The 40,521-nt window shown below is 60.0% G+C and carries 19 protein-coding genes; 15 read left to right on the top strand and 4 right to left on the bottom strand.

Translation table 11 applies throughout. The annotated features are described in order from the left end of the window. Window positions 1-278 precede the first annotated feature (278 nt). From WCS52_17470 to WCS52_17435, 8 genes are all read left to right on the top strand, one after another. Entirely contained in the window at window positions 279-3,725 is a 3,447-nt protein-coding gene (locus WCS52_17470) for a chitobiase/beta-hexosaminidase C-terminal domain-containing protein (protein ID MEI6168975.1), read from the top strand. 116 nt (window positions 3,726-3,841) lie between these two features. After that, window positions 3,842-7,333 (top strand): chitobiase/beta-hexosaminidase C-terminal domain-containing protein, encoded by a 3,492-nt coding sequence (locus tag WCS52_17465; protein MEI6168974.1) that lies wholly within the window; start codon window positions 3,842-3,844, stop codon window positions 7,331-7,333. Between the two features lie 27 nt (window positions 7,334-7,360). After that, window positions 7,361-8,542: an alpha-L-fucosidase gene (locus WCS52_17460; protein ID MEI6168973.1), complete on the top strand. Its 1,182-nt coding sequence runs from the start codon at window positions 7,361-7,363 to the stop codon at window positions 8,540-8,542. Then, window positions 8,539-10,365, top strand: coding sequence for a hypothetical protein (locus WCS52_17455; protein ID MEI6168972.1), 1,827 nt, complete (start codon window positions 8,539-8,541; stop codon window positions 10,363-10,365). The genes WCS52_17460 and WCS52_17455 overlap by 4 nt, the downstream gene beginning before the upstream one ends. Window positions 10,366-10,400: 35 nt before the next feature. Beyond that, a complete protein-coding gene (locus tag WCS52_17450) occupies window positions 10,401-13,592 on the top strand; it encodes an SUMF1/EgtB/PvdO family nonheme iron enzyme (GenBank protein MEI6168971.1) in 3,192 nt (1,063 codons plus the stop codon). A gap of 36 nt (window positions 13,593-13,628) precedes the next feature. Next, window positions 13,629-13,883 (top strand): alpha-L-fucosidase, encoded by a 255-nt coding sequence (locus WCS52_17445; protein MEI6168970.1) that lies wholly within the window; start codon window positions 13,629-13,631, stop codon window positions 13,881-13,883. Next, complete coding sequence (locus WCS52_17440) at window positions 13,880-15,574, top strand: hypothetical protein (GenBank protein ID MEI6168969.1); 1,695 nt, start codon at window positions 13,880-13,882, stop codon at window positions 15,572-15,574. Before WCS52_17445 ends, WCS52_17440 begins: the two co-directional genes overlap by 4 nt. A gap of 2 nt (window positions 15,575-15,576) precedes the next feature. Then, the gene (locus WCS52_17435) at window positions 15,577-18,198 is read left to right on the top strand and encodes a LamG-like jellyroll fold domain-containing protein (GenBank protein MEI6168968.1); all 2,622 of its coding nucleotides are present in this window, start codon (window positions 15,577-15,579) and stop codon (window positions 18,196-18,198) included. 247 nt (window positions 18,199-18,445) lie between these two features. Here the strand turns inward: WCS52_17435 and WCS52_17430 are convergent, their stop codons facing one another. The 4 genes from WCS52_17430 to WCS52_17415 all read right to left on the bottom strand — a co-directional run bounded on the left by WCS52_17430 (window position 18,446) and on the right by WCS52_17415 (window position 19,980). Next, the gene (locus WCS52_17430; protein MEI6168967.1) at window positions 18,446-18,625 is read right to left on the bottom strand and encodes a hypothetical protein; all 180 of its coding nucleotides are present in this window, start codon (window positions 18,623-18,625) and stop codon (window positions 18,446-18,448) included. After that, window positions 18,615-19,100, bottom strand: a complete 486-nt coding sequence (locus tag WCS52_17425) for a type II toxin-antitoxin system VapC family toxin (protein MEI6168966.1) — start codon at window positions 19,098-19,100, stop codon at window positions 18,615-18,617. The genes WCS52_17430 and WCS52_17425 overlap by 11 nt, the downstream gene beginning before the upstream one ends. A gap of 224 nt (window positions 19,101-19,324) precedes the next feature. Continuing rightward, on the bottom strand, window positions 19,325-19,720 hold the full coding sequence (locus tag WCS52_17420) for a type II toxin-antitoxin system VapC family toxin (protein ID MEI6168965.1): 396 nt from the start codon (window positions 19,718-19,720) through the stop codon (window positions 19,325-19,327). Next, window positions 19,717-19,980 (bottom strand): antitoxin, encoded by a 264-nt coding sequence (locus WCS52_17415; protein MEI6168964.1) that lies wholly within the window; start codon window positions 19,978-19,980, stop codon window positions 19,717-19,719. Before WCS52_17415 ends, WCS52_17420 begins: the two co-directional genes overlap by 4 nt. A 426-nt stretch (window positions 19,981-20,406) precedes the next feature. Here WCS52_17415 and WCS52_17410 point away from each other — a divergent pair, with 426 nt between their 5' ends. The 7 genes from WCS52_17410 to WCS52_17380 form a co-directional block, all read left to right on the top strand. Continuing rightward, the gene (locus WCS52_17410; protein MEI6168963.1) at window positions 20,407-23,640 is read left to right on the top strand and encodes a glycosyl hydrolase family 28-related protein; all 3,234 of its coding nucleotides are present in this window, start codon (window positions 20,407-20,409) and stop codon (window positions 23,638-23,640) included. A gap of 379 nt (window positions 23,641-24,019) precedes the next feature. After that, window positions 24,020-28,858: a GDSL-type esterase/lipase family protein gene (locus WCS52_17405; protein MEI6168962.1), complete on the top strand. Its 4,839-nt coding sequence runs from the start codon at window positions 24,020-24,022 to the stop codon at window positions 28,856-28,858. A gap of 1 nt (window position 28,859) precedes the next feature. Beyond that, complete coding sequence (locus tag WCS52_17400; protein ID MEI6168961.1) at window positions 28,860-30,995, top strand: beta-galactosidase; 2,136 nt, start codon at window positions 28,860-28,862, stop codon at window positions 30,993-30,995. 139 nt (window positions 30,996-31,134) lie between these two features. Further along, window positions 31,135-33,084 (top strand): GDSL-type esterase/lipase family protein, encoded by a 1,950-nt coding sequence (locus WCS52_17395; protein ID MEI6168960.1) that lies wholly within the window; start codon window positions 31,135-31,137, stop codon window positions 33,082-33,084. Between the two features lie 131 nt (window positions 33,085-33,215). Then, on the top strand, window positions 33,216-35,453 hold the full coding sequence (locus WCS52_17390) for a glycoside hydrolase family 95 protein (protein MEI6168959.1): 2,238 nt from the start codon (window positions 33,216-33,218) through the stop codon (window positions 35,451-35,453). A 67-nt stretch (window positions 35,454-35,520) separates the two neighbouring features. Continuing rightward, the gene (locus tag WCS52_17385; protein ID MEI6168958.1) at window positions 35,521-38,088 is read left to right on the top strand and encodes a glycoside hydrolase family 2 TIM barrel-domain containing protein; all 2,568 of its coding nucleotides are present in this window, start codon (window positions 35,521-35,523) and stop codon (window positions 38,086-38,088) included. Window positions 38,089-38,123: 35 nt separating this feature from the next. Continuing rightward, the coding region (locus WCS52_17380) for a hypothetical protein (GenBank protein ID MEI6168957.1) at window positions 38,124-40,521 on the top strand (2,398 nt) is incomplete at its 3' end.

Genomic DNA, 40,521 nt, shown 5'->3' with positions numbered 1-40,521 from the left:
CCTGGCCAGAGTCGCCGACAGTTGGAATTTCAAATGGAAAGAGTTCAATCCCATGACTGCCAGCGCATCACTGGCCCGTCTGGTAGGCGAGGCCATCGATAAGAAGAATAAAAGCAAAAACATTATCATCCCATAGAAATCCTAATCGTAATCTTAATCGTAATCGTAATCCACTGCCCCGGAAAGGATTACGATTAAGATTACGATTAGGATTAGGATTCAGACGGGAAATCACACTTAAGTAAGCGCTATTTAACTAAGATAAGGAAATATTGAAAATGAAAATGCGACTCATGTTTGTGTTGGCCGCCATGGCGGTGATCGCCGGTGGCAGCCTGTCAGCCCAAGCGGCGTCAGGAAGCACAGGCGTGGCAAAGAAGGAATACACGGCGGCGGATGAGGAGGCGGCGCGCGCCTTTCTGGACCTGCTTGTGACCGATGAAGCCGGACTGCGCGATACCAATTTGGGGCGGCGGAATAAGGACTACGTCGAAGTCGCCGCGCTGGCCCGCGCCGGCCGCTCGGCCGAGGCCATGGAACGTTTCGCGCTCTACTTCACCAGCAAGCTCCGCTATCCAATCCTCTTCGGCATCAGTCCTGAAGATCTGAGCCCTTATAGAGGATGGGGTTGGAATCGAACCCCGGCCACACCGGGAGAGATCGCCGCCGCGGACAAATTGCTTGCCGGCACGATGACCATAGGCGGCAAAGAGGTGGTTATTGGCCCGCCGGGGTCAGTCGATTGGGGTTATCCCTGGGGCGCGAGTAATCCAATGCCAGCCGACAAGGAGCCCGAAAGTATGCTATTTATGGCAAACGGTTTCGGCCCCTTGGTGCGGGCCTTTGTGGCGACGCATGACCAGCGGTATCTCGATCGCTGGGCCGCCTATATGGACGACTGGTCCACCCGCTGCACCTATTTCGATAAGATTCATCCCTGCCTGGTCTCCGATGCCGGCCATAATGGGGCTCTCCTCACCTTTCGCATGCTCGCCGCCATCGCGACGGCCCTACCCGAAAATCAGCCGGTGTTGCCGCCGACCGTGCTGGCGCATCTGCTCAAACGTGAGCTAAATCGGACCTTCCTTCCCATGGCCTATATTCGATCCAACACCCATAACTGGACCCCGACGACGGAGCTGTTGCTGCAGGCGATGATCTTTGATGAGTCGCGTCTGGCGCCACTGTGGCTACGCGAAGGCCGCCGCCGGAACCTCGAGGACGTTGCCGCCACACAGAACCTGCGCGACGGCACGGAAAACCAGCAGGACCCGTGGTATAGCGCCCAGATGTATACGGAGGCAGTCCCCAGCGCCCTGCGGTTGCTCGCGGCGCGGGAAAGCCTGCCGCTGTGGCAGGAGTATCCCGATCTCGCGGCCCTGCGCCAGGATGCACGCTGGAAGAATGAAATTCAGGAGCATCTTGAGGCACGCTGCAATTATCTGATGAACATCTGCACGCCCCAGGGGGAATTGCCGATTACCATCCGCGGCGGCGCTAAACGTAACTTCAAGTCGACGTCAAACTCCCTGCCGCCAGCGACCTGTAAAAACCCGGAGAACCAGGCCGTTCTAGCGGCGCTGGAAAATCCCTCCGCGGGCCTGCGCCCCCGGCACAACGCGGATTGGTTCCCTTACTCCGGCTTCAACATCGTCCGAGAGGGCTGGGAGAAAGACAGTGGTCATGGCGACTTGTTCTGCTCGCCGGTGCCCGGCGCCTACGGTGCCTTCCGCAGCCGCAGCAATAACAACAGCTTCGGCCTGGGCGCGTTCGGGCAGGACCTGCTCGTGACCGATTCCGGCGGTAACTACATGTATCCCTCCAGCCCCATCACCGTCGATGGCCGGCAGCAGTTTTTCCATGCGGGCCTCTACAAGGTTTCCGGCCTGTCAGCCCACAAGGTCTTCCAGGTCAGCGCCTGGACGGAGCCGTCGCCCTTTCGCTGGCATGCCTCCGAGCATCTGAACCTGATGGAAGGCGTCTATGCCGGACCGTGGGGGAATATCAACGATGCCAAGGCCGTCAAGCCCAACATCGGGACCGACGCCAGCATGCAGGGCACCATGCCTCTCGATCAGACCCTGCGCGGCATCACCCACCAGCGCCTGGCCATGTATGTCCGCGGGGCTAAGCTCTGGATTATCACCGACCGCATGCTGGGCATCGGCAGCCACAAGTATGTGCAGAACTGGTTGCTGCCACTGCAACTGCCGCCGAAGGTGCTCGCTCAAGACCTGATTCATATCGACGCTGCGGGGAAGCGTATCACGTCGCAAACCGACCAGATTCCGGGCTCCAATGGCAAAATGGCGAACATCTCGCTCTACCAGTTCACCGCGGCGTCTCTTGCCTACAACCTCGAGAATAAGCCTTCATGGCAGCGCATCGGAGTGAGCTGGCAGGGCGAAGGCCCGCAGCAGGTCGTCACCCTGATCGTGCCCCGCGCTCCCGGCCAGGCCGCACCGCAGGATCTCAAATCGATTGAACCGTTAACAAGCGGCAGCGCCGGACAGGGGTTTGCCGCCGTGACCTCGGACGGCCAGAACGTGCGCTATCTGGCCTCGACCAAGGCCGACGATGAGCTGACCATCGGCGCGGTCAAGATTCGCGGCGAAGCCTTGCTGCTTGCAGGCAATCGCGGCATGGCCCTGGGATGCACCTCCTTTTCGCTCGGAGGCAAGACCCTGAACCCGCCGGCGGCGGATTTTGAGTTTATATTTAACAGTCGAACATCGAACATTGAACATCCAACTTCCAACATCGAACCCAAATCCAAATCCGAAATTCCACTGAACACTGATAACCGGTCACTGCTCACTTCTTTTATCCCCATCTACCGCCCCATCGACCCGGTCACCATTGGTCCAGAACGCAATGTCTTTGCGGACTCCGTTGAGGTGACCCTGGCCAGCAAGACCCCGGGCGTGGAGATCCGCTACACCCTCGATGGCAGTGATCCCACACCGCTCTCGCCGCTGTATTCAGCCCCGGTGAAGCTGCTGCAGAGCACGGTGGTCAAGGCTCGTGCGTATCGCCCGGGAGTAAAGGAAAACCCGTTGGAGCTCAGCGGCACCCAGGCCACGGTTCCCAGCATGGCTGTGTTTGATAAGGCCAAGCTGGCGGCGCCTTCCAACATCGGCAAGGTGTCGCCGGGGCTGGCCTTCCGGTATTTCGAGGACGATTGGCGCACGCTCTGGAGCGGCGTCGACCGCCTGCAACCCAAGGCGACAGGGAACGTCGGGAACTTGTGGGATCTGAATCTCGTGCCGGCGGACAACCCGCCAGTTGCCGCCACTGCCGCCGCCCCGCGCGCCAGGTATTATGCCGTGGAATACAGCGGTTACCTCAATATCCCTGAAGACGGTGTGTATACCCTCCATGCGCCACGTGAGTTCGTCTATCCCGATGTGCAGTCCGGCTACGAGCTGAAGGTGGTCTTGGGCAATCGCATGGATTCCGGGCCATGGGCCTCCGGGCGCGTGGTGGGCACGCAGGAATGGTATCCTTCCACGCGGTTGCACGCCTTGGGCAACTGGAGCGTCGCGCTCAAGAAAGGCTTACAGCCGTTCAAGGTGGTCTGGTGCGATTTCCGAACGGATGCCGCCCAGCGGCTGAACCTGCCGGGCATCAAGGATTATGTCTGGACCGGGGTCACGCCGGACCTGCGCATCTCCGGCCCGGGCTTGGATCGGCAGCCGATTCCTGCGGGGTGGCTGAGGCATTGATAACCGCAGGTCAATCTCTGGAAATTAGTCTGTGAGGTAGAGGTTCAAACATGGATGTACAGGATAGACAGGATGGGGAACTTTGGTTCCGGATATTCCGGGTTGGGAGAATCAGTATGAAGATAGTCGGAAGAAGAATCTTTGGAGTGATGGGGCTGGTTTCGTTGTTTGCAACGGTCTCCTATGGGCAGAACGTGTTGTCCGCGACCACACCAGCTCCGGCTGCGGTGCCCGGAAGCGCGGGCGCACAAAAGAAGGAATACACGCCGGCGGATGAGGAGGCGGCTCGCGCCTGTCTGGACCTGCTTGTGACCGACGAAGCCGGACTGCGCGACACCAATTTGGGACGGCGGAGTAAGGACTACGTCGAAATCGCCGCGCTGGCCCGCGCCGGCCGCTCGGCCGAGGCCATGGAACGTTTCGCGCTCTACTTCACCAGCAAGCTCCGCTATCCATCCCGCTTCGGCATCAGTCCTGAAGATCTGAGCCCTTATAGAGGATGGGGTTTGGATCAAAACCCGGCCACACCGGGCGAGATCGCCGCCGCGGATAAATTGCTTGCCGGCACGATGACCATCGACGGCAAAGAGGTGGTTATTGGCCCGCCGGGGTCAGTTGATTGGGGTTATCCCTGGGGCGCGAGCAATCCCATGCCCGCCGGCAAGGAACCCGCCAGTGCGCTATTTCTGGCAAACGGTTTCAGCCCCTTGGTGCGGGCCTTTGTGGCGACGCATGACCAGCGGTATCTCGATCGCTGGGCCGCCTATATGGACGACTGGTCCACCCGCTGCACCTATTTCGATAAGATTCATCCCTGCCTGGTCTCCGATGCCGGCCATAATGGGGCTCTCCTCACCTTTCGCATGCTCGCCGCCATCGCGACGGCCCTACCCGAAAATCAGCCGGTGTTGCCGCCGACCGTGCTGGCGCATCTGCTCAAACGTGAGCTGAATCGGACCTTCCTTCCCATGGCCTATATTCGATCCAATACCCATAACTGGACCCCGACGACAGAGCTGTTGCTGCAGGCGATGATCTTTGATGAATCGCGTCTGGCTCCACTGTGGCTGCGCGAAAACCGCCGCCGGAACCTCGAAGACGTTGCCGCCACACAGAACCTGCGCGACGGGACGGAAAACCAGCAGGACCCGTGGTATAGCGCCGTGATGTATACGGAGGCAGTCTCCAGCGCCCTGCGGTTGCTCGTGGCGCGAGAAAGCCTGCCGATCTGGCAGGAGTATCCCGATCTCGCGGCCCTTCGCCAGGACGCACGATGGAAGAATGAAATTCAGGAGCATCTTGAGGAACGCGCCCATTATCTGATGAATATCCTCACTCCCCAGGGGGAAATGCCGATTCCCATCCGCGGCGGCTTTAAACAGGGCGTCAACCCGCCGTTAAACTCCTTGGCGCCCGCGACCTACAAAAACCTGGAGAACCAGGCCGTACAAGCCGCGCGGAAGGATCCCGCCGCGGGCCTGCGCCCCCGGCACAACGCGGATTGGTTCCCTTACTCCGGCTTCAACATCGTCCGCGAGGGCTGGGAGAAAAATAGCGGGCATGGCGACTTGTTCTGCTCGCCGGTGCCCGGTGCCTACGGTGCCTTCCGCAGCCGCAGCAATAACAACAACTTCGGTCTGGGCGCGTTCGGGCAGGACCTGCTCGTGGACGATGCCACCGGCCACTACATGTATCCCTCCAGCCCCATCACTGTCGATGGTCGGCAGCAGTTTTTTCATGCGGGCCTCTACAAGGTTTCCGGTCTCTCGGCCCACAAGGTCTTTCAGGTCAGCGCCTGGACGGAGCCGTCGCCCTTTCGCTGGCATGCCTCCGATCATTTCAATCTGATGGAAGGCGTGTACGCCGGACCGTGGGGGAATCTCAAGGATGCCAATGTCGTCAACTCCAAGTACGGGCCCGACGCCAGCGGGCAGGGTACTATCACGCTCAGTCAGACCCTGCGAGGCATTACTCACCAGCGTCAAGCCATGTATGTGCGCGGTGACAAGGTCTGGATTATCACCGACCGCATGCTGGGCAACGGCAGCCACACCTATGAGCAGAACTGGTTGCTGCCCCTGCGACCCACGCAGGAGATGCTCGACCAGAAGAAGATTCCCATCGGAGAGAACGCACTGATTGCGTTTGCCAAGGATCAGATTCGCATTGATGCCGCCGCCAAGCGCATCATCACGCAGGCCGATGTGGTGCCGGGCAAGCTTGAGAAAAAAGCCAATCTCTCGCTCTACCAGTTCACCACCGCGAACTTGGCCTACAACACCGAGAACACGCCGCCGGCGTTTGTTTATGGCCTCTACTATACATACGGCTGGCAGCGTATCGGCGTGAAATGGCAGGGCGAAGGCCCGCAGCAGGTCGTCACCCTGATCGTGCCCCGCGCTCCCGGCCAGGCCGCACCGCAGGATCTCAAATCGATTGAACCGTTAACAAGCGGCAGCGCCGGACAGGGGTTTGCCGCCGTGACCTCGGACGGCCAGAACGTGCGCTATCTGGCCTCGACCAAGGCCGACGATGAGCTGACCATCGGCGCGGTCAAGATTCGCGGCGAAGCCTTGCTGCTTGCAGGTGATCGCGGCATGGCCCTGGGATGCTCCTCCTTTTCGCTCGCGGGCAAGAAGCAGCCCCTGCCTGCGACGGATTTTGAATTTACACTGAACACTGATCACCGGTCACTGCTCACTTCTTTTATCCCCATCTACCGCCCCATCGACCCGGTCACCATTGGTCCAGAACGCAATGTCTTTGCGGACTCCGTTGAGGTGACCCTGGCCAGCAAGACCCCGGGCGTGGAGATCCGCTACACCCTCGATGGCAGTGATCCCACACCGCTCTCGCCGCTGTATTCAGCCCCGGTGAAGCTGCTGCAGAGCACGGTGGTCAAGGCTCGTGCGTATCGCCCGGGAGTAAAGGAAAACCCGTTGGAGCTCAGCGGCACCCAGGCCACGGTTCCCAGCATGGCTGTGTTTGATAAGGCCAAGCTGGCGGCGCCTTCCAACATCGGCAAGGTGTCGCCGGGGCTGGCCTTCCGGTATTTCGAGGACGATTGGCGCACGCTCTGGAGCGGCGTCGACCGCCTGCAACCCAAGGCGACAGGGAACGTCGGGAACTTGTGGGATCTGAATCTCGTGCCGGCGGACAACCCGCCAGTTGCCGCCACTGCCGCCGCCCCGCGCGCCAGGTATTATGCCGTGGAATACAGCGGTTACCTCAATATCCCTGAAGACGGTGTGTATACCCTCCATGCGCCACGTGAGTTCGTCTATCCCGATGTGCAGTCCGGCTACGAGCTGAAGGTGGTCTTGGGCAATCGCATGGATTCCGGGCCATGGGCCTCCGGGCGCGTGGTGGGCACGCAGGAATGGTATCCTTCCACGCGGTTGCACGCCTTGGGCAACTGGAGCGTCGCGCTCAAGAAAGGCCTCCAACCATTCAAGGTGATCTGGTGCGATTTCCGCACCGACGCCGCCCAGCGGCTGAACCTGCCGGGCCTCAAGGATTATGTCTGGACCGGGGTCACGCCGGACCTGCGCCTCTCAGGACCGGGCCTGGACCACCAGCCGATACCCGCGGCATGGATGTGCCATTGAATTTGATGATTCGGGAGAACATGAACGATGTCTGAAGTTGAAACTACCGCCGCAGCTGCCCAGCATGCGGTCTTGGGATTGGATAATTCCGCCAAGACGTCCCGGCATACCCAGCATCCCGAGGCCCAGTGGTTCCCCCGCGCCGGCCTGGGACTCTTTGTACACATGGGTATCGCCAGTGTGCATGGCAACCTGGATCTCTCCTGGGGCATGATCGCCAACACCCCCTGGGATGCGGCTGCCAAGGGAGCCAACAAGGTGACGCCCGAGGAATACTGGCGCCTGGCGGACCGGTATAACCCCACGGCCTACGACCCGGATAAGTGGCTCGCCGCAGCGGCCAAGGCCGGCTTCAAGTACGCGGTGCTCACGGCCATGCACCATGACGGCTATACCCTCTGGCCCAGCGGGCATGGCGATTTTGGCGTGCAGAGCCATCTGGCCGGCCGCGATCTGGTAGGGCCGTTTGTCGAAGCCTGCCGCCGTCATGGACTGAAGGTGGGCCTGTATCTTTCGCCGCCGGACTGGTATTTTGACCGCCAGGTGATGAGCTTCAACTACTACACGGCCTCCATGGATCCCGGTAAACCCCGGCCGAATGCCGCAGGGCATCCCTGGTTTGACCAGCGCCATCAACCCATCGCGCCCCCGTTGCGCACGCCGGCGCACGAGGCCCGGCTCCGGGCCATGTTCCATGGCCGCGTGGAAGAACTGCTCACCCGCTATGGCCGGATTGATTTGCTCTGGTTTGATGGCGGCACGCATGACAATACCATCCGCGACCGGGCCCGGGAGCTTCAACCCCACATTGTGATCAACAGCCGCAGTTGCGATGGGGATTATGATTGCACGGAGTGTGCGCTACCGACCCAGCGGTTCACCGGCTGGTTTGAAACCTGCCACTGCTGGCAGGCCTCGGGAATTCCGAACCAAGCGGGCACCGGCACCGTCGATGTGTGGGGTTATCTCAAGGCCGAGCAATACAAGTCCACCGCCTGGATGATTGACACGCTGGTGCGCCTGCGCCAGTGGGGTGGGAACCTTCTGATCAATGTCAGCCCGCGTCCCGATGGCGAACTGCCGGAGGTGGTCTACCAGCGCCTGGCAGAAACCGCCGAGTGGATGTGCCACAATCCGAAGGCGGTCATCGGCACGGAGGTGCTTTTGACGTCTGATTCAACCGAACCCGTAAAGGAATCCCCGCTATGATGCCCACTCTTGCTTCTCCCGAATCTCTGATCCGCGATCTCTCGGGATGGGACTACACGGTCATCGTCGCTTACCTGGTGTTCACCTTGTCCATCGGCGTGATCTGCCGGCGGCTGAACCGCAACGCCAGCGACTACTTCCGTGGCGGCGGCAATATGACCTGGTGGGTCGGCGGCTTGAGCGCCATGGGCGCGGGGATCAGCGTCTGGAGCTTCACCGGTGCCGCCGCCAAATGCTATAATGACGGCTTCGTCTACCCGCTGACGGGTCTGCTGGCCGCGGTGCCCAGCCTGATCGTCGGACTATGGATGGCCCCGCGTTTCCGCCGCATGCGGGTCATCACCGCCATGGAAGCGGTGTTTCGCCGTTTTGGCTTTGGCACCGAACAGTTCTACACCTGGTTCTCCCTGCCCATGGGGCTCTTCTGGGGCGGCATCGGCCTCAATACCGTGGGCGTCTTCATGGCCTCGGTGTTCCGCGTGGACCTGACGGCCACCATCCTGGCGGTCGGCTTCATTGTCACCTTTCTCTCGGCGCTGGGGGGGCAGTGGGCGGTGGCCATCGGGGGCGTAGTCCAGGCTGTGCTGCTGGTGCTGGTGGTGCTGGTGGTGGCGTTCTTCTCCGTGAACCTGCCGGAGATCGGCGGAATCACCCACCTGGCCGCAGCCCTGCCGGAGCGGCACTTCCGCTTTGACACGGATTGTTCGTTCGCCATCGTCTGGCTCTGGATCGGGTGGAATTTGGTGTCCACCACGATTGGCGGATTGGATATCCGCAACTGTAGCAGGTACGTGCGCGTCAAAAACGACCGCAGCGCCCGCCAGATGGTGCTCCTGTGTGCCGCTCCCACCTTCCTGCTGCTGGCGCCAATCCTGTACCAACTCCCCTCGCTCTGTGCCGCGACGGTCTTCCCGGACCTCCACGCGATCTTCCCCAATCTCAAGCAACCCGCGGAGGGGGCCTGGGTGGCCATGGCCTTCAAGGTCCTGCCGCAGGGCCTCCTGGGCCTGATGGTGTGCGCCATGTTCAGTGCCACCATCGACAGTGCCGACGCAGCCCTGAACTCCAACGCCGGCTTTTTTGTCCGCAATGTATATATCAGTTATATCCGCCCGGACGCTTCCGAGAAACGCCAGGTCATCGTCGGCAAGATCACCACGGTCTGTTTCGGTCTCCTGATCATCGGAGTGGGACTGGGCATCAATGCCCTGCGGACCCTGAACCTCTTTGATCTGTTCCAGGTGCTCAATGCCGTCCTGCTGCCGCCCATGATCGTGCCGATGGTGCTGGGGGTGATCATCCGCCGCACGCCGGCGTGGGCGGGCTGGAGTACCGTGATGGCCGGCCTTTTTATCGGGCTCCTGGCCAAGTGGGCGTATTCGCCGGAAGCGGTGCAGCACCTGGTGGGCCTTACGCGGGCACTGACCGTGCGGGAGATCAATGACTCGCAGTTCATCGTCGTGAGCGTCATCACGTGGGTTGGGTCCGCCCTCTGGTTCTGCGGAACCATCCCGCTCTGGCGGATGAGTTCGGAAGCCCATCACCAGCGCGTGAACGCCCTGTTTGACGACATGCAGCGTCCCGTTGACCATATGGCCGAAGGGGGTCAGGATCAGGACACCATGCAGCTGCGCGTGGTCGGAGCCCTGTTCCTGATCCTGGGCGCCTTCCTGCTGGCCTGCATGGCCATCCCTAACCCGCTGAGCGGACGGTTGGCGTTCTTGTTTGTCGGCGGGGTGCTCTTCGCACTGGGTCTGCTGCTCTGGACCCTCTACCAACGCAAGGCCGCACGCGCGGCGAAGACCCGGGTGGAGTCTCTGTGAGCCAAGAGGAATTTTAGACAGAATGAACGAAAATAATGAAAAATAAGGTAAAACTTAAGCTTTTCAAAATGGTGATAATCAGCATGCTCACCGCAAGCAGCGTGCTGATGGCTGAAGATGCCGGGAAAAGCATGTGTATTATTCCCGCCGGCGTACAGTCCCGCAGCGACGGGCAGAGTGCCAAGATTGCCAGATTCAGCCTTTCCTCATTGGAATTGACGCATGGTGAATGGTCGGCGGTCCGCGTCTGGGCACTGACGAAGGGATATGACTTCGGTCCGGGCGTGGGGGAGACCTCTCAACATCCGGTCTCCGCCATCACCTGGTACGACGCTGTCAAGTTCTGCAATGCCGCCAGCGAACGGGCCGGCCGCACGCCGGTCTATCGCGTCGGCAATGAAGTCTGCCGGACTGGCGTGAGCGACACGGTGATCGCGGACTGGGCGGCCAACGGCTACCGGCTGCCGACCGAAGCGGAATGGGAATACGCCTGTCGGGCCGGCACCACGACCAAGTACTACTGGGGCGATGAATCCGTGGCCAGCCCGGAGAATCCCTATGCCTGGCACACCCTCAACAATGCACATGGCGAAGAGGTCAGCCCGCACCCGCCAGGTCTGAAGAAGCCCAACTCCTTCGGGCTCTATGACATGAGCGGCAATGTGGCCGAATGGTGCTGGGACCGCTTCTGGGACAAGTCCAACTGGCGGGTGCAACGCGGAGGTTCAGTGGCGCTCGACAACGATGTCACCAGCGGCTTTCGCAGTCCGGTGCCGCCCAGCTACCGGATCTACGACGCCGGCCTGCGCCTGGCGAGTTCCGCGCCGGATTGCCCGTCGCTCCGTGATCATATCGCGGCCCAGGCTATGACGGTGTCCGGGGGCTCAGAGCGACTATCCCCGGCTTACGATGGCAGCGATCCTGCCGCTGTGGCGGCAAAGTTGGTCAGTTTGCTTGATCCTACCAACCCCGAAATCAAGCCGATGGTGGTCATGCAGCAGACGGGTAAGGCGCAAGAGGCGTTGGAGGCCTACCGCGACCTTTTGGTGGCGCGTCTGCGCCAAGCCCCGGGCATAAAATACCGCCCGCCCAAGGCTCCACAGGGGACTGAAGACCTCGCCAAATGGTTCAGCGAGACGGAACGCTTGGCCACTTCAGCTAAGACTGAGTTCGACAATCTGGACAATGCCGGACGTGCCAAGCCCAACAGTTATGGTGCGCCAAGAACCTGGGATTTCGGCATGGGCTTCGTCATTTACAGCGAGGGGTGGTTAGACGTGATACGCCAAATCGTCGTCAAACTGCCACTCGATGCGCCTGCCCACTCCATTCCCGCCCGGGCGGTGGCCAATATCGTGATCTTTGCCGTCACGGATGACCTGGCCAAACCGCTGAAAGACCCGCGCAATTGCGTCGGCAACCAGCAGATTCATGTGGCCAAATCCCTGGTTCTTCTGGCCCGATACCTGCCGGAGATGCGCGATGCGGAAGCCTGGGAAGCTCTTGGGATCGACCGGTTGAAGAACGGCGCCATTGCCCGTTTCATCCTCCCGGATGGCGGCGACTTGGAGCAATCGTTCAACTACAATGCCGGCCTCTTTGACGCCAGCACGAGCATCAGCGAACTCTTTGCGGGCCAACCCCTGCCGGAGTGGGTCACGCAGATCCATGGGGCCGCCATCAACCGCAAGCGCCTGTTCAACAGTTTGCGCCTGGCCTCCGGCACCATGCCCTCGGTGGGCAACAACAGCTACGGCCGGGACATGCAGGAAACCTGCGAGAACTCGGATCCGTTCTATGATCCGCTGGCCGGGCAGATCCTGGACTGCCTGCTTTACCGGGGCAAGAAAGGACGCCCGGCGCCCGCCTTCACGTCCATTGCTTTTCCGTATAGCGGCTACTACCTGATGCGCAACGGCTGGGAGGCGGAAAGCTCCTCGCTCTTTCTCAAGAGCAGTCGGCCCGGCGCCGGTCACAATCATGCCGACAACAACGGCATCGAGCTCTGTGCCTACGGTCGGCATCTGCTGGTCGATCGCGAATCACCGCCTTACGGGGTCGGTCATCTGCCCGAGAATCAGCGCAAGGATTTCCTATGGGTCTCGGAATACAAGGGTGAAGACGCGCCCTGGACCGCCAACAACCTGCTGATCGACGGCTGCGGGCAACTCGCCGGCTTTGCCAACACCGGCTACCGCCATACCATACCCGATCAACTGTGGCACACGTCGGCGAATTTCGACTTTGTTCAGGGGGTCTGGACGCGCACCTTCAAGAGCGCCCCACCGATGGTCGCCAAGGAGGTCCGCGAGCACGCCGTGAAATACGGCGCTACTGAGGCTGACATCGCCACCCAGCTTGCCGCTGTCGAAACGCACAACGCCCAGCCGCCCCAGACCTTTGACGCCACCCACACCCGTCAGGTCATCTACCTGCGTACGGCCAATGTCTGGATCGTGACGGACGTGGCCCGGCGTACTGCCGGCAAACCGGCGCAAACCCTCACACAGCTCTGGCACTTTCCGGCGCCCGGTCTGGGCACGAATCGCGAGTATGCCGACAAGGACGGCAAGCACAGCCCGCTTGCTCCGGGCTTCACCAGGGAGCAGGTACAGTGTGACGCGGCCGCACAACGCGTGCTGACTACCAACGCCGGCAACGTTAACCTGGCGATCCTGCACGCGGTTCCCGGCACGGTGGCCTACACGACGTGGTTCGGCGACAAGTATCCCTGGCGCGGCTGGGCGAACGCCGCTCCCAGCATGGTCAGCGGCTACATCCCGGCCGTCGATCTCCACGCTACCTTTTCCGCTGACGCGCCGATCGTCACACTGTTGGTGCCGATCCCGCAAGGGCAGACCTACGAGCGGCGCATCGCGGCGTTCACGAAAGAATTCAGCAACGGGCAGACGCGCATCACGCTCACGCTCGTTGGTGGCCCCGTTGTGCAGTATAGGGTCGCCCAATCGCCGACTGAGTTGAGTGCAGGCTTGATCAAAGCGACCGCCGAAGTACTACTGACCGTGACCGATGCCAAGGGCGGCGTGCGCGGTTTGACCATCGGCTGCCGCGAGATGGCCCTCGCAGGCACAACGCAAAAAGTCAGCGGCCCGGATTTCGAGTTCGCCGTGGAAGGCCAACGCCTGGTCGATGTCCAACCGATTCGGGTACCCGATGGCTTCGCCTGGAAGGAAACCCCGACGGGAATCATGCCAGTTTATCACTAATAAAAAAATAAAGAGACATCCTAGAGGATTGCAATCATGGGTAACAACCCCAACAATTCGGCCGCCAAAATCGTCGCGGGACAGCATGATATGATTCATGCAGCCAATGGGCTTTCGCAAGAGCGGGACTATTTCCCGACATCACGGTTCATCGGGCGCCTGGCCCAATGCCGCGCCTGGGGCGGTAATTATTTGCTTAACTTCGGCCCTGACCCGGATGGAGATTTGCCGCCGGAGGCTTACAACGCGATCAGAGCCATCGGTGCCGGATTTCAGAAAGGTAAATCATGAAAAGTGAAATGATCAAAACAGTCTCAATGCGGCTCGTGCCGATCTCCAGCGTTGTCGCGCTGGCCATTCTGCTGGCCGCCGCTCCCGCATCCGCAAGCTCAGAACCCGTTGTCCGCAATACGCGTTGTTCGGAGTTTCAGTTCATGGCCTCCGTGCCGTTTACAGATGCTAAGGGCAAGCCGCAGACCACTACCGCATACCTGTGGATTCCGGAGAAATGCCGGACCATCAGGGGCATAGTCCTCGCTCAGCAGAATGTGGCCGAACAAGGCTTTGCGGAAAATGCGGCCATCCGCCAGGCATGCCGCGACACGGACATGGCCATGGTCTGGTTCAATCCCTTCTTCGCGCCGACCTTCGAGCACCCTGACCAGGATGGGGCGGTCCTGCAGAAAGCGCTGGACGAACTGGCGACCGTGTCCGGCTACGCGGAGATCGCCAGCGCGCCGTGGCTACCCTTCGGGCACTCTACCATTGGGTTTTTCACACAGCGACTGGCAAACTGGAAACCGGAGCGTTGCCTCGCCCAGATCGTCTTCAAGTGCATGATGGACTTCACCCTTCCGAACAATCGGCAAGTCCCTCTGTTCGAGCTGGGTAGCAACTTCACGGAATGGGGCCAGCAGAAGAAAGATTGGACTAAAAACGCCCCGAACTTCTGGGAGCCGACCGCCATCGGAAAAGACCGGGCTACGACCCATCGGCCCATGAGTTTCTTGCTCGAAAACGGCAGCAGCCATTTCGTCATGACCGACGCCGAAGCGGACATGATCGCGATGTATGTCCGCAAAGTCGTTCCAGCCCGCCTGCCTGCCGCCGGCGGCGTCCTCAAACCGGTGGACATTGACAGCGGTTGGGTCGTTGACTTGGACATGAGCAACCCCAGGCGATCCCCGGCGCAACCTGCGAAATCCGCAACGGACAGCGCCAAAAACGGGGTCTGGTTCTTCGATAAGGAAATGGCCATGGCCGTCGAAACACTCATGAATGTCAACTGGACCCGCAAGACCCAGATTCCGGTAATCCTCCGTAACGACGGTGCAATCCCGGCCGTTCAAGACAGTGGCTTGTTTGAAGGGGTCGCCCCCGTTGTCGGAGAGGACGGTGTCACCTTCACTCTCAAGCCCGCATTCCTTGACAGGATTCCCACCAACTTCACCACGGGCGCGGGCCAGGCGCTCGGACATTCAGACAAGGGTAAAATCCAAATCGCCTGGCTCTCCGGGAATGCTATGGTGACCGGAACCGGCACCATCCGCCCGATCGTCGACCGACTCTGGGGTTCGATGATCTATGTCCGGCATCCGGGCGACGACGAATACCGCCCGTCAATCCAGCCCTTCAACTTGGGATTCCCGAGTAACAAAACAGGAAAGCCCCAGACCCTCACCTTCCCGGAAATCCCGGATCAAGCGGCCGGAACCACGCCGCTTGAATTGAAAGCCGTTACCGATGCCGGGTTGCCTGTGGAGTATTGCGTGATCGTGGGGCCGGCGCGGGTTTCCGGCAAGACGCTGACCTTTACCGACATCCCGCCGCGCAGCCGTTTCCCGATCAAGGTCACCATCCGCGCTATCCAGTTCGGCCGTTCCATTGAGCCCGCTGTGCAGTCCACCCGCATGGTCGAACGCAGTTTTATGATCACCCCGCGTGTCGCAACCGTGATTGCCGAAGCTCTTCCCAAGGAATGACCATGAAACCACTCCTCCTCCTTCTTGCCTCCGCCGTGCTGCTCAACGCCCAGGTCAAATCCCAGAACGAGCCCACGAACGGCGCCGCCGCCGCGGCCCAGAAAGCGGCGGCGGACAAGATCATTGATGAACGCTATCTGGCCGTGCTCGCCTTGAAGCCGGTTGGCTACTGGCCGGCGGACGAGGGGAGCGGCGAGACGCTGAACGACCGTTCCGGGAATAAAAACCATGGTCGTATCATCCACGTCCCATGGGACAAGGGCCTGCTTGACTTCACCGGCGCCTACCAATGGGCCGAGATCCCGGCGAGCACGAAGTATCAGAGCAAGTCGCTCACCATCGGGGGCTGGGTATTCATCCGCTCAAAGGTCGAAGGTTCAGACTCGACGGGCCGCATGGGGTTGCTGCTCATCGGCAACAAGGACGGGGTGAACGCTGTCGGTGTGCAGCTTTGCGTGCGTAGGCAGGAATTGATAGATGTGGTCAGCAAAGGTAAGCCGGATGTGTTTAGGACGTGGCTCTGGTCACCGGAGAAGCGCCTGGGTGAAGGCAAGCCGTCGCTCTCCCTGGGTGAGTGGCACCATCTTCTCTATACCTTCGAGGCGACTCGATGGAAAGATGCCGCAGACCTACACGGCAAAGGCTCGCTCTATCTCGACGGACACCTGCTTGCGACCAACGAGGACATCCCTTACAAGAGCGAGAACCGGAGTATCCAGATCGGCAACGATGCCTACTGGTGGCATCAGATGACTGGAAAATCCGGATCGCTGGACGGATCGGTGCGGGACATGGTCTGGTTCGACCGGGCCTTGTCTGCAGAAGAGGTCGCCCGGCTTCACGCGGTGACCCGGCCGTCGGCACAGCCGAAGTTTTATGGCGAGGACATGGTTGTGCTCAATGGCCGCGGCATGGCCGCAGGGGATTTGAAAGACCTCCCTGCGCCGCAGCGCCGCGCGGCGCTGCAGCTCTTCGGCAAGAAGGATGCCGCCACCCTGCAGCCCTTGTCCAAGTCCCTTCTGCCGGTGCTGATCGCCGCCCTCCAGGAGGCCGACTGCCGGTTGCTGGCGGCGCAACTGCTCGTCAAACTCAACAGTGATCCGGCCCGCGCCGCCCTGCGCGCCGCCCTGCCGCAAATGGTCGCGGTCGTTCAGGCCGCCGACAAGGCACCGGGCGAACGTGCCGAGGCGGCCCTGGCACTGGCCGCCATGAAACAGGATGCCGCCAGCGCCAGTGCGGCACTCGCCCGGACCCTGAACGAATTGCTGAAGCAAGAGGGCGAGCGCCTGCCGCGCGTCGAGGATCTGCTGCGCAATGCCCTGATCCGGGCGTTGCTGGACATCTCGCCCAGCGACCCGCAAGCGCGCGACATCCTGGGACTGGCCCTGGCCAAACCCGTGTTTGCACTCATGGATCTGACCGGGACGCGCTTCGACGCGGTGCGGCGCCTGGTGGGCGAGCATCGCACCATGGATGCTCTTGATGCGTTCACCAAGCTGCCGCCGGTGGAGAACGGCGAGCGCTTTTTCAGCTATCGGGAACCCGGCAAACGGGATTACACCTCGATTATCCGCGACAAGGGAGTCACTTACAAAGTAGGTAGCGGCATCGCATGGCAGGGTGGGGAGCAGGTTTCCAAGGACGACTATGAGAAGATCGTCGGCAAGCTGGCCGGGAAGTATCCCCAGGCGAAGGGCTGGCGCTCATCGGACTTCCCTCGCCTCTATCGTATCCCGATCACCAAAATCAACCCCGACGGCACCCAGCAGAAAGTGTATCTGGGAGGTGAAGATTTTGTCATCGACGGCTCCGACGCGAAAATGCTCGGGTGGTCCCTCTTCGTCGATGAGGCCGGCTATATCCATCTCATTGGGGGTCAGCACAACGTCCCGAACCCCGACAGCTACATCCCCGGCAGTTGGGAAGAGATGGGGGTTCCCCGGGATCGCAACCATGCGGACTTCCCGGCCCAGATGTATTGGGTCACGAAGGAGCCCGGAAACATTGAGACCTTCGAGTTCGTCGGCCGCAAGTCCGATCCCCGCGCCATCCCCGCCAGCTATTTGAATTACATGGTCTTCCTGCAGAGCCCCGCCAGCAAGACCTACCTCTACGGCCGGGCCAATGCCTGTGGCTGGCAGTGCTGGGGCATGTTCAGATACGATGCTAAGACCAAGCGCTGGGCGACAGTCGGGGGCGACCCGTTCGATCTGATCGAGTCGGCGCGGCACCATGACGCCAACTGGCTGAACTATCTGCACGATCCCGCCCGCGGCTCCGCCCCTAAAGCTCCCACCGCCGAGCGCCCGCTGGCCTGGGCCTGGCAGCCTAACTTCTACAATTACTGCCGGGATGACTGGGGTGCTAAATTCGATAAGACCGGTCGCCTGCACATAAAAATGAGGATCGAAGGACTCGACGGGGACGGGTATGTCCGGTTCTCCAGCGTTTACGCCTATTCCGACGACGACACCAAGACCTTCCACCGTGCCGACGGCTCTCCGGTTGCTTTGCCTCTGACCACCAATCCGGCGCCGGACCACAATGCCGACCTGCTGCAAAATAACACCGGCCAATGGTGGGACCTCTGGCTCTCGCTCATGAACCACGCCGGATTGAAGTGAAAATCAGCGAATGTCCACAATACGCGCTGCCCAGTTTGGCCGTTCCCTTGAGCCCGCAGTGCAGTCCGCCCGCATGGTCGAACGCAGTTTTATGATCACCCCGCGCGTCGCAACCAGTCCGTAATGAGAGAACAACCGACACCCCCTGGGAACGTCGCGGCAAGACAGAAGAAGGGTAAGGAATTCGGAATATGGCCCCGCCCATGACATTGGTGGTGACTGAAGTCCCTGGGGAATCTATATCAGTTCAACGACCGGCAGAGCCGAAAGAATGGTTCATGCGGGAGTCATGCAAATTGACAATAACAGCGGTGGATGATCGTTCCCTTTTTTGCAGATCCTTGGCCAAGGCGCGCACATCATATTTGTACTTTTTCGCTATGGCATCCTTTATGCGCCACACTTGCTCAATGATTTCATCTTTCATTTTCGGTATCCCCCATAAGTTCCATGGGTGTGCAAATTTCCGGGCATGGAAACCCTTTTGACGCACACACACTGCGTATTACAGGTTTCTTTTCGGCATTATCTATATGCCGACAGTTCCAGGTAAGCAGGTAATCCACTCCATGATAGGCTGCCACCGCCACATGCATAGCGTCATCTGCGGCAATCGACGGTAATGCTCCTTCATCCAGCAGGTTTGCCGCGAGGCTTGACACTTCATCCGTTATGGCGAGTTGTTGAATTCCGGCTAAAGCAGCAATTCTCCGTTGTGCTGCTTCCGTATTCCCTTGCTCAGCTTCCTTGACAACTAGTTCGGAAGTGAACAACTCAAATCGCGAACGTTGAAAAGTCCACCAGTCCTCAGTCGCTTGCTGCCAAGCCGCCGCCAGTATGCTTCTCGATGGCCTGGCCGTCAGGTAACTAACAATGGATGTTTCAATATAAACCGTTTTCATTATTTATACCGTACTACTTAAATAATCTAGCACTCGACGGATTATGGGTCAATTTTTGTCTCACTTTAATTCCTCCCGAGGGGCGCATCTGCAATTATGTTGCGCGCAACATAATTAGAGATACGCCCCTCGGTCGAGCGGGGGGGTGGGCGGATCGACTTCTTGAGTCCTGGCGACAAACAACCTGTCCCAGGCGGCCCGATGGTCTCGAAAGGACGGGGTGATCACGCCCAATTCACGACATTGAGGCCGGGGATTTTCTGATAGTGCTTCACGTTGTTGCTGACAACGGCATAGTTCAGCGTCAACGCCGTGCACCCGATCAAGAGGTCGAAATCATCAATCGTCGTCCCCGCCCTGGAGAGTGAGGCTTTTATCTCGCCAAAGCTGTCCATTACGGAGCGGGTTACATCAATAACCGGGTAGAGTTCGGCAAGGCGATGCACTTTGGCCAGATTCTCCACAACACGTTCCGATTTGCGGCAACCATGGACAAGTTCCCCATAGGTGATGACGGATAGCGCTTTGGGGCTGTTTGAGCAGGCCTTGAAGTTTCTGACAACCGGGGCGTTACCTTTGAGGAAGTAGATCAGGGTATCGGTATCAAGCAGATACATCAGAATTCTCCGTGAAAGCGCCTGGTTGTGCGCTCCTTGCGAATGGCGCCGGCGATCTCCTTCTCCGACCGGGAGTCCTCCCACGATCCGGCCAGGCCCAAAGCCTCCTCATCGGCGGCGCCCTTCCGGGTAACGGGAGTTGCCAGATATCTCTTAATAATCTCGATGACTTCCTGGCTGATGGAGCGGTTTTCGAGCGCCGCCCGTCTGCCAAGCGCCGTGTAAAGTTCCTTGTCCATGTTGCGGACCTGTAATATCGCCATCGCGTTTCTCCCGTTGAACTTCATGAAGATAGAATCATATATCATGCATCTTGGCAAGACTAAGTGTATAGGGCAGACGCATCTAAAACTTCAGCAAAACCCAGATTTTTGACAGAATTTACAGAATGTTCAAAATGGTGAGAGAAGAATCTGCATCTATCCCTAAACAATTTTGTTAATTTTGTTAATTCTGTCTAAAATTTCTCATATTGACGGAGCATTTAGATGCGTCTGCCCTGGGCTATGCCGGGTTAGGCTGATATCAGGAGGTCTGGATTCAATCTGCCTCTCATAATGCAAAGATGTGAATAGCAGTATTTGAGTATAGAAACATAACATATTTATGTGTAGTAAGTTGCAATGCAAAAAAAACTATGCAAAGTATATATACAGAGCGTCTGGTAGGCAGTATTCTATTTACATCGTATGGAAAACACCATTCATCCCGTTTCACGCGGGATTATTGTCTTTCTTGCTGTCGCACTGTTGCTGCTGTGTGCTGTGCCCGTCATGGCCTGGCGCAGCACGCTGTATCCTGCCGATTGGCAGCCGCCGACCAACGGCGCGGTCGACTTTCAAACGGATAAACTGATCCAGGACTTCTCCTACGCCGGCTATAAGGCGGGGGAAGCGCCTCTGCCCAGTATTTCCGGCCCGGTATTCACCGTGACCCAGCCGCCTTACAATGCCGACAACAGCGGAACCAACGACGCGACCAGTGCCATTCAGGCCGCGATCAACGCGGCCCAGACGGCGGGCGGCGGCGTGGTGGTTCTCCCGGCGGGCCGATACGCCGTCAGCCCGCAGGGGGCCAATACGTATGCGTTGCTGATCAACGCCTCAAACGTCGTGCTGCGCGGGGCGGGCACGGGGGCAACCTATCTGCTCAACACCAGCACGAATATGCGGGGCAAGAGCATTATCCTCGTCATCGGTCCGTCGTCGGCGGGGTTTTATTCCAGTGGCAGCGGCAGCACGGTCTTGAGCACGAATCTCCTCGGCCCGGCAGTGGATATCCCGGTGGCCAGTACCAACGGGTTTGTGCCAGGGCAATGGGTCGTGGTGCGCGCCGATTGTACCGATGCGTGGATCACCGAGCACAACGAACCGGACTGGCTGGGGTACGGCAGTTCACTCGGCGGTGTCGCCTACTTCCGCCGCGTGCTGGCCGTGTCGTCGTCGACCATCACCCTCAATGTCCCGACTCGATATTATCTGAAAACACGCGACAATGCGCGGGTGGTGCGGCTCGGAGGGAGTCCTTTGTCGGGTTGCGGCCTGGAGGACTTCTCGATCGGCAATGTGCAACATGGTGGGTCGGGGGTTGTGTCAAACGGCATCAATGTTGAGGGCACCGGGTGGGCGGAAAACGACTACACGGTTCCCGGCACGGGGGGGTATGACGCGCATGGTTCGTATGCGATCCAGTTCACGTGGGCGCGGGATTCCTGGGTGCGGAATGTGGCAACGTTCCAGGCGCCGGGGAACACCACCACGTGCCATCTCCTGAGCAACGGCATTGGCCTCAACGAGTGCACGCAGATCACCTTGACGAACCTCACTTTGCAGCGCGCTCAATATGGCGGCGGTGGCGGCAACGGCTATCTGTACCGGCTCAGCAACTCATCCGAGTGCCTGGTGGATAACTGCCGTGCGACGTTTTCACGGAGCGGCTTTGTGTTGGCCCAGATGGCGGCTTGCGGAAACGTGTTTCTCGGGTGTACCAGCACGGACAGCGCGCACCAAAACGGCGCCTCGGGTTCAGAGAACACGTACGGCGGCTACAGCGACCATCATATGCACTTCAGCCACGCGAACCTGGTGGATGCCTGCACCAGCGGCAGCAACAGCAACTGGGAGGCGCGGTACCGGCCTGACAGCGTTCCGCCGCATGCCCTGTCTTCGGCGCACGGCGTCTTCTGGAACACCGGGGGCGTCGGTCGGGGCATTGGTGCCAACGGGCCTTACGCGGTGCGAAGCGAGCAGAGCCGCTACGGTTACGTGATTGGCACGCGCGGCACGCGCACCAATGTCTGGCTCACGACGTACGGCGGGACGAAATGCGATCCGGTCGATCACGTGGAAGGGATCGGCCAGGGCGACACGCTGGAGCCGGTTTCGCTTTATGCGGACCAGTTGCAGCGGCGGCTGAACCGGATGACGGTGGCGGCGGGTGGGTCCATGACCCTCAGCAACACGGTGGTCAATTATGGCGCGCTGACGATCGGATCCGGCGGCGTGCTGCACGTGGTGAACGGTACGTTGATCGTTGGCAATTACGGTGGCTTGACACTCGGGGACGGCGCGTTGCTGCAAATGACGAATAGCACGCTGATTGCCGGCAATTACACCAACACCGGAACCTTTACGTTATCGATGGTGACCAACATCGTAACAGCCGGGGTGGGGGGGGCGATCACTCCGTCCGGTACGAACACCATGATCTCGACATGGTCGAATGTGACCTATTCCCTGACGGCTGCGGTGGGTTATGGGGTCGGTTCGCTGACGAACAACGGGGTGGTCACCAACTTTTCCGGTACGAAGACGGCAACCTACACGGATCCGGCGTCGAACATCACGAACAACCAGATCATCACAGCGGCGTTTGTGTACAACGGGGTGCGGTTTGTTCCCGGTGACTACGGGACGATTACCGGCGCCTTGGCGGCGGCACAGGCGGGCGACCAGATTGTGATCAGCAGCGGGACGTACGCCGAGACGCTGGTGGTGAGCAATACCGTCACGCTGGTCGGGTCGAATGTGACAGGTGTGGCGGGGTTGACCGTGCTGTCAAACCAGACGCTGGTGTTGAGCGGGTTCACCTCCTTTGCGGTCTCCGCCCTGGCCATCCAGTCGGGCGGCATCGTGCAAGTCAGTAACTCAACGGTCACGGTAAACGGCATGACTTTGACGGGCACGTTCACCTTGAATTCGCAGTGGGGGACGTCACCGATACCGTCTTCCTTGAATTTTTCGGCTGATTTTGAATCCTATTCCACGAATATCCCGTTAGCCCTGTGCGGAGGAGGCGGGTGGAGCGCCACGGACCCGGGGTCAATGGTGCAAGGTCCGGTGGCTCACCAGAGCGCCAAGGCGGCTAAGGTCGCGAGTGCTTCCTCCCTTTCGCTGGCGGTCAATGGCGAGGGGATCAGCAACGTCTGGACGGATGTCTGGCTCAATGACCGTGAGCCCAGGTATGCGGAAATGTCGACGCCGACGGGCACGACGAATATGGCCGTGATGCTATTTGTGAACACGAACAACCATGTCGTGATCTGGAACTCCAATGCGTGGGATGAATGCACGCTGGACGTGGCTGGGAATGCCGCGCAGGTGTTCTCTACCGGCCAGTGGGTGCGGGTATCCTTCTATGAGGATTTCACGGCCCAAAAGGCGGCGTTGTTCGTGAACGGGCAATTGTTGCGACAACAGGTGCCGTTCGTTTCATTTGTTGGCAGTTACCATGCCTTCAAACTCAGTTCAGGGGTTGGCGCGGCGTATCTGGATGATGTGCAGGTCTGGACCAATATACCGGCCACCTTGACAAACATGCCCATGAGCGACCTGGACCATGACGGGATCCCGGACGCGGTGGAGATCGCCCGGAAGGGGACTTTATATGACCGGTCTACGGGGACTATGTTGCTTGTGCACTAGTGTCCTGTAAGACAAGTCTTAAAGAAAGACTTCACCACTAATTTAAGAAATATAGGAAATAAAACTTTGAACAGAAGCTCGCAAAGACCGCGAAGAATAAGACGATATGGCGGCATTTTTATTCGGGAGTACCCGAACCAAAAATCCCGCCAAGGTGCTTCTTCAATTGAAGAAAACCGTTTTGCGATTTTCATGACTGGGGTATTCACCAGGCATCAAATCGCAAAACATTATCGGAATTTCCCTAATTTCCTCAATAAGTGGTTAAATCCATCTTCTTCGCGATCTTCGCGGGCTTCTGTTCAAACTCTTGGTTTTGGTTCTGGCGATGCCGGGTACGGGGTCTCGTTTTTCAAAGGCGATGTGAAAGGGTTGTATCATGAATAGGATGAAATGGGGAAGTTGGGTGGGCGTGCTGATGAGGGGTTGTTACAGGCATGAGCCGCGTCGCGTTGTGGCGGCCTATCGAACCGTAGCGCTGGGGCTGTTGTTTCTGGTGTTGTCGGCCCCTGCCGTCACGGCGGCATTGTTTTCCAATGGTGAACGGGTGCTTTTTCTGGGCGACAGCATCACGCGCGCTGGCGGCTGGCACTCCATGGTGAGCCTGTTCTATGAAACCCGCTTCCCTGACCAGCGCAACACCTGGCTGAATTCCGGGATCAGCGGCGACACGGCCGCAGGCGCCTTGGAACGGCTCAAGTGGGATGTGCTCAGCCACAAGCCCGACACGGTGGTGATCATGTTCGGCATGAACGAGGCCAGTCGCCCCGACCTGCCGGGGCTGATCGGCAGCGATGAGCGGGTGGAGCTTTACCGCAAGAACGTCGAAGCCCTGCTGGAGCGATTGAAACAGGCAAATGTGAAGGTGGTGCTCTGCGCTCCGAGTCCTTATGATTCCGGGGTCAAGCTGGAGTCCGCCGCGAAGCCGGAGGTCACCGCTGCACTGGCTCGCATTTCAAAGGTGGCCCGTGAACTGGCCGACAAACATGGCGCGGGGTTCGTCGATTTCTTCACCCCGATGAGCAAGATCGGCGCTGATTTCCAGAAAACCAATCCGGGCTTTACGATCATCGGCAAGGACAGGGTCCATCCCGGCGAGATGGGCAGCACAGTGATGGCCTCGCTCTTTCTGCAGGCCCAGGGCGTTCCGAACCTTGTATCCGAGACCGTGATCGACGCAGGATCCGGCCGGCTGGTTTCTTCCAGGAACGAAGAGGTCACGGACCTCAAGGCGGGTGCGGGCGAAGTCAGCTTTACACTGGCTGAGAAGGCGCTGCCGGTTCCATTCGAGGGCGACGCGCGCAAGGCGCTCTGTCTTTCGGGGGAAAACGAGCTGGAGAAGGCGCTGGCAACGATGAAAAACCCCGCCGAAGCCCACACGGGAGATGGCTGGCATTCCCAGCCGATTCAGGAGGCCTTGAACCGGCAGATTCTTCAGGTCAGCAAGCTGCCCAAGGGAGAATACGAATTACTCATCGACGACGTGGTCGTGGGCCGCTGGTGGGATGAAGATCTCTCCAGGGGAATCAACCTGGCCGGGGTCCGCGCAACACCCCAATACCAGCAGGCCCTCAAGGTCAGCCAGCTCCAGTCCAAGCGCCACCAGCTGGGGGCTTCCCAGCGGGGAGTGGCGTTCACCAAGCTCTATACCCTCACTCCCGCCGGGGTGAACCTGGATGACAAGGCCGCGGTGCAGGCCGTGCTCGAGAAGCTCATCAATGATCCCAAGGCCGGGGAGAATCCCTCGCTTGGAGCCGGAGGGTTCGCCCAGGGAATGGCCAAAACCTATTTCAAGACCCTGGAAAAGGAGGCGGAAACGGCCGCCACTCTTGCGGCTGACACCGGGGAGATCTATCGGCTCAATCAGCCAACGCCCCATCGCTATCGCCTGCGCCCCGTGGGACATCCGGTTCCGGTCGAGCAACGCCAGGCGGCGCTCGCTTCCCGGCGCAACCCGGAGCAGATGGAGAAGACGGCGCGCGAATTTTTGGATCTTCTGGTGTTGGATGGCCCCGGCCTGCTGCGCTCCAATCTGAAAACGCGCAAGGGCTTCCAGGCCGTTGCCGACCTGGCCAAGGCCGACAAGCCGGTGGAGGCGCTCAATGCCTGGCGCGACTATTTTTTCTCCAAGTTGCGCAACCCCGCGCAATACGGTCTTTCGGAGGAATCGTGCGACCCGTATGCGGGGCTGATCTCCGAAGCAGAGCGGCAGACGGTGCTCGCCAAGGCGGAGGAGATCATGCAGGGCAAGCTGGTTGCCGATGCGGCGTCCATGGCGCCGGGCGCGGTGTTGCTGCCGCCGGGCCGACCGGGTTTCAACAGCGGGACCAACCCGTGGCGGCCGGTCACATTCCAGCCGCTGGCAATAGCCTTTATGCTGACCGGCGAGCGGCGGTTCCTGGATAAATGGATCGACTACATCGATGACTGGGCCATGCATGAGACGGCCGACGCGGCCGTGCGCCCGACCGATCTGCCCGATAACACAAACGCCTATGGCTGGCAGGTCCAGCTTCTCTACAAGACGCTGGCCGGAATTGCCCGTTCCCCGCAGGGGGGCGCCGATTTCCCGGCCGACACCCTCGCCCGGGTCCTGAGCAAGCTGATCCGGGTCTATCCCACTGCGGCCCTGATCTATTTTGAAAGCAATCCGCAGAACTGGACCTCCCTCACCATGGTTGGGCTCATGCAAACGGCTTTGCTCATGGATGAGTTCAAAGCGGCTGAATATCTTTTCAACCGGGCCCGCGCCCGGCACGAGAATTACCCGGTGATCCAGGGGCTGCCCGATGGGGGGGAGACCGAGCACTCCCTTTGGTATAACCGTCACGGCTTCGACAGCTGCAGCGAGGCGCTCGAGTTGGCGTCCGCCTGGCGCGGTAGCGACATCTACAACCGGCGCGGCAGCGACATTTACAAACGGCTTTCCTGGGCGAAGGTTTTGGCCGACCCGAGCTGGGATCGGCGCCAGCGCGACCTGCTTGTGACCCGGAGCCGTTACCTGCTGCAGATGATGACCCAGCTGAGCCAGAACCCGGTCGGCAACCGGAATGACCATCGCGTGTTCCCCGGCGTGAGAACCGGGGAGGAGTTCGATCTCTTTTCCATGGCGCCCGATCTCGGCCGCATTGTCGAAACGCTGCACGGCAACACGGCCTCCGGATTACCCTCGTTCACTATGTCTGCCTTCCCCTACAGCGGTAGTTGGATGATGCGCACCGGCTGGGGACGGGAGGATGGCTACGCCCACTTCTTCTCCTCGACATTTCCCTCAGCCGGGCACGCCCTGATCGGGCTCAAGGGCAACAACGGATTTTATCTCTCACTGGCCGGACAGGATCTGCTCACGGCCGGCAACTTCGGCAATTACTCCTACGACCGTTCCCCGGTTCGCGTGGATGGCTGGGAGCAGTTCAAGCATGCGGGAGTTGCCCACAGCTCGGGCCTCAAGCATCACAAGGGATTCGGCATTGCCTACATCGATCCGCAGCCCGCGGATTGGCGCTCCCATTCCAGCGGGAAATTCGATTTCGCCGAGGGTGTTTACAGCGGGCCCTATGGGGAGTTTATCGATGATCACCATGACAAAGGTGCCTTCAGCGCTGAGTTTCTGGCCGAGCGCGCCCGTGGCGTCATCACCGGGATCAGCCATCAGCGCCAGATCTTTTTCATCAAGGATCCCGGGCTTTGGATTGTGGTCGACCGGCTCAAGAGCGCCGGGCCGCACCAATACTCGCTGGACTGGCAGCTGCCCGTCGCGCCGATCCGCCAGTTCGAGGGCAAACGGACTCCGCGCGTCAGCGGAAAAACATTCACGCCCGAGACGATTGCGATCGATGCGAATGGCAGCCAGAGCGTGATCACCGCCGGCGCGGAAATGCCCAACGTGGCGATCCTCCATTTCGGTCCGCGGATGGAGTTCAGCACGCAAAGAAACGACGGGGAGGCGATCAAGGAGGACTACACGCTGAACTACAAGCTCTATGATTTCCTCCGGGTCAGCGGCAGCTGGAAGAGCCCGGGCAATGACCTGGTCATCTCGCTCATCGAGGCGGTGCCGACCGGAGCCATCCCGCAGATCGTCTCGACCGAGCCGCTGGGCGACGGGAAGACCACCCGCGGCTTCAAGGCCACCCTTGCCAAGGGGAAGAGCCTGTCATTTATGGCCGCGCTGGAGGGGGAGGCGGAGATGAAGGTGGCGGACGTTTCGGCGAAAGCCGAGGCGCTGCTGGTGAGCTCTCAGGCGGGCGGCCTTGTGCTCGGCTGCGGGAAGTTCCAAAGGAAGAAGCCGGCCGCGACCGACTTCGAGTTTGCGCTCGACAAGGGGAAAGTGCGCCCGGGGGCAGCCATCCTCACCCCGATTGCCCCGGTGAAAATCGAGCCGGCCTGCAACGTCATCAGCGGTCCGCAGCCGGTGAGCCTGAGCTGCGCGACCGGGGGGGTGGAGATCCGTTACACGTTGGATGGGACCGAACCCGATCTGCAGTCGGCGCTCTATGCCGGACCGTTTATGATCGACAACACCGTGGCGGTGAAGGCCCGCGCCTTCAGGAAAGGACTCGAGCGTCTGCCCGAAAACCTGGCCGGCACCCATGCCACCGTGACCGCCTCGGCCTATTTCACGCTCCAGAAACCGGCGGAAGCCGTGGCCCCGCTCGGAGCGCCCAAGGCCATGCCCGGGTTGAAGGCGGAGTATTGCGAAGGGGATTGGCGCGATATGATCTTCTTCCCGCACCGGGTCCAACCGCAGAAGACGTTCACGGTCAAGAAGCTCTTCGAACGATGCGCTCCCAACGCGGAGAAAGCCTTCGGCTGGACCTATTCCGGCTACCTCGCGGTGCCTGAGGACGGAATCTACACCTTCCACGCTCCGCAGGAGTTGATCCTCTCCAAAGCCGAGCCGGGATACGCCCTGCGGCTCTTTGTCGGCCAGGAATTCTCCGGCAACCGTCCGACCGGCAGCCTCAACGAGTGGTACCCGGCCACGACCCGGCACGGCTACGGCACCTGGAGCGTGGCGCTCAAAAAAGGAATGCAGCCCTTCAAGGCGATCTATGTCGACTACCGCACCGATGCCGCCGAGCGCTTCAATCACCCGGGGATGAGGGAAAACACCATGTGGGGCGGGACGGTTCCCGAACTGCTCGTCTCCGGTCCGGGCCTGGAGAAACAGCCGATCCCGCAGGAGTGGTATTATTCCAAAGGAAAGGATGAATAGGATGATGAGGAGTGCCCCTGAGACCCACTGCCGTTTTTCACAGATTCTTCATGGCGGGGATTATAATCCCGACCAGTGGTTGAACCGGCCGGATATCCTTCGTGAAGATTTAAGGATGATGCCCCTGGCGAACTGCAATGTCATGAGCGTGGGCATCTTTGCCTGGACCGCCCTGGAGCCCGAGGAGGGGGTGTTCACATTTGATTGGCTGGACCGGACGATCGATGACCTTGCGGCGCATGACGTCCGGGTGGTGTTGGCAACCCCGAGTGGAGCCCGGCCCGCCTGGATGGCGGCAAAGTATCCCGAAGTCCTGCGCGTGGGGCCGAACCGGGTCCGTAATCTGTATGGCGTGCGCCACAATCATTGCACCACGTCGCCAGTTTACCGGGACAAGGTGCGCCTGATCAATGCCCGGCTTGCCGAACGTTATGGGAAACACCCCGCCTTGTTGCTCTGGCATGTCTCCAACGAGTACAGCGGCGAGTGCCATTGTCCGCTTTGCCAGGAGGCGTTCCGGCTCTGGCTGCGCCGCCGCTACGGTGATGACCTGAAGCGGGTGAATGAGGTGTGGAACACCAGCTTCTGGAGCCACACCTATACGGCGTGGGAGCAGATCGAATCGCCTGCCCCGCATGGCGAAACCCTGGTGCATGGCCATAACCTCGACTGGAAGCGGTTTGTCACCGACCAGACGGTTGACTTCATGTGCCACGAGATTGAACCCCTCCGGCAAGGGGCACCCGGCGTGCCGGTTACCACCAATCTCATGGGAGACTACCCGGCCCTCAATTACTGGAAACTGGCACCCCACCTGGATGTGATTTCGTGGGACAGCTATCCTTTCTGGCATACGGGTCCTGCGGGATACTCCCTGCTCAACAGCGTGCGGGATGGCGCTGAACCCCTCTGGCCGGACCGGCTGGAGGCGCACTGGGGGCTGTTCGTCGCCTTCATGCACAACATCAACCGCAGTTTGCGTGGCGGGCAGCCGTTCCTGTTGATGGAGTCCACCCCGAGCGTGTCCAACTGGCAGGCGGTGTCCACGTTGAAACGACCCGGCATGCACCGGCTTTCGTCCCTGCAGGCCGTCGCGCACGGCTCCGATTCGGTGATGTATTTCCAGTGGCGCAAGAGCCGCGGGGCCTCTGAAAAATTCCATGGGGCGGTGGTGGATCATGTGGGACATGAACACACCCGTGTATTCCGCGACGTGGCGGAACTGGGCCGGGACTTGCGCCGGCTCACGCCGGTGGCCGGTTCGGCGACGCCGGTGGAGGTGGCGGTGGTATTTGACTGGGAAAACCGCTGGGCGCTGGAGGATGCGAAGGGGCCCCGCAATGACGGCGAGAAGCGGTACCTGAGTACCTGCATCGCCCATGCCGCTCCGTTCTGGACGCGGGGGATTCCCTTCGATGTCATCGATATGGATCAGGAGCTATCGCGTTATAAACTCGTGATCGCCCCGATGCTTTACCTGTTGCGTCCGGGCGTGGCGGATCGGCTCGAAGCGTTCGTGAAGGCCGGTGGCGTGGTCGTGGCGACCTATCTCAGCGGGTGGGTGGACGAGAACGATCTTTGTTTCCTGGGCGGCTTCCCCGGTCCGTTGCGACGGATGCTGGGGCTCTGGTCCGAGGAAATTGATGCCCTCGCCATTGGCGCGACCAATGCCGTGAGGTTCGGGCCCGGGAATCCGATGGGGCTCTCCGGCGAGTATCCCGCGCACATCTTCTGCGACCTGATCCACGCCGAGGGCGCGGAAACCCTCGCGACCTATGCCAAGGATTTCTATGCCGGCCGACCGGCGGTGACGGTCAATGCTTTCGGAAAAGGGCGGGCCTATTATCATGCCGCCAGGATGGGGGAACGGTTCCTGGATGATTTCTATGGGGTTCTGGCAAATGACCTGAAGCTTGTACGGGCGCTCCCGGTGGACCTGCCCGCAGGGGTTACCGCCCAGCGGCGCAGTGATGGGGAACGGGATTTTATCTTCGTGATGAACTTTAACGAACAGCCCCAGCGTGTGGATCTGCCACCCGATGGCGCCTTCACGGATATGATGACAGGTGAAGCCGTATCCGGTGCCTTGACGTTGGAAGGCTTCGGGGTTCGGGTGATTCAGGGGAAGGCCTCTTAGTGAAATGACGCGTACTTAAGAGACTTTTCTGGCTCGTAATCATAATCGTAATCCTCTTGGGGACAATGGATTACGATTAAGATTAGGATTAAGATTAAGATTAGGATTTCTATGGGATGCTAATGAAAGGGATCGAACGATGAAAAGTTGGATATATGGGATTTGCGTGATGATGGCGGTGGGAGCGGGAACGGTGACGGCCGAGCCGGCGAAGGTGCCGGTACCGGTATGGGATTTGGCCAAGGATGCGTTTGCGGCCACAACCGGGCGAGTCGAGCGGGTGGACGGGCGTGTCATGATGGACGGAGAGAGCGCGTTCGCCATCCCCAACAGCGCGATTACGGACCCCTCCTGCTTCACGATCACAATGGAAATCCGCTTCGGTGCGATAGAAGATGGCCGCACGCTGCAGTTGCTGGACCAGCGGGTTTCCGATACGGGGTTCGCGGTCGATGCGTTCAAGTGGGGAGTGGTGACGACGGTGAACGGCGTCACGTATGAGGGGAACCGTTTTTCGTGGTGGTCCAAAGATGGGGTGTGGAAGTTCGTCTTTGCCGTGCGGGATGGTGTGGTGGCGGAGTATCAGAACAATGCGGCCGGGCCGCAGTATCTGCTGCGCATCTCGCCGAATCTCGCGCCGATCTGGGTGGGGCGCACGCCGGGCCGGAAGGGTATGAAGGCGCTCTCAGGCTATGAAATACTCAGCCTGAAGGTTTACGGGCCGGACACCAAGTATTACCTGCCGGGCGAGTCGGCGGACACGTTGAAGAACGGCTACATCGGCGGGCCGGGCTGGCTGATACGGGTGCCGGGAAAGATCGACAAGCCGCTGCCGCGCATCCTCTATTATGGCGACTCCATTTCCTATGGATACGGGGAGCCCTTTTCCGCGCTCATGAAGGACAAGGCCTACTGTTATAACTGGTGCCATTTCGTCGGCGGCGTGGGCGGGTTCCCGACCGCCGCGTTTGAGGCGGCCGCAGCGGCTGCACCGTTCGACATCATCATCTTCAACAACGGGCTGCATTCGCTGAGCTGGTCGCCGGACAAGGTCTCGGACGCGCAGATCGAGGCCGTCCTGCGCAACATGGTCCAGGCGTTCCGCAAGGGTGCTCCGAAAGCCAAGCTGGTCTGGGCCTCCACGACGCCGGTCACGGCGAAGGGCAGCCCGGTCACCGGCCTAGGCGAGCTCAATCCCATTGTCATCCGGATCAACACGCTGGCTGAGAAAGTCATGAAGGAGGAGGGGGTGGACAGCGTGGATCTCTACGCCCTGCTGAAGGATCACCTCAACCTCGCCTGCGGCGACACGCTCCACTGGTCGAGTGAGGGCTACCAATTGATCGCCGGGGCGCTGCAGAAAAAATGTGACGCGCTCCTGCCGCGACCCGCCGCCAAGCCCGCCGTTCCGGCCGTCAAACTGCTGCCGCAGCCGCCGGATGTCGCCGCCGAAAAATTCGGGCCTGATGGCAAAGTGGACGCCCGCTTTGCCGCCGCGCATGAAAAATTTGTGGGCATCGCGAAGGAAGGCAAGGCACAGCTCGTGTTCCTTGGCGACTCCATCACCGACTTCTGGGGCAACCATAAGATGATCTGGGACAAAGCCTTCAGTGCTTACCAGCCCGCAAACTTCGGCATCGCCGGCGACCGCACGCAGCACGTCCTCTGGCGCATCACCAACGGCGAACTCGACGGCATCACGCCCAAGGCCGTCGTCCTCTTGATCGGCATCAACAACGTCGGTAGCGATCCCGCTGAAAACATCGCCAAAGGCATCACCGCCATCGTCGAAACGATTCGTGCCAAACAGCCGCAGGCCAAGATCCTCCTGCTCGCCATCTTCCCGCGCGGCGACTGGCCGACGGGCAAGCTCGGCGCCCCCAACGACAAGCGCAAGCAGGTCAACGCCATCATCGCCAAGCTCGACGACGGCAAGAACATCTTCTTCCTCGACATCGGCGACAAATTCCTGCAGCCCGACGGCTCCCTCACCAAGGAGATCATGCCCGACTTTCTCCACCTCTCCGCCGCCGCCTACCAGATCTGGGCCGATGCGATTGGCCCGAAACTCGCGGAGTTGATGAAGTAAGGCATCTTCAAAAGAATTTGTGGGTCATAAACATGCAGGCGCTGATGGGAATAAGTATGGTGTCCCCAAATATCATGAAATAAGAAATCCTAATCGTAATCTTAATCGTAATTGAAAGGAAAAAACACAAAATGAGGAATCAAATCAAAACGAGCCAGATCATAGTGGCACCGGCAAGCAAAGTGTTCTGCATGAATATACAATATGCCCGATTTTGTGGAATGGTCGCGATGTTAATGGCACCGCTGGCGTTTGGCCAGGCAGTCCAGCCCGCCACGCAACCCAACCAGGTCATGTGGTATGACCGCCCGGCTACGAATTGGGAGCCGGAAGCGCTACCGATCGGCAACGGTCGCTTGGGCGCGATGATCTTCGGCGCGGCCGAGAGGGAGAATGTTCAACTCAACGAGTCCAGCCTGTGGGAGGGTGACGAAAAGGACTCGGGCATGTATCAGAATCTCGGCGGGTTCGGGGTGGCACTGCCGCTGGCCAAGCCCGCTGAAAATTACCGCCGCGAACTGGACATCAGCCGGGCGGTACATGCGGTGAGTTATGTCAGCGATGGGGTGACCTATCGGCGCGAGTCGTTTGCCAGCTTTCCCGACCAGGTCATGGTGTTTCGCTTCACCGCCGACAAGCCGGGCAGCCACTCCGGCACCCTCACCATCCAGGATGCGCACAATGCCAGCCCCATCATCGCGCCTCACAGGCTCACAGCGGCGGGCAAGTTGAAGAACGGTCTGCAGTATGAATCACAGATTCTGGTTCTCAACGAGGGCGGCACGCTAACCGCGACACCTGCGGGCATCGCGTTCCAGAACGTCACGAGCCTGACGCTCATCGTGGGTGCCGGCACGGACTACCTCAACCAGCGCAGCAAAGGCTGGAGGACCGGTGAGGCGCCACACCGCCTGGTGACTGAGCAACTTGACAAGGCGGCAAAACGTCCCTACACCGAGTTGCTGGCCGCGCACGTCAAGGAGTATCAGGCGCTGTTCAACCGGGTCCGCCTGGACAACGGCAAGACGGCGGTCGCCATCGCAGCCCTGTCGACCCCCAAGCGGCTAGCCGCGTACAAGCAAGCCAACGCGCAGGATCCGGAATTGGAGAACCTGTTGTTCCAATATGGCAGGTATCTGCTCATCAGTTCGTCGCACGGCGCCTTACCGGCCAATCTGCAGGGGCTTTGGAATAACAGCAACAAGCCGCCGTGGCGCTGCGACTATCACTCCAACATCAACATCCAGATGAATTACTGGCTGGCCGAGACCGCCAACCTGCCGGAGTGCGCCGAACCGCTGCTCAACTATATCTTCAGTCTGCGCGAGGTGCGCACCGAGCAGACGTCGGCCCATTTCAAATCCAAGCGCGGGTGGACCGTGCAGACCGAGAATAACATCTTCGGCGGATCGAGTTGGGAATGGAACACGCCCGGCAGCGCCTGGTATTGCCAGCATCTGTGGGAGCACTATGCCTTTGGGGGTGACAAGACCTATCTCAAGACTGTGGCCTATCCGGTGATGAAGGAAGTGTGCGAGTTCTGGGAGGACCGCCTCAAAGCTCTGCCCGACGGCACCCTGGTGGCGCCCATGGGATTTTCACCCGAGCAGGGGCCGCGTGAAGACGGCGTGTCGTTCGACCAGGAGATCGTCTGGGATCTCTTCAACAACACCATCGAAGCCTCGCAAGCGCTCGGCGTGGACTTCGAGTATCGCCTGAAACTCACCGCCCTGCGCGACAGGCTGTTAGTCCCGAAGATCGGCAAGTGGGGCCAGTTGCAGGAATGGATGGTCGACCGCGATGACCCTAAGAATACCCACCGCCACGTGTCGCATCTGTTTGCCCTGCATCCGGGCCGTCAGATCTCGCCGACCCAAACACCAGCACTGGCCGCTGCTGCCAAGGTGTCGCTCAATGCCCGCGGTGACTCCGGCACCGGCTGGAGCAAGGCGTGGAAAATCAGTTTCTGGGCGCGGCTGTTGGATGGCGACCATTCGTACAAGATGTATTCTGAACTCTTGAAGAACAACATCATGCCTAACCTGTTCGACTCGTGTCCGCCCTTCCAGATCGATGGCAACTTCGGTGCCACGGCAGGGGTGTGCGAGATGCTGCTCCAGAGCCAGGCGGGTGAGGTGCACCTGCTTCCCGCCTTGCCCAAGGCGTGGCCCACGGGAAGCGTCACGGGCCTGCGTGCCCGTGGCGGCTTCGAGGTGGACATGGCGTGGGCGGACGGCAAGCTGACCTCGGTGGCGCTGCGCAGTCTAACCGGCAAGGCCTGCCAGGTACGCTATGGTGAAAAAACTGTGGAGCTGAAGATGAAGCCAGGGACTGTGCTCCGCCTCGGCGGCGACCTGTCACGCAAGTGAAACATCAATGAAAATTGAACGCTGGCATGGAAATATCGCAATGACAAGAACATCAGGTATATGGACTATGCTTCTCCTCATCGGATCAAGTCTGACTTGTAATGCCGCCCAGGGTCCGGCATTGCCCGCGAAGGATCCGGCATCGATTCGTCAGGTGATCAATTTCAACCGCGATTTCCTCTTCCGTCTGGGAGTGAAGAAGGACGGGGAAAGGCTGTCGCTTGATGATTCCGCATGGGAACCCATCGGGTTGCCGCATTCGTTCAGCATTCCTTATTTCCGGGCCTCCACGTTCTATGTGGGCGAGGGCTGGTACCGGAAGCATTTCACGGTTCCGTCAAGCTGGACCGGGAAGCAGGTCCGCCTCGAATTCGAGGGCTCGTTCCAGCATACCTCAGTTTACCTCAACGGCGTGCTGGTTGGCACGCATGACGGCGGTTACACCGGATTTGATGTCGATCTAACATCGCAGGTCAGGACCGGCGAGAACCTGCTGGCCGTGCGGGTGGATAACCGGTGGGATCCGGTCCTGCCGCCACGGGCCGGCGAGCATGTGTTTTGCGGCGGCATCTACCGGGATGTCCAGCTGGTGGTCACGGATCTGCTGCATATTCCGCGCAACGGGGTCTTGGTGATCACTCCGGAAGTATCCAGGGATAGGGCACTCGTCAAAGTGACTGTCACACTCAGCAACGAGGGCAAGTCACCACGCGTATGTGCCGTTAGGGCGATGCTTGTGGCGCCCGATGGCACCACGGTGGTGGCCCGGACGGCGACTGAAAATCGTTCGCTTGCGGCCGGCCAGACGGTGACGGTTGACAGCCCGGAAATGGTGGTCGAAAAACCCCTGCTTTGGCATCCCGATCATCCGTCCTGTTATTCCGTGAGAGTGGCTGTGGTGGGGAACGGAAAGACGGTGGATGAAACCACGGTCAGAACCGGTCTTCGCTGGTTCAAGTTTACGGCTGACAAGGGATTCTTCCTCAATGGCGAGCCCTTGCGTTTGCGCGGGGCCAACGCGCACCAGGATCATGCCGGTTGGGGCGATGCCGTATGCAACACCGGGCATCGGCGCGATGTGAAGTTGATCAAGGAAGCCGGGATGAATTTCATCCGCGGCTCGCACTACCCGCACGATCCGGCGTTCCTGGAGGCCTGCGACGAACTGGGGGTTTTGTTCTGGTCGGAATACTGTTTCTGGGGAATGGGCGGCTTCCGTGGTGAGGGCTATTGGAACAGCAGTGCCTATCCGCCCGGCAAGGAGCATTGGTTGCCATTCGAGGAAAACGCCAAACGCGGACTCAAGGAGATGATCCTCGATGCACGCAACCATCCGTCGGTCATCATCTGGAGCATGTCGAACGAACCGTTTTTCACCGTTGAGACCAAGCGTGCCCTCGCTCTGGCGTCGGAGATGATCAAACTCAGCCATGAACTGGACCCGACCCGCCCCGCAACCGTCGGCGGCGCACAGCGCGGCGGCTTTGACAAAATCGGCGATGTCGCCAGCTATAACGGCGACGGCGCCAAATTTCCGAATCCCGGCATCCCCAGCGTGGTGTCTGAGTATGGCAGCCGTGTGGACAACCGTCCCGGCATCTACGACCCTTGCTGGGGTGAGACCAAGGGTGAGAAGCCTGAATGGCGTTCCGGCGAAGCCCTGTGGTGTGCCTTCCACCACGGCAGCATCGCCGGTGACATGGGCCGCATGGGGATGATCGATCATTTCCGCCTGCCGCTGCGCGCCTGGTATTGGTATCGCAATGCCTACCTCGGCATTGCCCCGCCGCCATGGCCCATGGCCGGCACGCCCGCCAAACTCAAACTGGAAGCCGACCGCACCACGTTTTCCAATGACGGCACCGAGGACTGCCAACTGATCGTCTCCGTGCTAGATGCGGGCGGCAAACCCATCAACAACAGTCCGCCGGTGACGCTGGAGGTCGTCTCAGGTCCCGGCGAGTTCCCCACCGGGCGTTCGATCACTTTCCGGAACAACACCGACATTGATATTCGCGAGGGTCTGGCCGCCATGGAGTTCCGCTCTTACCACGGGGGTGCCACGCTGATCCGCGCCTCCTCACCGGGGCTTGAGGACGCCACCCTCACCCTAACCACGACCGGAACCCCTGCCTGGGACGCGGGGAGGAGCCAGGCGTGCCGCGTGCGGCCCTATCCCGGCCCTCTTACTGAACCGCCGAGCGACGAGATGCGTGGCGCGAACCCCGTGAATCTTGCCCTCAGCCGGCCGACTTCGGCCAGCAGCGAGGAGGAAAAGAATCCCGCCCGCCATGGTAACGACGGAGACCCGGACACCCGCTGGTGCGCCGCTGGCAACTCCTTGCCCGCCTGGTGGCGTGTGGACTTGGAAAATTTCTACTTTGTTTCGCAAGTCAGGATCACTTTCGAGAAGGCCGTCAATTACCGCTTCCGCGTGGAAGTCTCCGAGGACGGCGAACTCTGGCGGGTGGCGTCCGATCAGTCTGCCCGGACATCCTCAGACCAGGTGTGGGCCATTCCTCTTGAGACGAATCCCCGCGCCAGATTCCTGCGCGTTCTTTACACCGGACTGCCCGATGGGGTTTGGCCGAGCCACCGTGAAGTGGAAGTCTCAGGGAAGATCGGGAAACCATAAACCACATACAACACTCAAATTATAAGGAACACGAAATGAAAAAAACAAAACACATACTCGTGGCGGCCCTGGTTTTCGGGCCCGCCTTTCTTACGCACGCATCCGTACTCAAGACCGAGACGTTCCGGCACTACGCCGAGGACTTTGCCCGGAATGACGGCGAACGATACAAAAACGCCTTCCCGAATGCCCTGGCTTGGGACTTCCTGAAGGATAACATTCCGCTGCTCGATTGCCCGGATGAGGAGATCCAGACGGCGTATTACTTCCGCTGGTGGACGTATCGGAAACATATCAAACAGACGCCTGCCGGTTATATTGTGGACGAGTTTCTGCCGAATGTCGGCTGGGCGGGGAAATTCAACTCGATCAATTGTGCCGCCGGCCACCACCTGTATGAAGGCCGCTGGCTGGCGGATCCGAAGTATCTTGACGACTATACGCGGTTCTGGTTCCACGGCGGCGGCGACCCGCGGCGTTACAGTTTCTGGGTTGCGGATTCGATCTGGGCGCGCCTGCAAGTCACCGGCGACGACCGGATGGCGAAGGAGTTGTTGCCCGACCTGGTCCGGAACTACGGGGAATGGGAAAAAGCCAAGCTCGACCCCAATGGCCTTTTCTGGCAGACCGATAACTTCGACGGCATGGAGGTCTCCATCGGCGGCAACGGCTACCGCGCCACGATCAACAGTTACATGTACGGCGACGCGTTGGCGATCGCCCGGATCGCAGACCGGGCGGGGCAGAAAGAGGTCGCGGAGCGTTTCCGCGCCAAGGCGGAGGCGATCAAGCGGTTGACCCAGGATAAACTGTGGGATCCGGCGGCGCAATTCTTCAAGGTCCTGCCCCGCGGCGGGAACGCGAAGCTGTCCGACGTCCGCGAACTGCACGGTTTCACGCCGTGGTATTTCAATCTTCCCGATGCCGACAAGTCGGTTGCGTGGAAACAAATCATGGATCCGCAAGGATTCCATGCCCCGTTTGGTCCGACCACCGCCGAGCAGCGTCATCCCAGGTTCGCGCTGTCGTACGCGGGCCACGAGTGCCAGTGGAATGGGCCAAGCTGGCCGTTTTCAACCGCGATCACATTGACAGGGATGGCCAACCTGCTGAACAACTACACGCAGGACGTTGTCGGCAGGAAGGACTACTTCGATCTCCTGAAAATCTATGCCAAATCGCAGCGCCTCAAGCGTGACGATGGCACGGTTGTGCCGTGGATTGACGAGAACCTCAATCCGGCCACCGGCGACTGGATTTCCCGGACGCGGCTGAAGACGTGGAAAAACGGCACGTGGGATGCCGGAAAAGGCGGCGAAGAACGAGGCAAAGATTACAACCATTCAACCTACTGCGATCTGGTCATTAGCGGCTTGATCGGACTGCGTCCGAGGGCCGACGATACGGTGGAGGTCAATCCGCTCGTGCCGGTCGGTACGTGGGACTACTTCTGCCTGGATCGTGTACCCTACCACGGGTACCTGCTGACCATTTTCTACGACAAGACCGGCGAGCGGTATAACAGGGGAAAAGGCCTCAGGGTATTGGCCGACGGTAAAGAAATCGCAGCTTCTGATACGCTGGCGAAGATGACCGGCGTGCTTCAAAGGAAATTGGTGAGTTCGGCAGACACTCCACGTGCGCCGCTTATAAAATCCGATGCCCCGCAACATGAAACATCGGGTGGCTGGAAGAAGTTCGAGGGCAATCCGGTGATGGGTGGAAAATACGGGACGTGCTTCGACATTTCAGTCTTAAAAGAAGGCGACACCTACCGGATGTGGCTTTCGTGGCGCCCCAAGAAATCCATTGCGCTGGTCGAGAGCAAGGACGGCATCCACTGGAGCGAGCCGCCGCAGGCCGTGTTCGGCCCGCGGCCGGAAACGGGGTGGGAGAACGACATCAACCGGCCCTATGTTCTGAAGCGCGGCGATGGGTATCACATGTGGTATACCGGCCAGGCCAAGGGCCGCTCATGGATCGGCTACGCTACCAGTTCCGACGGTGTAACGTGGAAACGCATGAGCGACCAACCGGTGCTGTCCGCCGATCAACCCTGGGAAAAGAACATTGCCGTCATGTGTCCGTCGGTACTCTGGGATGAAGCGGCTAAGCAGTTTCGCATGTGGTATTCAGGCGGTGAACAAAACGAGCCGAACGCCATCGGTTACGCGACCAGCCCGGACGGTTTGACATGGAAGAAGCATGAGGGCAACCCGATCTTCTCCGCCGAACCTAAGAATCCGTGGGAGAAGCATAAGGTCACGGCCTGTCAGGTCGAGAAAGTCGGCGACTGGTATGTGATGTTTTACATCGGCTTCCAGGATGAGCCCACGGCGCGGATCTGCCTCGCCCGCAGCAAGGATGGCATCACCAACTGGCAACGCCATCCCGCCAACCCGATCATCTTTCCTGGCAAGGACAAATGGGATC

Source organism: bacterium (assembly GCA_037128595.1).
Taxonomy (GTDB): domain Bacteria; phylum Verrucomicrobiota; class Kiritimatiellia; order CAIKKV01; family CAITUY01; genus JAABPW01.
This window is presented reverse-complemented; position numbering and strand designations above follow the sequence as displayed.

Coding starts and splice junctions, on each gene's coding strand:
- WCS52_17470 (MEI6168975.1), top strand. CDS start 279: ATGAAAATGCGACTCATGTTTGTGTTGGCCGCCATGGCGGTGATCGCC.
- WCS52_17465 (MEI6168974.1), top strand. CDS start 3,842: ATGAAGATAGTCGGAAGAAGAATCTTTGGAGTGATGGGGCTGGTTTCG.
- WCS52_17460 (MEI6168973.1), top strand. CDS start 7,361: ATGTCTGAAGTTGAAACTACCGCCGCAGCTGCCCAGCATGCGGTCTTG.
- WCS52_17455 (MEI6168972.1), top strand. CDS start 8,539: ATGATGCCCACTCTTGCTTCTCCCGAATCTCTGATCCGCGATCTCTCG.
- WCS52_17450 (MEI6168971.1), top strand. CDS start 10,401: ATGAAAAATAAGGTAAAACTTAAGCTTTTCAAAATGGTGATAATCAGC.
- WCS52_17445 (MEI6168970.1), top strand. CDS start 13,629: ATGGGTAACAACCCCAACAATTCGGCCGCCAAAATCGTCGCGGGACAG.
- WCS52_17440 (MEI6168969.1), top strand. CDS start 13,880: ATGAAAAGTGAAATGATCAAAACAGTCTCAATGCGGCTCGTGCCGATC.
- WCS52_17435 (MEI6168968.1), top strand. CDS start 15,577: ATGAAACCACTCCTCCTCCTTCTTGCCTCCGCCGTGCTGCTCAACGCC.
- WCS52_17430 (MEI6168967.1), bottom strand. CDS start 18,625: ATGAAAGATGAAATCATTGAGCAAGTGTGGCGCATAAAGGATGCCATA.
- WCS52_17425 (MEI6168966.1), bottom strand. CDS start 19,100: ATGAAAACGGTTTATATTGAAACATCCATTGTTAGTTACCTGACGGCC.
- WCS52_17415 (MEI6168964.1), bottom strand. CDS start 19,980: ATGGCGATATTACAGGTCCGCAACATGGACAAGGAACTTTACACGGCG.
- WCS52_17410 (MEI6168963.1), top strand. CDS start 20,407: ATGGAAAACACCATTCATCCCGTTTCACGCGGGATTATTGTCTTTCTT.
- WCS52_17405 (MEI6168962.1), top strand. CDS start 24,020: ATGAATAGGATGAAATGGGGAAGTTGGGTGGGCGTGCTGATGAGGGGT.
- WCS52_17400 (MEI6168961.1), top strand. CDS start 28,860: ATGATGAGGAGTGCCCCTGAGACCCACTGCCGTTTTTCACAGATTCTT.
- WCS52_17395 (MEI6168960.1), top strand. CDS start 31,135: ATGAAAAGTTGGATATATGGGATTTGCGTGATGATGGCGGTGGGAGCG.
- WCS52_17390 (MEI6168959.1), top strand. CDS start 33,216: ATGAGGAATCAAATCAAAACGAGCCAGATCATAGTGGCACCGGCAAGC.
- WCS52_17385 (MEI6168958.1), top strand. CDS start 35,521: ATGCTTCTCCTCATCGGATCAAGTCTGACTTGTAATGCCGCCCAGGGT.